We start from the raw sequence: 55,643 nt of genomic DNA, 5'->3' as shown, positions 1-55,643 counted from the left end.
CGTCCTCCGGCCCCCCCGAGAGCACCGAGAGGTCGGCACCGGTGTTGAACACGCCGTCGGTCCCCGTGAGGACGATACAACGCGAACCGTCTTCGTGTAACTCCGCCGTGACGGTCCGAAGTTCGTTCGCCATCGCCCGATGCATCGCGTTGTGCGACTCGGGACGGTTCATCGTCACCCGGGCCACGTCACCCTCGCGGTCGACGGTAAGGTGTTCGAATGCTGCCATACCTCATCGTGCGGGCGGCGGGGTCAAAACCGTACCGTGATTCTGTCCTCTCGAAAACGATACGCCGACCGGAAGGTCAACAATTTAGTACCCCCTATTGTGTAGCGTAGGAATATGGAGCGATTCGACGTTGCTATCGTGGGTGGGGGCCCCGCCGGAATGTCGGCGGGGGAACAGGCCGCGAGTCACGGCGCGAGCGCCGTCGTACTAGAACAGGGCGTTCCGCGCGCCGACCGCGAGTTCCTCGGCCCGGACTCGACGGACGCCGCCGGGATGCTCGACTACTGGGTGGACATCATGGACGAGGACTATCGGGAGATCCCCGACGAAGTCGTCTTACAGGAACTCGACCGAGTGGATTTCGTCGGCCCGAACGAGTCGGCGAGTATTCGGAAGACGGGCATCGACGCCTCCTACCCGAAGATGGGCTTTACCTTCCACCGCGCCCGGATGGACGATTGGCTCAGAGAACGCGTCGAGGACGCCGGGGCGGAGTATCGCGTCGGCGTCGGCGTGAAACGAGCGGAGACGGACCTCGACGCGGAGTACCGCCACAGCCTTCGACTGGCGGACGGCGAGGATATCGAAGCGAAGCACCTCGTCCTGGCCGACGGCCCACAGCGCCGCGTGACGCTGGGCGTCTTAGACCAGTTCATGCCCGAAGGGCGGTCGGTCAGCGACCACCTGAGTCCGCCGAAAGCGAACCACATTGCCTACCAGGAGTACCGCGAGTTCCCCGAAGAACTGTTCGAACCGTCGGCGCTCAAGTTCTGGTGGGGCCTCATCCCCGGCGAGACGGCCTATCCGTGGGTGTTTCCGAACGACGGTACGGTGGCCCGCGTCGGGCTGACGATGCCTATCGGGATGACGCTGGACGACGTGGAAGACCCCGACTCCTTCCACCTCCTGCGCCCAGACGACGACGGCCTGCCGCGTGCCGGTGAGTACATCCGTAGATTGCTCGAATACGAGTACGGCGACGAGTACGACGTCGAAACGGACTTTCCGCTCGTGGAAGACCGGGGGAAATCTGAGGGAACCGAGACGTACCCCATCTCCTCGACGCGCCCAATCGACTCCCCGACCAAGGCCGGCATCGCCGTCGCGGGGGGCGCGATGGGTACGACCAGCGCGTTCCACGAGGGGGGCTATCACGTCGCGGTTCGGTCCGGCAAGATTGCGGGCGAACTAGCCGCCACCGACTCCATCGAATCGTACAACGACGAGTGGAAGGCCGCCATCGGCGACGAGATTCTTCGAAACGTCTCTTTCGCCGACATCGTGGCCGACTACGGCCCGGACGACTGGGACCACGCCTTCTCGGTGGTCCACAACATCCTCGACGACGACGGGACGGGTGTCATCAAATCGAAGGTCGGGTCGGGCGTTCGCGGTGCGAAACTCGCCGCACAGTACAAGCGGGTCAAGTACGGGTATCGAAACGGTGGCTACGTCCAGTTGAAAGAGTCGGAGTACACGCTATGAACCGGTGCGTGACCTGAGTCGAGTCGAAACGGACGACCCGAAAGGTCTTACCGCGCGCTCGGCCTACAGTTTCGTGCACACTTCAGTCCCCGCCGGAGTAATCCCACTTCGGGAGCGATGACCGCGCGGAGAACCCGAGTGTGCGACAGTCACGAAGTCGGTCGTACCAACTGATACGACCCGCTTCGCCGGTTCGCCGGCAAAAGCGTTCGGTCACGCCTCGCGTGGCCCGCCCGGCACGAGGGTTTGCCAGCCGACACGGCACGCTGCCCAGGGATGAGGCTGGATGTTAGTGTTCCGGGCGACAGTTTCTCAACGTGAGCATCGCGGCCACTCGACGAGTACCAACCTCATCTACTGGGAAGGCGTCGTCGATACCGACGAGCGAGCGTCCCGGCGAGACGACGTTCGACGCGCGTGAATCCCAGGGTCCGGAGGGCCAAGGCGTACGCTACCAGCCCCAGCACGGTCCCCACGACAGGCGCGGCGGGATTCGGCACGAGTACCCGAGCGGCCAGCGTGACCACCGCCAGCGGAACCGCCGCGACCAGCGGTTTCGCGTGGAGTCGCGTGAACGGTTGGAGCCCTTCGAGGTAGTACAGCACCGCCACTTCGAGGCCGTTGTTCACGGTGAGCATCAGGAGATAGCTGGCGACCAGCCCCGGTAGTCCGTACGTCACCGTCAGCGGGACGGCGGTCACCGTCAAAAAGGCCGTGATGGCGACGTTGACCACCAACAGTGCGCGCTGGTGGTCCGTCATCGTCAACAGAATCCCGACGCTGCCGGCGGCACACGCGGCGTACTGTGCGACGACGAACCCGGGAAGGAGCGGCGCGTAGCTGACGAACGTCTGCCCGAACAGGCGCATCACGGCCTGCCGGTAGACGACGACCGGAATCGAGAGCGCTGTGACGCCGACCAACACGAGTCGGCTCGTGACGTGATACAGCCGTCTGAGTGCCTCGCGTTCGTCTTCCTCGTGGAGCGCGGCGGCGACCGGCGGGATGAACTGGTTGATACCCATCAGGGGCAACCGGACCAGCATCCCGACGAGGACGCCGACGGCGAACACGCCTCCAGCGACGCTCGACAGGAAGAGCGCGATGAGAGGGTAAAAGCCCAGTCGCTGGGTCGTCGTCGCGAACCCGCCGAGGAACAGCGGTATCGTAAACCGGAGGTATCGCCGCCCGACTTCGGCGGCGTCGCGAAGCCGCGGTCGAAGTCCCTTCTTCCGAACCAGCCAGACCGTCGCGCCGACGCCGACCGCACCCATCGCGAGGAGCACCCCACCGGCGACCAGCGCGAGGTCGTGGAAGACGAACGTACCGACGACGCCGACGAGCAACTGCGCTATCGGGAAGCCGACCCGAAGCGTGAGATTGAGCGGAACGACCGCTTCGAGACCGCGGAAAATCTCCGAGACGGTGAACAACCACACGCCGGTCGGGAGACCGACGGCGAAAATACGCAAGAACAGGGTGAACTGTGCTTCCTCGTCGGCCACCCGCGTCACGAACGGCGCACTGACGAAGAGGACGACACCGAACACGGTCGCGACCGCGAGCAAGAGCAGTCCGGCGAAGGTGACGAGTGCGTCGCGCTCGGCGGGCGAGTCGGTGGTGGGGAGAAACCGGCTCAACCCGCTCCGGAACCCCAACGCGAGACGGACGAGGAACTGTTGCAGTCGGCGCGCCAGTGCGAAGAGGCCGTACGAACTGGCTGCGAACCCGTTGGTGAGAATCGCGGTGAACGCGAGCGTGAGCCCTCGCTGGAGGAGGATGCTCGGAGCCGAGACGGTCGCTCCGTGTGCGACACGCTCCAGTGCATCTTCGAGGCGCGCCTCGACGGGGTCGCGGTCTGTCGTCGCCTCGACAGGGCGGGAGTCGAGGGCAGTCTGGGTTTCGCCGTCGCGCTCCGGAGACTTCGCGTCCGGGGACCGGGGTGAATCCGACACCACGACCTTCGCTTTTCACAACGTTCGAATAAATCCGCTGATGTCGTTCGTTCGACGATACCGTCGGAATCTCACCGGACGCTCGCCCGAACCGACGGCGACTGGACTCCGCGGATGCGTTTTACGAGTTCCCGAAAGTTATAGTTCGGCTCTTCGTACCACCCGGCGTGTTCCCCGACATCGCGTATCTCGACTGGATTTTCGGCAAGCCCGCGGACGCGGAGTACGACCTCGGTTCGAGCGACCTCAAACGAGCAGCTCCCGACCCGAACGGCGTCGTCCCTCCTCGACTTGTCGACCTGCCGGAACCGCCAGAGGACGTCGACCTTCAGAACAGCATCGCCGACGCGTACGACGTGAAACCAGAGAACGTCCTGGTCACGGCGGGAGCGACGCACGCGAACTTCCTCGCACTGGCCGCCGCGATAGACGCCACGGAAGCGGCGGCAGACGACGGTGGTGACAGTGACGAGCCTCGCCCACGCGTGTTGGTAGAAAAACCGGGGTACGAACCACTGGTCGCTACGCCGGAAGGACTCGGTGCCACGGTCGACCGATTCCGCCGACCGGTAGACGACGCCTACGCCCTCGACCCGAACCGTATCGAGGGCGCGCTCACTGACGACACTGGATGTCTCGTGGTCACGAACCGTCACAACCCGAGCGGCGTCCGAACCGACCGACAAACCATCGCCGAAGCGAGTCGAATCGCCGCCGACGACGGGGCGACTCTCCTCGTCGACGAGGTGTACGCCCCGTTCTCGGATGCGGCGGACGCGAGTGCGTTCGGTGGGCCGACCGCCGCCGGCCTCCCGAACACCGTCGTCACGAACTCGCTGACGAAGTTTCTCGGATTCGGTGGCGTCAGAGTCGGCTGGCTCGTCGCGGACGGAGAGTTCGTCTCCCGTGCGCGGTCGATTATGAACCACGTTCCGTCGATTTCGGCACCCAGCGTGGCACTGGCCCGGCGTGCGCTGCACAGCGAGGGGGAACTGGCCGAGGAATCACGCGCTCGAATCGCCGCGAACTACGACCTGCTCGCGTCGTTCGTCGCGGAACGAGACGACCTCCTCGGCACCGTCGCTGATGGGTGCACTTACGGCTTTTTCGCCCACGAGTCGGCGGACGGCGACGACGTGACCGAAGCCGCGTGGAAGGAGGGCGTCCTCGTCGTCCCGGGGCGATTTTTCGACGACAGCGACCGCTTCCGACTGAGCCTCGGTCACGAGACGGAAACGGTCGAAGCGAGTCTCGAGGTCTTCGGTGACGTACTCGACAGTTTGTGACTCGTCTGCCAAGAGTTAAGACCCGCCCACACAATCACTCGTTTATATGGACGATACGCCAGAGGAAATTACGACGCTCGTCGGACGGGAGGTGTACTCCAACAATGGCGTGTACGTCGGTGAAGTAGACGACGTGCGCCTCAACTTGGATGCAAATGCTGTGACGGGACTCGCGCTCGGTGGACTCAACGACGAACTGTTTCAGAGTCGAATCAAGCCGGGAAGCGGTGTCATCATTCCTTACCGCTGGGTACGCGCAGTCGGTGACGTCATCCTCATCAACGACGTCATCGAACGGCTGAAAGAACCGGAAGAAGGCGAAGAGGAAGCGGTCGTTTAGTTTCCGTTCGTCTCGCCGTCGACGCCCATCGCGTCGAACAGTTTCTTCTTGACCGCTTCTTCCGTGAGTGACAACAAGGTATCGCGGTTGTCCTCGTTCGTCTCGATGCCAGTGAAGATTCCCAGCGGAATCTCGGCACTCGCCTGCGTGGAGTGGCCCGCCGCCTCACCGATGTCCTCGAAGGCGTCCTGGAGGACGTTTCCGATGTTCAATCTGATGTCTTTCGAGCGCGCGGCGAGGTAGATGGTGTCGTTTGCGATACCGAAGACGGCCGTCGTCGTGATACCCTCCAGGTTCAACAAGTGTTGTGCGGCCTGCGTCAGCGCGTCGCGGTCGCGGATGAATCCAGCGTTGGTGACGAGGTGGCTCCCTTGCACCTCCCGGCTCGTGATGGCCTCCGCGAGTACGTCGAGCGTCTCGGGGGACATCGACGGCGACTCGACCTGTTCGAGCGTATCGTGGTTGGCGAAGGGGTAGAGGTAGGCCGCCGCAGTGAGGTCGGCCGGCGTCGTGTCGCGTTTGAAATCCAGCGTTTCCGCCCGAATTCCGTACAGGAGCGCGGTCGCAACCTCCTCGCTCAAGTTGATGTCGAACTCCTGAACGTACTTCGTCATGATGGTCGAGGTGGAACTGACGTTCGGGCGCACGTCGGAGAATTTCGCCTCGTACTCCGTCTCGGGTTCGTAGTGGTCGATGAGGATATCGACCGACTGGTCGAGTTCCGGTTCGGTCGCCCGCATGTGGTCGACGAGCGCAAACGTGTCGTACTCGTCGATGTCCACTTCGTCGCGTTGAATCAGTTCGATACCGAGGAGGTTGACGAACGCTCGATTCTCCTGGTGGCCGATTTCACCGAGATAGAGGATGTCCGCTTCGACGTCGAGGAACTCTGCAATCGCCTGTAACGCGGCGGCACTGGCGATGGAGTCCGGGTCGGGATTGTCGTGTGTGAGGATGGCGAGGTTCTTCGACGTGTCTTCGATGACCGCCGCCAACTGTCGGGCCCTGTACTCCAGTTCGCCCGCTTCGAGCGAGCGGAGCGCAGAGTTTGCGATGACGGTCGATGGATTGATGACCACGTCCGCGCCCAGTTCGGTGAGTTCGTCGGCGGTGACGGGGTCGCTCGCACGCACGACGATGAATCGCTCGTCACCACGCGCTCGCAGGTTCGAGACGGCCTCTTTGTTCGCGGCGACGTCCGACGAGAGAATGAGAACCACGTCGCGGTCGCCGACGGTTTCTGCCACCGATTTCTCCCGGATGTCTCCGGTCTGTGCGTTCAGATCTTGGTCACGGAGCGCCTCGACGCGGTCGGTGTCCCGGTCTACGATGAGAACCTCTTTCCCCTGTTCGGTGAGCTCCTCGGCTACGGCGTACCCGACGCTCCCACAGCCGAGAATGGCGTACGTAGACATCGAGGAGATAGTAATCCCGGCGCTCATTACTACTGGTCGGTTGCTCGGGCCGGTACTTAATCCTCCCGAAGCGACTACGAAACCAGCCCGTCACCAGGTTTCACTCACCGTCTCGGCGGTTCGTATTGATGAATTAAACGTATAATCGTCATCGTTATTCGTCAGGGGAGTCAACCACGCGAGACGACCACCGTCTCCTCATGTCCGCTCCCGCGACGAACGGACGAGAAGTGCGGCGGCGAGATGACTCCCGGACTACTCGCTTTTCTCGTCGCCGGTGGTGGTCGCGAAAACGAGCCACTCCGGGGTGGACTAACCGCGGAACTGCCCGCGTTCGTGGACCGATTTCTCTCCGAGTTTCGCCGACAAACCGTGGTACTGCAACCTGAAAGGAAACGTATTTACGTCACACCCCACTTTCTCCGATTGCATTGGGCCGGTAGCTCAGTTAGGCAGAGCGTCTGACTCTTAATCAGACGGTCGCGTGTTCAAATCGCGCCCGGCCCGTTTTTACCACGAACGAATTCGTGAGTGGCAAAACGACCTCGACGATTCGAATCGCAGGAGGTCGGGTACAACGAAGAGCACGTCCGACCGTGTGATCACCTCGCGTCCGGCTCGTACGACTGTCGTGAGATCATTCGTCGGTGACGACGGTGTCCGGACGACACCGCTGGGGCGGCTTTTTGCGGTCGAGAAACGACGACGACCGAGGTCGTCGAACGACTGGTCTACATCAGAGGGATAGCGTCATCGTCCGACTTCCGCTCTCCCCGCCAGCGAGCGTGTAGTCGATTGTCACGTCCACTCGCTCGCCGACCATGTCGACGGGGGTGCCGCCGGATTCGAACTGGTAGAGCGAGACGGTCGCCGACGAACCGGCGGACAACACCGCGTCTCGGTCGGCACTGTTGCTGTGGCCGTCGGCGTCGAGGTCGATGGTTCCAGGGAGCGCCGTACCGCCGTTGATGTCACAGAGACCGTCCTGGACGTCGGCGTCGATGAACAGTTCGCTCGTCCACCGTCCTTCGTCGTAGGAGTGGTCGTTCAACTCGTCGATGGCCGAGTTCGCCGGTTCGATAGTGAGGTCGGTGACGGTTAGCTCTCGGTCGGCGTCGTTCGTGATGCAGAAGGTGAGACCAGAGCGCACACCGTTGTCGTCTACGGGCGCGTCGACGACGGTTACGTCGCCGTCGTAACGCAGTCCCTCCATGCTCACGGTTACACTTCCCGTTTCGAGGAGGCCGAACCGGTACATGAATCGCTCGACAGCCGCAGTCGTATGCTTCACTCGGCGGTCGAGCGAGAGCTTCTCGGTCGCCTCGAAGATGATGGCGGGCGTGTCGAGCGTCGCACCGACCTTGTGTTTCAGCATGTCCCGCGAGTCGTTGTTGCTGTGCGTGTGTTCGCGGAAGTCGTACACGTCGTCGAGTACCTCTGCGTTCAAGTAGTCGCGGATGGCCTTGGAGTGGACGCCAGCGTCGCCGGCGTCGGTGGCGAACAACGCCTGTCCGACGCCACCGTCGTTGGATTTGTAGATGCCGTAGGAACTGTGGAGGTCCCAGAGGAAGTCGATGTTCTCTCGCTCGACCACGTCCCAGATGGCGTCGGCGAGTCGTGACTCCTCGTCGGCACCGTCGGGGAAGTGACGGTTCAGGTCTCCGCCCGAAAACTCTCGCGCCCCGGCCTCGATAGCCGGCTTACAGGCCTCAGGGATGACGACCAGTTTTCCGGCGTCGATGTCCCAGTCTTTTATTTGCCCCGCCGAGTAGTACCCGCTCTTTTTGTCGCCGTGTATCTCTCCGGTGACCATCAGCGTCGGGCCAGCGGTGGACGCTTCGGTGACGAACACGGTTGTCTCTTCGTTCGTCCCCTTCCTGATGCGGTAGCTCGACCGCGACAGCGTCGCGGCAGCGCGTCCCGACGCCGAGACGCCGAGCGTCGTCGCAGCGGCCGCAGACAGACCTAATTTGAAATATTCTCGTCGGTTTACAGTAGTTCCGCTCTCGGAGTCTGGGTCGTGAGTTCGTGTCATAGTTAATCTCCCCGGTGTAACCGTTTCTGAGGAGATATCTCTATCATCGCCAGGTATCAGTTACCATTCATATACGAATACATTATAAGTACGGGAACGGACATTAATTCACGATTCGGTCGTTCACCGGGCGATTCGAACTCGAACGGGACTCGACTGAGGAGACCCTGGTGCAACTGTGACAGTCGAAAACTCTTACCGGATGCCTCCGTTCCGTTCGAGTGTCCATGGACGTCGCCACGCTCTCGCTCTTCCTCGGGGCCTCCATCGCACTCATCGTGACACCCGGACCGGACACGATGTACGTACTCACCCGTGGCGTCGAACGAGGTCGACGTGCCGGAGTCCTGGCCGCGTCCGGTGTCAGCACGGGTATTTTGGTACACACCATGGGTGCGGTGCTGGGGTTGTCTGTGCTCCTTCGTGCCTCCGCCGTGGCGTACTCTACGGTGAAAATCGTCGGGGCGATGTATCTCGTCTATCTCGGCGTACAGACGCTTCGAAAGGACACAGCACTCGAGTTCGATAGGAACAGTTCAGCCGATAGCTATCGACAGGGCGTCGCCGTGAACGTGCTCAATCCGAAAGTCGCACTGTTCTTTCTCGCCTTTCTCCCGCAGTTCGCCGGAACTGGCACCGGCACCGACACTCGGATGGCCCTTCTCGGACTGACGTACGCCGTGTCGACGTTCGTCTATCTCTCGACGGTCGCGCTCGCGGCCGATCGCGTGGGGGCGTTCGTCCACGGGAACGCTCGTGCGAACCGTGCGTTGCAGTGGGTCACCGGGAGTGTCTTCGTCGGACTCGGACTCGAACTCGCACTCCCCGAGCGCCTGGGCTGACCCGCCCCGCTACACTACTCCACGGTTCGAAAGACCAGACAGTAGTTGTGGTCGTAGCCGTACCCGTAACTGCCGGTTCTATCCGTCGATTCTGCGTCCCAGGTGACGACTATCTCGCCTTCGAAGTGGAAGCTAGACGAGAGTACGTCGGCTACGTCCCACGCCAGCGTGGTCACGTTGCCCTCGTTTTTCAGGTTCGAAACGTCGACGAGCACGTGTGAATCGGACGCCATGAACGCTTCGAGTTGGCCGAACGTGTCACCGATATTTTCGAGATAATCGTCGTACTGGCTCTCTCCGGCGTAGTTCTGGAACGGGTCTCTGTGGTCCTCCGCTGCCATGAAGGGTGGCGAGGTGAGACAGAGGTCGAACGTCGGCAGGTCGTAGGACGCCAGTTCGAGCGCGCTCCCGTGAACGAGATTCTCGTCCTGGACGATTCGGTCTTCAATGTACTCCACGCGGTCTGCTTCGTACTCGATTCCGTACGGTATCCGTCCCAGTTCCTCCGCGACTTTCATCGTCGTCCCGAATCCAGCAAACGGGTCGACCACCGTGTCGCCTTCCTCCGAGAACTCCGTCATGAACTCTCTGACGAACGATTCGGGGGTTCGGACGTCACCACCGAATCGTTCCGGCAGTTCGTCCGACCTCTCGTAGCGAAACCGACGAAACGTCTGCATGACTGGGCGTATTCTGTCACGAACGAAAAATGTGGCTCACTCGAACTCCCGTCGTTGCCGACCAGTGTGCTACTCGTGTGGACTGTAATTGGGCGCTTCGTCGGTTATCATCACGTCGTGGGCGTGCCCCTCGGTCTGGCCGGCGGCCGAGACGCGGACGAACTCGGACCGCTCTTTGAACGCCGGAATCATCGCCGCACCGACGTACCCCATGCCGGACTGCATCCCGCCGACGAGCTGGTGGAGTTCGCTCTCGAGACTGCCTTTGTACGGCTTTGCGGCTTCGACGCCCTCGGGGACGTACTCCTCGTCGTCCTCGGGGTCTTCTTTGAGATAGCGGTCGCCGTCCCCGCTTTTCATCGCGCCGACGCTTCCCATCCCCCGGTACTGCTTGTACTTTTTCCCCTCGATTGTGATGACACGACCCGGTGCTTCGTCGGTGCCTGCGAAGTACGACCCGAGCATGACTGCGTCCGCGCCCGCGGCGATGGCCTTGATGGCGTCGCCGGAGTAGCGAATCCCACCGTCTGCGATGACGGGCACGTCGTGCTGGACCGCGACGTCGGCCACCTGCGAGATGGCAGTAATCTGAGGCATTCCCGACCCACTGACGACGCGGGTCGTACAGATGCTACCGGGGCCGATGCCGACTTTGAGACCGTCGGCGAAGTCGACGATGTCTTCGGCGGCCTCGCGCGTGCCGATGTTCCCGACGACGACGTCGGCGTCGACCGATTCTTTGATCTCCCGCGCACCGTCGAGGGCGTTCCTGTTGTGTGCGTGGGCACAGTCGATGAAGAGCACGTCCGCACCGGCCTCGTCTGCGGCAACCGCTCGGTCGGTCTCGAATGGACCGACTGCCGCACCGACGCGGAGGTGGTCGTCGTCGTCGCGGACTGCCTCGCCGTACTCCCGGCGCTGGAGGACCCCCTGCATCGTGACGAGACCCGCGAGGTGGTTTCGCTCGTCCACGATGGGGACGCGTTCTATCTTGTGCTCGTACATGAGTTCGAGCGCTTCGCGTGCAGTCACGTCTTCGCTGGCGGTGATGACCTCGTCGGTCATCGCATCTCGCACTTCGTCGCGGTCACCGACTTCGAGGTAGGGGCGGATGTCGGTGCCCGAGATGATGCCCAGTACTTCCCCCTCGTCGTTCACGACTGGCGCGCCGCTGACGCCCTGGCGTTCCATCATCGCGTCGACTTCGTGGACGGTCTGGTCGGGGTTCGCGGTCACAACGTCGCGGATGATGAGTTCGTCAGCGCGTTTGACCTGTTCGATTTCCGCGACCATCTGGTCGATGTCCATGTTTCGGTGGAGGACACCGAGTCCCCCCTGTCGGGCCATCTCGATGGCCATCTCGCTCTCGGTGACGGTGTCCATCGCCGCCGAGAGGACGGGAACGTTGAGTTCGACGTTCTTCGAGACGCGCGAACTGACGTCCGCGGCGTCGGGTTCGACGTGGCTCTCTTTCGGACGCAGCAGTACGTCGTCGAAGGTGAGCGCCTCCGGTATGCGGAGTTTCTCGGAAAACGGCCCGTCGTTGTGAGAATCGTTCGCCATGTAACGCGAACGAGGTGGACCCTGAAAAACGTTGCGAGATTGTGCTTCTCTAGGGTAGAAACGGTCGGCTTCTGTACACACTCGTGTGTATCCGTTCTCGTGCCGGTCTCGGCCGCTATCGACACTGAGGAACGGTCGGTAAATGACAATCTTTGGCAAAAATGAGCAAGTCTGGGGGCTATTTTTTCGTCTATTTTGTACCCCGTGGGGGCAACTGTCACGCAACACTTAAGCAACAAACGGCGATATTCGTGAGTATGGACTCTACCAGTTCCATCGTAGAGCGCACTGCTGGTCGGACGAGCGGCGACTCTTACAGTCCGATTGCAATTTTTGCAAACATGTGCTCCACATTTACACTGGTAGGGAAACTGCTTGCGGGGAATCTTCGACCGAACCGACGGCGTCGGTCGCACCGTAGGTATCATCGCCCCTCACCCACGGGTCACGGGTATCGTGGCTAGTCAATGAGTAGTTCACAGCATCCGATTGCCTATCGGTTAGAGCGACAGGTAGGTGGTCCGACGAAACTCCTCGCGACCGTCATGGCCTTGCCCCTCGTGGACGGCATCTTCCCAGCGATGGTGCTCGCTGGCGCACTCGATACGTGGGTCGGCATTCTGCAAGTCGGTCTCCTGGTCTTCGGTGGAAGCGCGACTGTCGCCGTCATCCTCGCCGAGATGGACGGGACGCCTCGCGAACAGGCGACGACCGTCCTCGCGGTCGGTGTCGGCCTGGTCGCCCTCGCGGCGGTCGAAGCCGCGTTCGCGCCGACCATCGCCAGTGCGCTGAACCTGCACGTATTCGAGCGGTTCGCCGCACTGGTCATCGCGGCCATCGCCGCCAAAACCGCGAGTGCACGCGTCGGCGAGTACCTGCCGAGTCCCGGAATCATCATCGGTCTGGGGATGCTCGCCAGTCTCGACCCGGCCGGATTCGAACTGGTGACGACGCTCGATACGACTCGCGTGCTCCACGCCGTCGCAGCCGCGGGAAGCGGTGTCGCGTTCGCCCTCGCGGTCGCCGTGTTCGGTCCGTGGCTTCGGAACGTCGTGGACATCGACCGCTTCCGGTTCGGAAGCGCCGTCGCACTGGGGGTCCTGCCCCTGTCCATCCTCGAGTTGGCACCCGGTCGCGCCCCGCTGGCCGTCCTGGCGGTCACCAGTCTGCTGGCGCTCGACCCCGGCGACCAGACCGAGGTGGCTGCCGACGCGTCGGACGCCCCATCGAGTTCACCGAACTCGTCAAGCGAATCTACTGCGGCGAACCAGTTGGAGGTCTCCCCCGCCGTCACCGACGGTGGCGAAAACTCCGAACCGGCCTACGGCTATCCCGGTGAGGAGGACGGCGACGAACGTCGTCCGTGGCTGTAACGTCTTCGCGGTCGTTTCGAACGACTCGGCAGGCGAGGATGGTCGTCAATTCGTAGTCAGTCCGCCGTCAGTTCGGGTTGTAACGTTTTTCCGGTCTCGCGTTCGTGTTTCGCACATGGTCGAAAATCGCGTGGTTCAGGGGCGGATGGTCACGCCGGGTAAACTGGCCGAGATAATCGAGGGCGAGTCGGTGATGGAAACGGACCGAATCGAGGACGCGGACCGCGAGTGTCCGGACTGCGGCGGCGACGTGTTGAAAGTCGGGTACATGCCGGACGTGACGTCGTTCGTCACGGGCTACAAGTGTCAGGACTGCGATTGGCAGGACCGTGAGGAGTAGAAATCGAAATCCCTTTAGGTAGTTTCGACCTACGAACGTTTGCGGGGTCGTGGCCAAGCCAGGGATGGCGACTGACTCCAGAGGCTACGCGCCCGGGACGAAACTCCAGACTGATATACCGAGCGAGTGACTGATCATCGCTCGCGTTGACGACCCTCTGGAGTTCCGAGGCGCACCGGAGATATCAGTCGATCGGGGGTTCAAATCCCTCCGACCCCATACACTTTTCGAACGAAACAAAAGGCACAGACAGCGACGAGTCTTTATAAGTAATCTCGTCGCCGAGCGTCTGTATTTGAGTCGTTCAGGGTAATAAGGTCGGTCACGTACTGCGGTTAGCATATTGATGCCCGGTGAAAGTGATAAAACTATCGACTTGTGACTAATGAGGTATATCGCTGTAGTTGAGCATGTCCTTAATGGAATAGTGTCAACAACAGTGAGAAGACGAAAATTCCTCCAAGTCATCGCTGGAGCAATCGCCTCAACGGCAACACTCGGGAAGGCCGACGCCCGCACCGTCCGCACCGACCACCGACCGCACCCCAACCCTCACGTCTACAAATATCGATTCAGCATAGGAATGGGCGACATCTGCTACTGAGTGCAGTGCGGCTGCAACTACAACGTAGCCAGCTCACTAAATTCATCGAGTAGACAAACGATATTGAGAGTGGTGGTTCGTCCAGTATTCTGTGGACACTAAACCTTCTTTCCGTTGCGCCCGTCCTCCTGAGCAAGAAGACTATGATAATCAGTAGAATATTTTGAATAATTGTATTTGAATCACATATTTGCCTTTCCGTCACGGTAGCAAGGCCAGCAAGGTAGTCCCGACAAATTAACACAGTCCTTGCATTCCTCTTCGTCTTGCTGGTGTGATTCCTCAGGAAGGCCGCCGTCCGTCTCAAGCTTGTCAGCTGCAGTGGTAACTGACGTTGGTTCGTCCTTCACAGGGTGGGGATTTTCATAGGCGGTAGCGGCGTTGAGGACGGTTTGACCACCCACAGCAGCAAGCGCGACTTTGTGTTTACAATCTTTTTCATAGTGGATATCGGCGGGACATTCACACTCGGCGGGAAAGGCTGCACATTGCGCTCATCGACACCCACTACGTAAGCATGCTCGTCCTTCTCGAAACCGTAGCTGGCGTTCGTAACTTTGACTTGGTGTGGGCCAACAACCGTGAACTCCCACGATTCCCAGGTAACGCGCTTTGCGGTTTTCGCGGTGAAGTCTAATTGTTCAACGATACTCTTTTACTAAGAAAATCATCAAAGAGAGTAGTTATGCAGGGCACGAAAGTGGTTTACTCCAGAAACTCCCGCAGTGAAGCGGAACAAAGAAGGGACAAACAATTACAAACATCACTAATAGAGGAAAAAGAAAAGCGATGGGATGCCGACAAGACCAACAAACTCAATAATGCGTTGAAGGGCAGAAGATAGCCAGAGGGGAGAGAATGTATACGGGTGCCAGAGGGGCACCGAGAATTTTAACAGGACGAACAGTGGTGTCAGAACAATGACTACCCACCAGTAGGAGTTTGTCTTCTGTCCAGCAAGCCGAGTAAAGAGAACGGTACTGCCAAGACTGCCAACTTGGAGCCAGAATCTCTAACATCGACCCACATCGACGCGATAGTGTGACAATCCTGACCTCTTGGCAGCAACAATTATATGATTAGACCACCCTGGTTCTCTCTTACACGAATCCCGTTCCCGAGTTCAGATACTGGGCCAGCAAGAATTCTATACAACATGTCACAACCAGCATCAGACGATACGTTACTCGAAGAATCGAAGCTCGACGCCTCTACTGAAGTCGAGGCACTGATGGCTTGTCTCTCGGATACTTCCAAACTCGCCATTGTGTGCCACGATAACCCCGACCCGGACTGTCTGGCGAGCGCGCTTGCGCTCGAACGAATCGCGAACGATGCGGACGTGAGCGACGTTACGTTGCTGTACAGTGGCGACATCTCTCACCAGCAAAACCGTGTATTCGTAAACAGCCTCGAGATTGACCTCGAGACGTTCGACGATATCGATCTGGACGTCTACGATAGGATAGCTCTCGTCGACAGTTCGATTCCGGGCGAGAACAATGGCCTATCACTGAATGCAGATGTGGACATCGTCATCGACCACCATCAGGGGGACGAACCAAACGCAGAATTCATCGTGAAACGCGAGGAAGCCAGCAGCACGACGACCATCCTCGTCGAGTACCTTTACACGCTCGACATTCCCCTCGACAGCGACCTCGCAACAGCCATGTTGTTCGCAATTCGTCGAGAGACACTCGACTTCATTCGCAAAGTGACTGAGAAAGAGTATCTCGCAGGGTACTACTTGCATTCTTCCGTGGATACAGAGCTTCTGCGAAAGATGGATGACCCGCCGCTCTCAGAGATAACGATTGACGCTATTGGGACGGCGATTCACACTCGAACGACTCAGTCAGCGTATCTCGTCGCGAACGTCGGCCGCACCACCGAACGCGATGCGTTACCGCAGGCCGCCGATTATCTCCTGAAATTGGAGGGCGTTGAAACTGTCCTCGTGTTTGGCATCAACGGGGGCGAAATTGAGGTCAGTGCACGCTCGACCGATACGCGTGTTAACCTCGGAGCGCTCCTCGAAGACGTGTTCGGCGATCTCGGCGAAGCGGGCGGGCACGAAGACATGGCTGCGGCGAAGATTCCGATGGGTCTCTACGCGGACGCCTGCAACAGTGCGAGTGAGCAAGACCTTCTCAAAATCACCAAGGATCTCATCGAACGACGGTTCTTCGAATACGCGGGCTACGACGACGCTGACATCGTGAACGGGACATAAAAGAACGAGAGTTCCGTGAGGTCACTGATTGCAAGAACCTCTTGAAAAGATTTCGCGTTTTCGTTGAACTCGAAAGTTGAGTATCTAACAGGGCGGATAGTGCTACTCTATAACCGATTCCACTCTCTTCGTTCGGGGCCAGAATCATTATTGACTTGTTCTGTGCATTTTCGAGCGGGGAACTCACAATGGTGAAATTCACCAACGAGGAGAAAGGAAAGGACGTGATAGATGCAGACGGCAAGCAAGTCGGCATCGTTGCTGACGTGAAAGGCGACACGTTGTACGTCGACTTTGACCCAAGTTTCACGGACGAGATGAAACAAAAGTTGGGGTTCGGCGACTCGGAGGGGACGCAAGCCATCGAGTCCCACCGAGTTAGTGCTGTCACTGACTCGGAAGTACAGCTGAAACCCTGAGAACGTCGAGTAGTGGTATCAGCCGATGCGCGGAAGGTGGATGACCTTAGATTGGCGCAGGGAAATAGGCGAGAGTGAACGAAACAGCAAAATAGAGACTAAAACTGACGTATTTTTACACAGCGGTTCTCGATTCAATCTCCGACCGATTCAACACCGCAAATCAATCCGGTCCCCTCGTATTCGCCGAACGTCCCCATCCCCAGCGAAGTAGATAGCCTCCGAAGCACCATCAGCATCAGTCCGATTCGTGCTGTACCAGTAGGGATGGACGACGCGAATCACGTCGCCATCGAGCCGATGGCGAACGACCGGGGCCCCCTTTTTGGCCGTCGTCGCGTCGGCTCCGTACGACGGTGAGAAACACGTTCGACAGCGACAACGCGACCGCTCCGTTCGCGTGCGAATCGCACATCGGCGAAAAACGAGACTACTCTTTCACGACGACGTTCCCGCTCGCGTCCACACTGACCTCGTACACATCGTAGTGGAATGTGACCGAAACGTTGTCCCGCGTATCGCCGTACCGACGCGTCCGGAAGAGTGCCTCGACGGCGTCGCAGTTGACTACCGCGTGGAGTGGCTTCATCTCGTTCGGTGAGACGTCCATCACCGTTGCGAGTGCTCGGACGATGCCAGCGCAGGTGTATCCGTTCGCTATATCGTTCTCTATGTCGAAGACGTACGTCGAAGTCGATTCGGCCGATTCGTCGTCACTGACGTTTTCTATCTCGATGCCCATCTTGAGATCACTGGGATTGTATGAACCACACACAGTCGTGCTACTACCCACTCAGAGAGTAGCGGACAAATAGCTGTCGGCGAGTTCGAGATACCACTCGTGAATGCTCCTATAGCAAGATATTGGGCAGGAATGTAGTGCTAGCAACGAACGAACGGTTCCTTAGTCGTCTTTCGACGTGGACTCCGACGATGATGGCGAAGGTTCCGCCCCCCCTTCGACGACTTCCACATCGCCATCGCTGTAGACGACGACCTCGTGAGGGCCGTATTCGAACGCGACGTAACCGCTCGTTCGGGATTTCCCGAGATGCGTCTCCTCGAAGAGTGTGTCGAGTGCGTCCGGGTCGACGATATCGTAGAGGATGGGCCTGACCTCCGTGGGATTCGTCTCTTCGAATTCCGCGATGGCCTGAACGACCCGAATACTGAGACGAGGGTCGTCAGTAGCGTCGTGTTCATCAGGGAGGTCCATCTTGCTCAACGCTACCGCCCATCCATCAATAAATATAGCGAATTCGAGCGCAGAAAGCCTCGTACGCTTTATTTAGTACTTTCGACTTCAGCAAACTCTATCGGGTACTGTCGCTCGTTCTCGTTTACTTTCACACCGCTTTCCACACGTTAATCCCGCTGGCGTTCCAACCGACCGTCGATGTCGAACCGCGGTGGACGCTTGCCCGGTGTGGAAGACGAACGCGAAGAGCGCATCGTCTTCCACGTGGATATGGATTGTTTTTACGCGGCCTGTGAGCGTCTCCGCGACCCAGACCTCGAAGATGAACCGGTGGTCGTCGGGATGGGGTACGAAGAAGATGAATCCCACGGTGCGGTCGCCACGGCGAGCTACGAAGCCCGGGAATTCGGGGTCGAGAGCGCACAGGCAATCAGCACGGCGCTCGAACGCCTCCCGCGAAAAGCGGCGGTCGACGACACCGACGACGAAGCGGGGTACTACCGTCCCGTCGACATGGCGTTCTACAAATCGGTCAGTGAGGACGTGCGTGCCATCCTCCACGATTGCGCGGACACCGTCCGCGAGGTGAGCATCGACGAGGCGTACCTCGACGTGACCGACCGAACCGCCTGGCAGGTCGCCGAGGGGTTCGCCCGCCACGTCAAGAATCGAATCGAGCGAGAGGTCGGCGTCACCGCGAGCGTCGGCGTCGCCCCGAACATGAGCGCGGCGAAAATCGCGAGCGACCACGACAAACCGGACGGGTTGGTCGTCGTCGACCCCGGAACGGTCCGGGAGTTTCTCGCCCCACTCGACGTGGCAGAGATACACGGCGTCGGTCCGGTCACCGCCCGCGAACTCCGAGAGATGAACGTCGAGACGGCGGACGACCTCGCGGACGCCGACCCGCACGCGCTCGCGGAGCGATTCGGCGAGCGTGGGCGCGAACTCCATCAGCGGGCGCGCGGCGACGACGACCGGACCGTGACGCCGATGGGCCGTCCGAAGAGTCTCTCTCGCGAGTCGGCGTTTACGGACGCGACGAGCGATTCCGAGAAAAAGCAGGCCCGCGTCTCCACGCTGGCGACCGCAGTGGCCGACCGGGCCAGAGAGCGCAACGCGATGTATCGAACCATCGGCGTGAAGGTCGTGACACCCCCGTTCGACGTACATACCCGCGAGCGGTCGCTTCCAGGGCCGGTGGACGACCCCGAACTGGTCGAAGAGGTCGCACTCGACCTGCTCGCCGAGTTCGACGACGACCGAGTCCGAAAGGTCGGTGTCCGCGTTTCGAACCTCCAGTTCACCGAGAGCGACCAGACCAGTCTCGACGGCTTCGACACGCCGGAAGAGGGGACGGAGACGGAGGGAGGAAAGTCGGCGAATCCGGGAGCGAAGACGGCCGACGACGAGACGGCGGACGAAACCCGGCACGGCGCGAACGAACGGTCGGTACCCAGTCGCTCCGGTCAGGTGTCGCTCTCGGATTTCGACCCGTAACCGCCGACGATTCGCTCACACGTCTCGGACGGCTCCGTTTCGGACTGCTGATTACCCTCGCGGTCGTACGTCGTGATATGAACAAGCTGGCGCGAGCGGGCGAGAATCGGTGGCATCTCCCACAGCACGCCCACATCATCGTCTACGAGGCCGAGCAGGGTGACCAACTGCTCACCATCTACGACTGCGGGGCCGCCCAGAAACCCCCGTCGGCGAAAATCATCGGGAACCTCGTTCGCGTCAGGCCGGAACACGAACTGAACCACACCGTCACGGGGTACGTCGTCCGGATGCGAGAGCGGTCGGTGCTCGAAAAACAGGACGGCGACCACTTCGTCGTCGTCCCGGTCTAGAGCGGTTCGACGAGATTCTCCAGTGCGTCCGTCGGGTCGTCGGCCTTCGCCACGCCGCTCGCCAGCAAGACTCCTTCCGCACCCAGGTCGCGGGCCGCGACGAGGTCTTCGCCGGTGCTGATGCCCGCCCCACAGAAGACGCTGACACTCTCGTCTACCGCCTCCGCCGCCGCCACGGCGTCGGTTACGATGTCCGGGTCGGCCTTGCTGACCGGGATGCCCGACCCGATGAGTTCCGGCGGTTCGACCGCCACGGCGTCCGGGCCGAGGGCGGCCACCGCACTGACCTGTTCTGCGTTGTTCGCACAGACGGTCGTTTCGAGGCCGGCGCGCTCTGTGGCCTCCAATCCGGCGTCGATGTCTGCGAGTTTGAGTCTGCGCTCGGAGTGATTGAGCATGGTGCCGGTTGCACCCACGTCTACGAGCACCTCCGCGAGCGTGCTTCCGGTGTGACTTCCGCGTTCAACGCCGCTGACGTGTTGGCCCCACGTCTCGACGCCGGTCGCCGCGACCTGCGAGAGGTGGGCGGCTTGCGGTGCGACTGCGATGTCGACACCGCTCGATTCGCTCACGTCGCGTGCTGCCGTCGCTACCTCGATGGGGTCACACGGGTAGGCTTTCAGATTGACGAGTACGAACATACCCGGAGCGACTGGCGGCGGCCTCAAATAGGTTCCGTGAAAGGGACGGGACCTGTGTGTTCGTTGTATGTTCAGGGAAGAACGCCACGGCGGTCGCGCTCTCCCGACCCTGCCGGCGACCGCGATTCGCTTCTCCGTCGTAACCGACACGCGACACCGCGAGGTCGTCGCGGGCGCTCGCGAACGCGCCGCTGGCCTTGAACCACGATTCCGTCTCGCCGCTCTTGGCCACAGTTCACTTTCACTCCGCTGGCACAACCCTCTTTGCCGCCCGATTCCAAGCCGAAACAAATGGATGGGAGAACGTTTTTGGCCCGCGAGGATTGCGAGTTCGACCCAGAGACGGTCGAACTCGCAGATGAGGAGACGTTCGACCTCCTGGAACCGGCGGTCAAGGCGTGGTGGGTAGAGCAGTTCGGGGAGTACGTCCCACAGAACGGGGGGTTTTTCACCCCGCCACAACGCGAGGCAATTCCGCTGATTCACGAGCGCGAGAACGCGCTCATCGCCGCACCGACGGGAAGCGGCAAGACGTTGGCCTCGTTCACCGCGATACTGAACGAACTGTTTCGAAGAGAGCGTGAGACGGGACTCGAAAACTCCGTCTACTGCCTCTACGTCTCGCCGCTAAAATCGCTCGCCAACGACATCCACCGGAACCTCGAAGTTCCGTTGTCGGGCATCCGCGAGAAGATGGAAAACGGCTCGTCGGCGACCGAGTGCGAGGACTCTTCCGAATCGGTGAGCGGGGTTCGCCACGCCATCCGGCACGGGGACACGGACAGCGCCGCCAGACAGAAGATGTTGAAAGAGACGCCCCACATCCTCAACACGACGCCCGAGACGCTCGCCATACTGCTCAACTCGCCCAAGTTCCGCGAGAAACTGCGAACCGTCGAGTACGTCGTCGTCGACGAGATTCACAGTCTCGCGGACGGAAAGCGCGGCACGCACCTGTCGGTCAGTCTCGAACGACTCGAAGACCTCGCGGAAACGTCTCCGACGCGAATCGGCTGTTCCGCGACGGTCGAACCGCTCTCGGACATCGCGGAGTTTCTGGTCGGGCGAACGTCGCCCGGCGGCGAGAGCCGGGACCACGAAATCGTCGACACGCGGTTCGTCCGCGAGTTCGACCTCGAACTTCGCTGTCCGACGGACGACCTCATCCACACGCCGAGAGACCGCGTGCAGGACCGCTTTTACCACCAACTGCACGACCTCGTCCAGCGACACACGAACACGCTGGTCTTCACGAACACGCGCTCGGGCGCAGAGCGCGTGCTCCAGAATCTCCGCGAGCGGTTCGACGTCTACGACGAGGAGAACTCCGGTTGTCACCACGGGAGCCTCTCAAAAGAGGCCCGCCAGCAGGTCGAGACCCGACTGAAAGACGGCGAAGTGGACGTGGTGACCACCTCGACGAGCCTCGAACTCGGTATCGACATGCCACACGTCGACCTGGTGGTACAGGTCGGGTCGCCCAAGAGCGTCGCTTCCCTGCTCCAGCGCGTCGGGCGCGCTGGCCACCGACTCGGCCAGACCGTCACTGGTCGAGTCATCGCGCTCGACAGGGACGAACTGGTGGAGTGTGCGGTCATGCTCGAGAAAGCCGAAGCGGGATTCGTCGACCGCGTGTTCGTCCCCGAGAACGCACAAGACGTCGCGGCCCAGCACGTCTACGGCATGGCGATAAACGAGGTTCGCAGGGAAGCCGACGTGAAAGCGACGCTCCAGCGCGCCTATCCGTATCGGAACTACGGCGACGAAGAGTGGGAGTCGCTCGTGCGCTATCTCACGGCGGAGTACGACGGACTGGAAGACAGGAACGTCTACGCCAAGGTCTGGCGTGACGAGAACGACCCGCCGGACGGCGAGTACCACTACCCCGACTTTCCGGTCGGTGAACCACTGATCGGCAAGCGTGGACGACTCGCCCGCGTCATCTACATGACGAACATCGGAACGATACCCGACTCGTTTTCCTGTGACGTGTTCACTCGCGCGGACAACGAGTGGGTCGGCGACCTGGACGAAAACTACCTCGATACGCTCGAAAAGGGCGACGTGTTCGTCCTGGGGGGTCAGCACTTCGAGTACAGCTATCGGCGCGGGTCGAAGGTGTACGTAGACCGCACCAGTGCCCGTCCGACCGTTCCGTCCTGGTTCTCGGAACGCCTCCCGCTCTCCTACGACCTCGGGCGAGAGATAGCAGCCTTCCAGGGGGAACTGCTCTCGCGGCTCGCAGACCGGGGGAAACCCGCAGTCCGGGTGTGGCTCCGGGAGTTCCCTCTGGACGAAAACAGCGTCCGCGCCATCGCCCGCATGTTCGACGAACAGGTTCGATACGCGGGCCCGGAGAGCGTCAGCACGCCCGACCGCCTCGCAGTCGAAATCGAGATGGACAGAGACGAGTACAAACGACACTACTACGTCCACTCGAACTACGGCAGGAAGTTCAACGACGGACTCTCCCGCTTGGTCGCCTACCGCTGTGCACAGGCCGCCAATACGAACGTCTCGGTCGCGGTTGCGGACAACGGCTTTACCGTCTCGATGCCCCTGAACCGCAAAGTGGACGTCGCGAGCATCCTCCGCGACGTCGAACCCGACGAGGTGCGCGGCGATTTGCGGGCCGCGCTCTCCGGCACCGACCTCCTCCAGCGGTACTTCCGCATCAACGCCACGCGCTCGCTGATGATACTCAAACGCTACAAGGGGTACGAAAAGTCCGCCAGCGAACAGCAGGTATCGAGCGAGATGCTGCTCGGGTTCGCCGACGAACTGGAGGATTTCGCCGTCATCGAGGAGACGTATCGAGAAATCGTCGAAGACAAACTCGCAGTCGACGCGATAGAGGAGGTACTCGGGGCGGTACAGGCCGGGGAGATAGACGTCGTCCAGCGCCAGGTCCAATCTCCGACGCCGCGAGCGTTCGGGCTCGCCACGCTCATGGCGAGCGACGTCGTGCTCGCGGAAGACGAGAGCGCGGTCTTACAGGAGTTCCACGACCGCGTACTGGCGGAACTGGCTGACGACTACTCCCCCACCGACTCGGGTATCTCCGCGTCGAAATGAGCCGTGAGCCAATAAATTCCCTGACGTTTATGAGCGGAACCCCACATAGCTTCGCTCGATGACGGATGTGGACGGTGTCGACATCACGGAGCTTTCGCCGATGGCATGGCGACTGCTCCGGGTCGCTGCAGGATACGAACAGCGTGCCATCGAACGGGAACTCCCCGAACTGATGCAGGCCCACATCTCGATGCTCGAAAGTGGTACTCGTGCTCTCTCGCTGTCACGGCGCAGCGATCTCTTCGACCTGTACTCCGCCGAACTCACCTCGGAACAGATTCGCGCGATTGCAGAGAATTTTTGAACATATTTTCGCGGTGGGGTTTTCTCACACCGGTATCGAAAGTTATTAATCGCCACATTAAGCTATGTTGGCGTGTATCAATGATACAGGGGCTGTCCTCACCACGCGGGCGCATCGTCGTATTCGTTTTAGCACTGCTGGGAACCGCGATTATCGCAGGTGCACCGAGTCCATCAGGCCTCTCCATCCGTGGGCAGTTCGCGCTCGCGACGATGTTCTTCGCGGGGTTTCTCTGGGTAACGGGTGCGTTCCCCTTGCCCGTTACGGCGCTGTCGATTCCCGTCGTACTCACCGTCTTCGGCGTGTACGCCGACCTGGACGAAGCTCTCGTCGGTTTCGCTGACCACCTCATCTTCCTGTTCATCGCCGGGTTCATGCTGGCGAACGCGCTCCAGAAGTACGACATCGACCGGCGAATCGCGTTGTGGGTGATGTCCGTGATGGGGTCTTCGCCGCGCAGACTCGTCCTCGCCGTCATGGTCGCCACGGCGTTCCTCTCGATGTGGGTATCGAACACGGCGACGGCGGCGATGATGACGCCGATTGCACTCGGCGTCCTGTCGCAAGTCGTGGGCCGCGAAGACGTGAAAGCCGCCGCAACGACTGCCGACGACCTGGACTCCGACATGGCCGCCGACGGTAGCGGGGCGGTGACCGAGGGTATCGCCGACGCCGACGAGTTCACGAACATCCAGGTGTCGATGCTTCTGGGCACCGCCTACGCCGCGAGCGTCGGCGGCGTCGGGACGCTCATCGGCACCCCGCCGAACGCGGTGCTCGCCGCCCAACTGAACGAGACGCTGGGCTACGAAATCGGATTCGCCCAGTGGTTGCTAATCGGTCTCCCTATCGTCATCGTCACGCTCCCCATCGTCTGGTACATGCTCACGTACGTCCTCTACCCGCCGCAGGTCGGCGACGTGAGCGACGCACGTGCGGAAGCGAGACGGTATCTCGACGAAGCGGGCGCGTTGAGTCCGCGCGGTAAGCGCGTCGCACTCATCTTCACGGCGACTGCGTTGTTGTGGGTCGTCGGCGGTCTCGGCGATTTCATTGGTCCGATGCTGCCGTCGGCGTGGGAGGTCACGCTGTTCGGCGGTGAGGGAGCGAGCGTCTTCGGAATCGAGGGCCACCAGGGGCTGTTGTACTACGTCGTCGTCGGACTGCTGTCCATTCCGGCGCTCGTACTGGCGGACACCGTGGAGTGGGAGGATCTCGTGGACATCGACTGGGGAACCATCCTCCTGTTCGGCGGCGGTATCGCGCTCGCGGACGCCCTCGCCACGACGGGGGCGACGAAGTGGATAGCCGACACCGTCTTCGGTTCGCTCACGGGTGCGCCCATCGTCCTCGTGGTCGGGGTGGTCGTTCTCCTCGTCATCTTCCTGACGGAGATGACCTCGAACACCGCGACCGCCACCATCATCGTCCCGATTCTCATCGGAATCGGGAGCGCTTTCGCGGCCACGCTCGGCCTGACCGACGTTGCCGCGGCCGTCTTCCTCTCGGTTTCGGGAGCCATTGCCGCGAGTTTCGCGTTCGCACTCCCCGTCGCGACGCCACCGAACGCCATCGTCTTCGGGAGTGGCTACCTGAAACAGAGCCAGATGATGCGTGCCGGCGTCGTCCTGAACGTGCTGATGACGGTCGTCCTCACGGGGTTCATCTGGGTGCTCTTCCAGTTCGTCTGGCCGCGAGTGCTCTGGTGAGTCCGCTTTCGCGATTTTCCTGAAAAAAGGAGTACATTTTTGTTCTCAGAATTGAAAGACGAATTATGGTTCCTCGCACGACACGCGACCTTCTCGAAGCTATTCGACCCGTCGTCGGAGTGATGGCCGGATGGACCGCCGTCGTTCTGGTCACCGAATTCGGTATCAAGAACGTCGGTTACCACGAACAGTTCAGCCTCCTCTAGTGGCTCGGGACGCTGACGAGCGTCGCCGCGACCGTCGTCGCGTTGGCTGCGGTCCTCCTCTACGTTCTCTCGCAAGGAATCGCACTCGGAACCGCCGAGTGCGACGGAAGCCGTTCGTCCGTTTCCGACTCGACCCGAGGGTAGCAGATTTATCCCGACACGAGAAGCGTATCCAGCGCGTCCGGAACGACGAGCACGTCGCTTCCGGGTTCGATGGCGTCTTCGACCGACTCGCGGGCGTGCATGAGGCAGTCTTCGACCACTTCGGGGTGGTCGCTCCCGGTCACGTACACGTCGTGGTCGCGGAGGGTCCGCGCCACGACGAACGCTCGCTGTGCCCCCGGTTCGTATCCGGCGCGCAGTTCGTCGTAGAGGCTCGCCGGGTCGCTCGCACCTGCGAGCCGGTCGTAGAATCGTCGTTCACCCTTCCCCTCGCCAGCACCTTCCGGGAGTGCTGCGGGGACGACGACGCGGCCACCGGGACGCAGCGGGTTTCGGTCGCCGAGGACGACGTACGTCGCGGCGCGCGTGGCCTGATAGAGGTTCGCGGCCTTGGCCTCGGGGACGCCCGCGACCACGGCGTCGAACTCGGATTCGACCGGAACGGACAGCGCGTCGTTCGCCGTCGCCGCGAGGTCGGCGACCACCGCCCGGTGGTGGCCGCCACTGGCACCCAGAATTCCCTGCGGTCCGTGCGTGACGTTCAGACAGAAATCGAGACCGACGACGTCGCCCGCTCTGTCGAGGGTCTCGCGGAACGGATTGTCCTCGATTCGCCCCAGTCTGACGCCTTCGCGCGAGAGCAGTTCGGGGCCGTGGGTATACCGGATGAGCGACTCGCCACCCGCGCCGATGGCGACCGTCTTCGCACCCCCCGAGAAACCCGCGTACTGGTGGGGTTCGACCATTCCCGTCGAGAGTACGCGGTCCGCGCCCGCGACGGTCCGATTCAGTTCGATTGCGATTTCGTCGTCCGTTCCCGGTGGCCTGACGCGTCCGACTTCCACCACCGCGTCGGCGTCGTGATTCTCGGCGAGGTCGGCGTGGTCGCCGAGCGCGTCCGAAATCTCCGACTCGGTCATCGGACGGTGGAGGCCGAGGCCGAGGACGACGCTGACCCGTTCGCGGGGAACGCCTGCATCGCGGAGTTCGCCGAGGAGCACGTCCAACAACACGTCGTCCGGCGTCGCGCGTGTTACGTCCGTCACGACGATGGCGACCGTCTCGTTGGGCGAGACGGTCGCAGAGAGCGACGGGCCGTGTGGATTTCGAACCGCGCGCTCGGCGGTCTCGCGCGGGTTCACTGCCGTTCCACCGCGTGGGTCGAGGACGGTCACGTCGCAGTCCGGAAGTGAGTAGTCCATGGGGTCGTTTTGAGGGGGCGGGAACGAAAACGTTCAGGTCGCCCAGTCGACCATCCGGTCGTAGAGCGGTTCGGAACGAAGCGCACGTTCGCTCCCGACGAGGACGAGGGCCTTTTTCGCCCGCGTCAGGGCGACGTTCACTCGGCGGTAGTCCTCGAAGATGGGGCTCTCCAGGTCGCCGGTGGCGACGAACGAGACGACGATGACCTCCTTGCTCGACCCCTGGAATCGGTCGACCGTATCCACCGTCACCGACTCCGGCACGCGGCGGGCTATCTCCGCGACCTGCGCGCGGAACGGTGCGATAACGCCGATGGCGTCGTGTGGTACGCCAGTGTCGGTGAACCGAGCGACCACCTCTCGAACGCGCTCCGCTTCGGTTGGATTCGTGTTGCCGACCGTCGTCCCACCGGGGTCGACGAACGCAACGCTCTCACGGAGTTCCGGCGACAGTGCCGTCTTCTCGACCCCCGGAAGGTCGGTGAGTCGCTGGGCGGCAACCTCGCCACTCGCCGGGCGGAGCGCACCGCCGTAGAACTCGCGCGACGAGAACGCCTGAATCCGCTGTGCCATCCGGTACTGGCGTTCGAGCATGACCGCGGCCTCGGGATACTGTTCGACGAGTCGTTCGAACAGCGACTCCGAGAGGCCGTTTTCGGCCCGGACGACGGGTGGCAACTGGTGGTGGTCGCCGACGAGGACGAATCGGTCGGCGAGGTTGATGGCGGCGAGGGTAGCGGGTTCGGTCAGCTGTGAGGCTTCGTCGACCAGCGCCACGTCGAACTCCTGTTCGCGCACGACCCGTGAGCCACAGGTCGCGGTCGTCGCCGCGACGACGCTCGCACTGTGGAGTTCTGCGGCGCGTTCCCCGGGGTCGCCACCGCGCTTTAATCTGAGGTCTTGCATGTCCTCGCGGACGCCGCTCTCGGTGCCGACGCGGACTGCGTCCTCGAAGCCTTGCTCTCGCAGGGCTTCCAGCGCGTTGTCCACGGCGCGGTTCGTGAACGCCGAGAGCAGGACGCGATTCCCTCGTTCGACCAGCGCCCGGATGGTTCGCGCGATGGTGTAGGTCTTCCCGGTCCCGGGCGGGCCGTGGATGAGCGCGCAGTCCTCGGCGTTGACCGCGAGGTTCACCGCCGCGTTCTGGGAGTCGTTGTTGCCGATGAAGGTTTCGTGTTCGTCGCGGAAGGCGAGTTCCCGTTTCCCGAACAGCACGTCCTTTCTCCGGTCGTCGCCTTTCAGCAGGCAGTCGTGGAGCGCGGTGAGCATCCGGTCCGCCGAGAGTTCGGAGGGATACACGTCGAGTCGCCGGAGTTCCACCGGCTCGTCGGTCGTGACGACGATTTCGCTACCGAGCGTTTCGACGCGGGCGAGTTCTGCGTGGCCGCTGACGGGGTGGCCGTTGCTGGCGAGTACGACGTCGCCCTCCCGAATCTTCGAGACGGCGTCGTCCGTCTTCTCGGCGGTGAGTTCCCACCGTCCGCCGTCTCGTTGCCGCTGGTCGACCGGTTCCAGACCGACGAGTGCGCGGTCATCGTTCGCGCGCTCTTCTGCGGTCTGTTCCCAGAGTTTGGCGTACTCTCGGTGCGTCTCCCGGCGTTCTTCCTCTATTTCGCGGTACTTTCGGTCGAAGTACTCGCGTTCGTGTTCCGGAATCGGCTCGCCGATCTGTCCGGCTTTCGACTCCTGGTCGAGGCGGCCCGAGACGACCATGCAGGTGTCGCGCTCGAAGCAGTACTCGCACTTGGCGTTCGCTTCGTACCCCGTCGGAACGTCCATCTCGAACTCCATCGCGGCGATTTCGTTCCGAGTGCGGACGACGAACTCCAGCAGTCCCTTCCCGATGGAGAACTCCTTGGCGGGCGAGAGGTCGCCCGACTCCTCGGTGCGGTCCAGGGCGGTGTTTTTCGTATAGAGGAGCGTGCCGGTGTCCGCCGGAACGTCACGCTCCTGCAGGAGCAGCGCGTAGCAGGCCGCCTGGATCTTGTCCTGAAACCGCGGTTCGCGGTTCGTGTTCTTGCCCGTCTTCAGTTCGACCGGCATCCCCCGTCGAAGCGCGTCACACCGGCCTTTGATGCCGAACCGCTCGCTGATGAGCGTGTACTCGCTCCGCCACTCGTCGGTGTCGGTCAGGACACCCTGTTCCAACCAGCCTTCGATGGCGCGGGCGTTCTGGCGAACCTCGCCCGCGACCTCTTCTGTCTCGCGTCCGAGCAAGCCGAGTTCCAATCCCGCCTCCTCGACCCGCTCTTCGATGGAGTCATCGAGGTCACGGCCGCGGAGCAGGTCGCCGAACACCTCGTGGACCACCGTCCCTTTCACGACGGGGTAGTTCAGCGGAACGCCCGATAGCTTGTTCAGATAGTACATCCGCGGACACTGCACCCACGAGCGTACGTCGGTGACGTTCACGAGAAACGAGGGCTCGACCACGACGTAAGATTCCTTGCTTGTCGCGTACTTCGTCTCTCCCTGATACTCCGACTCTTCGACGTCAGTCACCAGCAGTTCCATCCCGTCGAAGAGCAGTTCGGCGCTCTCGGTCCACTTGCCCCACAGCGTCACGGTCTGTGGCACGTCGTCGTCCGGCTTGACGACGAGCTCGGCGAGTTCGCGGTCGCCATACTGCGTGCTGACGGTTCGCACCTCTCCCGTCTCGACGACTGTCCCCCGTAGATTCACGAGACGTTCATACTTCGTCACCGCGAAAAATTCTGTCGGTCGACGCGAGCGTGGGGAGTCCGGTCGGTAGTGGTGCGGTCGAGGCGGTATCGACCGCTCCGACCCATCGGAGACGGCCACACAATGTGCATCTCCGACACCGTTTTGGTGGTGGCCTCGGTCGCAGAACACATGGCACACGACCTCTCGGAACTGGATTCTACCCTCGATACGATGGCGGTCGACGGCTATCTCCTCGACGCGGCATCGACCGACTCCGACCAGTTGTACCTCTCCGGATTCGATGCTCCGGACGCGTTCGTCACCCTCTACGCCGACGGCGTCCACCTGCTCGTCTCCAGCCTCGAATACGGCCGGGCGAAAAAGGAAAGTGACGCAGAAAGCGTCACGCGCCGAGCAGCGTACGACTACTACGACAAAGTGGCCGAGTACGGTTCGGACGAGGCCGAACATCGGGTCGTCGCCGAGTTTCTCGCCGAGAAGGGCGTCGAGTCGGTGGCGGTTCCCAAACGATTCCCGGTCGGCACCGCAGACGGTCTGCGCGAACTGGGCGTCACCGTGAAACCGGAACGCAACGCGGTCATCACCGGCATTCGGTCGACGAAGACCGACGAAGAGATAGCGCACATCAGGGCCGCACAGAAGGCAAACGAGGCGGCCATGCAGGCCGCCGAGAACCTCCTCGCGGCGGCGACGGTCACAGACGGTCTCCTCCACTACGATGGCGAGGTGCTGACGAGCGAGCGCGTGAAAGAGGAAATCGAGGTGACGCTCCTGCGCCACGGGGCCGCGCTGGACGAAACCATCGTCGCGTGCGGGGCGTCCGCGGCAGACCCCCACGACCGTGGCAGTGGGCCACTCGCCGCCGACGAGGCCATCATCGTCGACATCTTCCCGCGCGACAAGGCGTCGAAGTACCACGCCGACATGACCCGCACGTTCGTCCGGGGCGAACCGTCCGAGGACATCCGCGCTCGCTACGACCTGACCCACCAGGCGTTCGAGGCCGCACTCGACGCACTCGAACCGGGTGTGACGGGCGAGGACGTCCACGACGCCGTCTGCGACGTGTACGAGAGCGCCGGCTGTGACACGCTCAGGAGCGACCCGAACACCGAGACGGGATTCATCCACAGCACGGGCCACGGCGTCGGCCTGGACGTCCACGAACTCCCGCGAATCAGTCCCGACGGCGGCGAACTCGAACCGGGCCACGTCGTCACCATCGAACCCGGTCTGTACGACCCCGACGTCGGCGGCGTGCGCATCGAAGACCTCGTGGTCGTCACCGAGGACGGCTACGAGAATCTCACCGACTACCCGATCGAACTCGTACTGGACTGACGGTGGACTGTCGGTGGACTGAACGCCCTCGCCACAACCCCAAAGTAGTCGTCCCAGAAACTGGGCGACATGGGAGAACAGCAGACGGATGCCGAGTCGCGAGATAGAGAGAAGACCAACGACGAGACGGGGGGAACGGCGCGACGTTCGAACATCCTCTTGCGCACGCTCGCCCTGGGGATCGCGTTCGTCCTCGGATTCGTCCTCGGGAAGCGCTCAGGCGGGGACGGACTATCGCTCGGGAGAGACGCGGGGAGCGAAATCACCCCACCCTCTAGCACCTCGAAACCGGACGACGTGACCAGCCCACGAGCGGGTAGCGTCGAATTCGGCGGAGACGATACGGAGACCACCGAACAGCCGAGTTCGATGGGAAGCGTCGCGGGCGAGGAAGAGGGTGAGCGCGAGCGGGACGCCGAATCTGACGAAGACGTGGCCGCGCTCTCCGCGCCGACGAAACGCGGGATGCCGATGCTCGGCCTCGGAACCTACCAGATAGACGAGTACGACGAGTGCGTCAAGAGCGTCCGAACCGCACTGGAGATGGGGTATCGGCACATCGACACCGCCGAAGGGTACGACAACGAGTCCGCGGTGGGCAACGCCATCGCCGAGTCGGACGTGCCCCGCGAGGACATCTTCGTGGCGACGAAGGTCAGCCCCGACAATCTCGACTACGACCACGTCCTCACGAGCGCCGAGGAGAGTCTCGAACGACTGGGACTCGACTACGTCGACTTACTCTACGTCCACTGGCCGACGGGCGAGTACGAGGCCACGGACACCCTCGAAGCGTTCGCGGAACTCCGCGAGGAGGGGTTGATTGAGAAGATAGGCGTGAGCAACTTCACGGTCGAACTGCTAGAAGAGGCCATCGAGGTCGCCGAAGAACCCATCTTCGCCGACCAGGTCGAGATGCATCCCCTCCTCCCACAGGAGGAACTCCGCGAGTTCTGCGCACAGGAGGACGTCGACGTCGAACTCGTCGCCTATTCGCCGATCGCTCGCGGTGACGTCGACGACGTGCCCGAACTCCAGGAGGTCGCCGAGAAACACGACGCGACGCCCGCACAGGTCAGCCTGGCCTGGTGTCGAGCGAACGACGTGACCACCATTCCGAAGGCCGCCAGTCGGGAACACCTGCGGGAGAACTGGCTGAATCTCGGCGTCGAACTCGACGACGAGGACGTCACGAAGATAGACGGCATCGACCGCGAGGAGCGCGTGGTCGACCCCGACCAGGCCCCCTGGAACGAGTGACGAGCGGACCTGCCAGTCCGTCGGTTCGAGGTCTCCGAGATAGCGGATGATTTCGCCCGGTCGAACAGGCTAAAGCGCGTGGTCCGGAAACGGCGAGGCATGGCCGACGAATTTCTCTCCTTCGAGGGGCTCCGCGAAGCGCTGGCTGAGACGACGTTCGAGAAACCCCCAGCCATCGTCTGTAACTCCCACGTCACCGGATTGAGCGTCTCCCGCGCGCTCTCTGCACACGACGTTCCGGTCGTCGCCGTCGACCGCAACGGTCGGGGCGTCGCACCCTACTCCGACGCCGTGGCGTTCGCGGGGCAGGTCACCTACCCGCTCGACGACCGCGACGGATTTTGCGAGGACGTGGAAGCACTCGCCGCCGAACTGGACCACGAACCGGTCGCGTTCCCCTGCATGGACGAGTGGGTACACGCCTTCGCCGGAACCGAACCGGAAGGCGTCCGACTCCCGTTCGCCGACCGGGAGACCATCGACGCGGTGCTCGACAAGGAGTCGCTGTACGCCACCGCCGACGAACTTGGCGTTCCGTACCCCGAGACGTACCGGCTCTCGGACACCGACCCGGCGGTCGCGGCGGACGCCCTCGGCTTTCCACTGGTCGTCAAACCCGCCCTCAAACGGGAGTTCGAGGAAGCGGTCGGGACGAACGTCGTCGAGGTCGGAGATAGAGACGAGTTCTTCGACGTCGTGGCGATGGCCGAGGACGCCGGTATCCGCATCATGGCACAGGAGAAAGTCGACGTCGCCGTCGGTCGGGACTGCTCGCTCGCCTCCTACGTACCGCAGGCGGGTGACCCCGTCACCTTCGTCGGGAACGCGCGCGTTCGCTATCCGCAGGCGTTCGGCACGTCCTGTCTCGTTCGCCGGGCCGACGTGCCGGAAGTCCGGCACCGTGCCCTGTCGGTGCTGGAGGCGACGAACTACTACGGCATCAGCGAAGCCGAGTTCGTCTTCGACCAATCGCGCGAGGAGTACGTCCTGTTGGACGTCAACACCCGTCCGTGGAAGTGGGTCGGATTACCCGTCCAGGCAGGGGCCGACCTGCCGTGGGCCGCGTACGCCGATGCAGTGGGTGCGACACGGGTCGGAGGTTCGAGGCCCAGTGACGGCGGCGGTGAAACGGTCGGCGACGATGCGGAAACTGAACCTGCGTCGACGGACGACGTTCACGATGCGACGTGGGTCTACCTCGCCGACTATCTGAAACTCCTCGCGGGGAGCGCTGACTTCTCCGACGTGCTCTCCGAACGCGAGTGGCGCGGTCTGTTGTCGGGCGAGTTCGAGCGAGACGACCGGTTGACGACCGGGGTGTACCGGCCGACCGATTCCGGTCCCGCATATCGGCTTCTGCGGAACGAGTTCGGGTCCATCGAGTACTACTGCGCCTGCTAAGGACGGATTCGTCGGTAGACTATCCGGCGTGGCGTACCACCCTGGAAATAGAGCGTTCGAGGACGCCGCTCGACAGGCGTCGCCACCGTTCGACGAACGACGGAGAAGGACAAGAGTAACCTGCCCGCGCTCCGTCTCCCCGCGCATGACCGACAGCGACGACTTCCAGTTCGAGACGCGCTCCATCCACGCCGGACAGGAACCCGACGAGGAGACGGGCGCGCTGATGACTCCCATCTACGCCAACTCGACCTACGTGCAGGACGGCCCCGGCGACCACCGGGGGTACGAGTACTCCCGGACGGGTAACCCGACGCGAACCGACCTCGAAGCCAACGTCGCCAGCCTCGAAGGCGGCGACTACGGGAGGGCCTTCTCCAGCGGGATGGGGTCGATAAACACGGTGTTGAACCTGCTCGAATCCGGAGACCACGTGGTCGCCAGCGAGGACGTGTATGGCGGCACCCACCGCATCTTCACGCAGGTCTACGAGAAGTACGACCTCGAATTCGACTTCGTGGACATGACCGACCTCGGCGAAACCCAGGCGGCGATGCGCGAGAACACCGAACTCGTCTGGGTCGAGACGCCGACGAATCCACTGCTCAACGTCGTCGACATCGACGGAACCGCGACGGTCGCCCACGAGTACGGCGCGCTCTGTGCCGTCGACAACACCTTCGCCACGCCGTACCTCCAGCGACCCCTCGAACTCGGTGCCGACGTCGTCTCCCACTCCCTGACGAAGTACCTCGGCGGCCACTCCGACGTGGTCGGCGGTGCGCTCGTCACGGACGACCCCGAACTGGACGAGCAATTCGGCTTCTACCAGAACAGCGTCGGCGCGACGCCCGGCCCCCACGACTGTTTTCTCGTCCTGCGCGGCACCAAGACGCTCGGCGTGCGGATGGACCGCCACTGCGACAACGCCCGCGACATCGCCCACTGGCTGGACGACCACGAGGCGGTCGAGACGGTGTACTACCCCGGCCTCGAATCCCACCCGGGCCACGACCTCGCCGCGGAGCAGATGGACGACTTCGGCGGGATGGTCAGCTTCGAACTCGACGCCTCGCTCGAAGAGGCCGCCGACGTGGTTTCTACGACGGAGATATTCACGCTCGCCGAGAGTCTCGGCGGCGTCGAGTCCCTCATCGAACAGCCAGCGACGATGACCCACGCCGCGATTCCCGAAGCAGAGCGCCACGCCGCGGGTCTCTCGGACGGTCTCATCCGCGCCAGCGTCGGCATCGAACACGTCGACGACCTGAAAGCCGACCTCCAGCAGGCGTTCGACACGGTGCTGAACTGAGCCGAACAGTTCGAACAAGCGGCACTGTCTAGATAAGGAAAACCAAGCGACAGTGGTACGATGGGAGGGTTTTTATGCACTGTTTGTAGTAACTGATTCTTGAGAGTGAGATCAGCTGCACCGTGAGAAGACTGAATTCAATTGCCTCACCGAAAACCTAGTCATGATGAGACGAGGAGATTCGCTAGCCACTCACGGGAGAGACGTTGAAACGCCACTCTACACCAGAATCGCTTAACTAGACAGTGCCGAACAAGCGAACGGTTCAGCCAAACGATTCAGGCACGTGGCTCCCGTCGGTCGAGGTATGCAACTCGGCCAGCACGTCTACTCGTTTCCACTCACGTTCGACCGCGGCGACCACCAGGTGACCATCCGCCCGTCTGCCGTCGAGACCGACTCCGGACTCGTCCTCCTCGATGCGGGCTTCCCGGGGCAACTAGACGAGTTAGCGTCGGCGATGGGAGAACACGGCCTCGACCTGGCGGACGTGGAGACGCTCGTTTTGACCCACCAGGACGGCGACCATGCCGGGGGTGCGAGCGACCTCGTCTCCCGAACTGGTGCGACCGTCGTGGCTCATCGGAGCGACACGCCAGCCATCGAGGGGGACGAAGCACCCATCAAATCCTCGGGTGACCGCTATCCGCCGGTTCCGGTGGACGTGCAAGTAGTCGAAGGCGTCGTGTTCCGAACCGAGGCGGGGCCGATGTGGGTCGTCGAAACGCCGGGGCACACGCCCGGGCACGTCTCGCTGGTTCTCCCCGATGCCGGACTGTTGATCGCGGGTGACGCCCTGACCGCCAACGAGGACGGCCTGGCGGGACCGAACGAGCGGTTCACGCCGGAGATGGACGAGGCGGTCGACTCGGTCGGCAAACTCACGCAGTTCGACGTGGGCCAGACGCTCTGCTATCACGGCGGTGCCGTCGACGGCGACGATGCAGACGTTCGAGCGGTGTACGAGTCGCTCACGGGGTGAGCCGTCTAAAACCGAAAAGAACCGATTTAAATTCGACCGACGTTCTGTACGTCGACGCTCTCGACGCCCTCGACGGTCGAGAACCGCTCCTCGACGGCTTCCGTGCCGCCCGCGTCGTCGGGGACGATGACGGTCGGCAGGAGCGCGACGAGACCGAACGCGACGTTGTCACGCTCGAAACCGTTGATTTTCGCCCCTTCCGGGAGCGAGTCTTCGAGTTTTTCCTGGAGATCGTCGAGGTCGATCTCGGGGCTCTGCGGCATGACCTTGATTTTGGCTGCTACTTTTCCCATTGTTATGGTCCGAGGAACCCACAGTCGGGGCACTCGTAGAGGTTGCTCTGTTTGCGGCACTTCGCACAGCGGTAGATGGTTTGCCCACAGTCGGGGCATTTGAAGGACGCGGCGTTCGTGCCGGAGATGTTTATCCCACACGAGACGCATTTTCGCGCCTGCTTTTGCGTCTGACTCATACCCCCACGTATCGCCGCGCGGTTTTTAACGCTTCCCTTTCGGGGTTCGGGAACGTTCTCTCAGAACGCGCCCGTCTCGATGGAAACCTCAGCGTGGAGGCTCTCTTCGAGCGCGTCGTGTACCTTACACAGTTCGAAGGCCCGGGCGACGACCGCGTCTGCCGTCTCGTCGTCGGTCTCCGCTTCCCACCGGATGTTGAAGCCGACGGCGTCGAGTTTGTCGTCTTCGTTCAGTTCGCCGGTGACGTCGATCTCGATCTTGCCGAGGTCACCAGCGTCGCGCTGTTCGCCGCCGACACGGAGCGCGGGGACGTAGCAGGAACCGTACGCCGCGAGCAGCGTTTCGAGCGTGTCGGGGGCGTTCTCGCCCGTCGCGTCGATGGTGATGGAGAAATCGCGTACGTCGTTTTCGGCGCTGAACCCTTCGTCGGACGTCGTTGTGACTTCTGGCATTGCGTTTCGACGGTCTCTCGCAACGCTCCTAAGTATTGTTCTTCCGGTCGCGCTCGACGGATGGAAGTGAAGATTATAGTCACGGTACCTGTTTCCACGGGTCGGGAGCGTGCGTACGAGGCGCGAGGTCATTTCGAGCGGGGAGTCTCCAACCCGGTCGAGGGCTTCGTGTCCTCGGACGTTACCCGGCACAGCGCGTGATTCACGAATCACACACTTTCAGCACAGACCGACGCGACCCACTAGAACCACCGCTTCGAACACCACGAAAGAAGACAAGTCTCGGAAGTCGAACTCAGTACGACAGGAGGTCCGTCAGGTCGACCGTCTCGTCACCCTCCAGCACGCGAACCTCGGCGTCGCTACCGGTCGCCTTCACCTCGCGCACGAAGTCGTCGGTGTCCTGTTCGATGGGCGGGAACGTGTCGTAGTGCATCGGGAACGCGGCGTCGGCGTCCAACCAGTCCACCGCGATGGCGGCTTGCCAGGGACCCATCGTGAAGTGGTCGCCGATGGGGACTGCGACGGCGTCGGGTTCGAGGTACGGTCCGATGATTTCGCGCATCTCGGTCATCAGCGCGGTGTCGCCCGCGTGGTAGAATGTCTCGCTTTCCTCGTCGGAGACCTGCGTCGGTTTCGTGTCAGAGACGACGAACCCGGCTGGCATCCCGCCGGACGTGCCGTAGGTCGTGTCCATCCCGTTCGTGTGGTCGGCGCGATGCATCGTCACGAACGCGTCGCCACACTCGACGGTACCACCGAGGTTCATCCCCATGCCGCCGATCGCGTCGAACTCGCCGTACTCGTCACGGCAGTACTCGACGACTTCGGGCGTCGCGACGAGCGTCGTTCCCTCGTAGCGGTCGACGTCCCCGATGTGGTCTGCGTGGCCGTGCGTGAGGAGGACGTAGTCCGGGTCGAGTTCCTCCGGGTCGGTGTCCGTCTTCGGGTTGTCGAAGAACGGGTCGATGAGGAGTTGGGTGTCGCCGACGGTGACGTGCCACGTCGAATGGCCGTGCCAAGTGAGTTCCATGGTGCGGTCGTCAGTAGTGCACAATCGGCCTTAAAAGATGTTGGCGACGACTGGAGTGATAGCCGGCAGGTCGCACGCGGGGACGAGAGAGAAATACCGCGAAGCCGTTACCGGAGTCCGAACGATTTAGGCGGCCGGCTACGACCATCCCGTATGAAACGAGTCCGATTCCGCGACCCCGCTGGTGCGACGCGAACCGGTGAGTGGACCGACGGCGAACTCCGATTCGCCGACGATACCTACGACCCCGACGACGTCGAGGTCCTCGCACCGGCCGACCCGACGAAAATCGTCTGCGTCGGGCTGAACTACGCCGACCACGCGGCGGAACGAAACAAGGACGTTCCCGACCGACCGCTCCTGTTCCTCAAGCCGCCGAACGCGGTCGCCTCCCACGGCGACACCGTCACGCTCCCCGCCGAAAAAGAACGCATCGACCACGAAGTCGAACTCGGTATCGTCATCGGCGAGCAGTGTCGCCACGTTGCCGAAGCAGACGCGATGGACGTGGTCGCCGGGTTCACGTGTGCGAACGACATCTCGAACCGCGACGACCAGGACCGCGAACAGAACTGGGTCCGCGGCAAGGCGTTCGACCACTCCTGTCCCCTCGGCCCGGTCGTGGCGACGCCCGACGAAGTCCCCGACGACGCGGCGGTTCGACTTCGCGTGAACGGCGTACTCCGCCAGGAGTCCTCGCGCGACCAGTTCATCTTCTCGGTTCCGGAGCTCATCGCGGAAATCACGACCTACCTCACCCTCGAACCGGGCGACGTCGTCATCACCGGGACGCCGTCCGGCGTCGCTCCCCTCGAAGACGGCGACCACGTCGAAGTCGAAATCGAAGGCGTCGGAACGCTCGAACACGACGTTCGAATCCCCTGAAGCGGTCGCTCGGGGTTCGACGGCGTCGAGGACGACCCATTCCACTGATTCGTCGAGAGAAACGAAAATCCGTTACCGGCAGGTTACAGCGAGTTCCACGCCTTGAGCGCGCGGTTCCACGAGGTCATGTCCGCAATCCAGCGTGCGGCGACGGCCTTCTTCAGGAACTCCGCCGGGTGAGAACTGAACGTGCTGATGGGGAAGTCCACGCCACCCGCGCTGACGCCGTGGGCGACCGCGTCGTCGCCGATGGAGATGACCGTCCCCTTGTCCTCGTACGTCCAGGACGTGAGCGGTTGGCCGCGGACGGCACGAGCGATGTTCTCGCCGACGACTTCGGCGGCCTGCCACGCGGCCTGGGCGGTCGGCGGTGCGGGGTTGTCGCCCTGGTCGATGATGGCACAGTCGCCGATGGCGAACACGCGCTCGTCGCTGGTCTGGAAGTTCGATTCGGTGGTGACGCGGTTGTGTTCGTTGTCGAGGTTACAGCCGTTCATCGCGTCCCTGCCGGTGATGCCGCCGGTCCACACGAACACGTCGTAGTCGAGGGGGTCGCCCTCGTCGAACTGTATCTCGTCCTCGTCGGCCTCGGTAATTGGGTCGCCCGTGAGGATGTTGATGTTCTTCTCGAGGAGGTACTTTTTCACCGTCCCCTGCAGTTCGGGGTCCTGTCCGGGCATTATCTCGTCCAGCGCCTCGACCAGATAGATGTCGAGCGACGCGCGGTGTTTGTCGCGGTACTCGGCGATTTCGCCCGCGCTCTGGATACCCGACAGTCCGGCCCCGCCGACGACTATCTTCGCGGGGTCGTTGCGCGAGGCGGTTTTCGCGGCCGCTTCGACCGCGTCGTGAATCTCGAGTGCGTCGTCCAGTCCCTTTAGCGTCAGCGAGTTCTCCGCCATGCCGGGGATGCCGTAGTAGGCGGTTTTGCTTCCGAGTGCGACGAGGAGATAGTCGTAGTCGACGTCGTCGCCGTCTTCGAGTTCGACCGTCCGTTCGTCCGTATCGACGCCCGTGACGGTGTCGTGGACGAATCGAGTGTTCGGAGATTTGATGTCCTGAATCGGGAGGGTGATCTTGTCCTTGACCCTCGGGTCGCGGATGACACGATGGGATTCGTGCAACACGAGGTGGTAGTCGGTGTCCGACACCCACGTGATGTCGGCGGTATCGAGTTCTGCTTCGAGCCGCTGTATCGCGCCAGCACCAGCATATCCAGCACCGAGCACGACGACCTTCGCAGTCATGTGCGAACCTCAGGAGTCATGCGATACAAAGGCTTTGAAACCCGAAGCACGATGCAAGATATTCACACTCTCGCCGACATCTGGCTCGTTAGCTGCAAGGTTTAAAAGTAATCGCACACAACTACTCCGCAGTTATGAGTAATCAAGACCTCCGAAAGAAGGCCCACGACCTCGACGTGACCGTCTGGGTCGGCAAGAGCGGACTCTCCGCCGTCGCTGACGAACTGAAAGACCAGCTACAGAGCAACGAACTCGTGAAGGTGAAGTTCCTCCGGGCGGCCCGCGGTGGCACCTCGACCGACGAACTCGCCGAGGAACTGGCCGACGAGGTGAACGCCGAACTCATCGAAACGCGCGGGAATACGGCGGTGTACCACTGATGGTCGAACCGCTGCCGGGCTTCGAGGGTATCTTTGGCGGACAGGCCGAGGGAGTGACAAAAGGGATTTACTTCACCGTCTCGTTCGTCGTCCTCTATCTTCTCGGTCGGATTCTGGTGATTCCACTCGTCAAACGACTGCTCGACAGACAGGGATACGACGAGAGTGTAAAGAAGCCGCTGACGAAGGTCGCCCAATTCGTCGTCCTGTTCACGGCGGTTGCGATCGCATTCGGCCTCGCCGAGCTCGGTAACTTCCTCACCGCCCTCGCAACCGTCGCTGCCGCCGCGACGTTGGCGGTCGGGTTCGCGTTGCAGGACATCATCGCCAACTTCGTCGCCGGCGTTTTCATCTTCACGGACAAACCGTTCAAGATCGGCGACTGGATAGAGTGGGACGACGGAACGTATTCGGGTATCGTCGAGGACATCGACCTGCGGGTGACGCGCGTCCGCACCTTCGACAACGAGCTCCTGACAGTGGCGAACTCGGTGTTGACCGACGGTGTCATCAAGAACCCGGTAGCACACGACAAACTCCGCATCCAGTTCCAGTTCGGCATCGGCTACGACGACGACATCGACCAGGCAACCGACATCCTCGTCGAAGAGGCAAAAAAGCACGACGAAATCATGGACGACCCCGGCCCGTCGGTTCGGCTCGCCGAACTCGGCGACTCCGCAGTCGGCCTCAAATCTCGATTCTGGATCGACGACCCTCGACGAGGTGACTTCGTGAAGACCCGCGGCGAGTACGTGAAAGCCGTCAAAGAGCGATTCGATGCGGAAGGCATCGACATGCCCTACCCGCACCGCCAGCTCACCGGTGGTGTCGAGGTCGGAAACCGGTCCGAGTTGGCCGCACTCAGCGAAGATTGAGACCGACCGAGTGGCGTTTCGGTCGATGGGGGTACTCTCGCGGTTTCGAACGCTCCGGTCGGTTTCCCGGTACGCGATTCGGGTCGTCTTCGTCTCGGGAATTCTCGTCGGGGTACTTCCCCCGTGGTAGCACGAGCTGCGAGCGCTGAGGGGTACGGAGACGGCTGAGTATCTTTCAGCGGTGTCCTCGACGCGACTCCTCGACGATTCGCCAGCGTGTCGAGACCGACGGGTACACAAGTCCACGCCGGATAGCCCCTCGCATGAGCGAAATCGACGTGGAGGCCGTCGAGCGAATCGACGAATCGGACGTACCGACCGGGGTCGATGCACCGGAGTACGTCCTGTACGGTGGCAAGGGCGGCGTCGGCAAGACGACGATGGCGGCCGCGATGGGACTGGCGAGCGCGCGGGATGGGACGCGAACGCTGGTCGTCTCGACCGACCCGGCACACTCGCTCTCGGACACCTTCGAGCGAGACATCCCACCCGAGGCGTCGCGAATCCGGAAGGACATCCCGCTCTACGCGGCGGAGATAGACCCCGACGCCGCACTGGAAGAGCAGGCTGGAATGTTCGGCGACGATGGCCCACTCGGAGCTGAGAGCCCACTCGGCGGACTTCTCGGCGACGACGGCGACGGGCCGATGTCCTCGCTGCTCGGCGGGGCGATGCCGGGGGCCGACGAGGCCGCCGCGATGCAGAAACTCATCGAATTTCTGGACGACGACCGATTCGACCGCGTTGTCGTGGACACCGCACCGACGGGGCACACCCTCCGTCTCCTCGAACTGCCCGAGGTGATGGACACCATGGTCGGGCGCATGGTGTCGCTCCGCCAGCGATTGCAGGGGATGATGGACGGCGTCAAAGGAATGTTCGGCGGTGAGACCGAACCGGAGGAAGGCATCGACGACCTCGAAGCACTGAAAGCCCAGATACAGCGTCTCCGAACCACGCTCCGTGACCCTTCGAAGACCGACTTCCGAATCGTGATGGTTCCAGAGGAGATGAGCGTCTTCGAGTCCAAACGCCTGCTCTCCCAGCTCGACGAGTTCGACATTCCCGTCGGAACGGTCGTCGTCAACCGCGTGATGGAGAACCTCGCCGACGTGACGGATGCAGTCGATTCGAGCCAGTTCGTCACGCCAAATCTCGACACCTGTGAGTTCTGCCAGCAGCGGTGGGAGGTTCAACAGGGCGCACTCAGAGAGGCACAGGACGTGTTTCGCGGCCACGACATCAAGCGCGTTCCGCTTTTCGCCGACGAAGTGCGAGGTGAGGAGATGCTTCGCGTCGTCGCAGCCTGTCTGGACTGATTCGACGGCCCCGATCCGACTCACCGCCCACCCCCGCTCCGAAAAGCCGTCCTACTCAACTACCAGTACCCGCAAATCGTTCACGTTCGTCCCGGTCGGGCCGGTTTCGAGGAGTGCACCCGCCGATTCGAGCACGGTGTAGGCGTCATTCTTCCGAAGCGCGTCCTCCCCTTCCTCGACCACCGTTCCGTTGTCCACGACCGCGCCCGAGGCATCGGTACTCCCGTCTCGTCCGTCGGTATCGACGCTGGCGACCGTGATTCGCCCGTCGAGTTCGAGGCGGGCAGCGAGGGCGAACTCCAGATTCGGCCCGCCTTCGCCCGACCCGCGAACCCTGACCGTGGTCTCACCACCGGAGAGCAACACTGCAGGTGGCGCGGTCGGGTTGCCGGTCTCCTGCACCTCCTCCGCGATGGCGACGTGCGTGGCTGCGGACTCGCGTGCCTCCCCGCGAACGCGCGAGGAGAGAATCGTCGTCTCGTACCCTCGTTTCTCGGCGACATCGCGGGCGGCGTCAAGTGCGGTGAAGTTCGTCGCCAGAACGTGGTTCGTCACGTCACTGAAAACCGTATCGTCGTCGTCGGGTGTCTCCGGCAGTTCGCCGGCAGCGCCACGTTCCAACCGGTCTCGAACTGGTGACGCGACGCCGTATCGGTCGAGAACCGCCAGTGCGTCGTCGAAACTCGTCCCGTCCGGCGCGGTCGGTCCACTCCCGATGACGCCGGGGTCGTCACCGACCACGTCGCTGAACAGCAGGCCGACGACGGTCGCGGGGGCGGCGGTTCGGGCGAGTTGCCCGCCTTTCAGCGCCGAGCTGTGCTTTCGAACGGCGTTTATTTCGTCGATGTCCGCCCCCGAATCGAGCAGGTCGCGGGTCACTCCCTGTACGTCCGCCAGCGAGATTCCGTCCGCAGGAGCGGGCAGGAGGGCACTCGCACCGCCGGTGACGACCGCGAAGACGAGCGTGTTCTCGTCGGCCGAGTCGGCGAGTTCGAGCACGCGCCGGGTGCTCTCGATACCCGTCTCGCTCGGCACGGGGTGGTCACCCGCAAGCACGTCGATTCGGGTCGTCTCCTCGGGGTCGTTGGTCACGACTGCGCCACGGGAGATTCGGTCGCCGAGAACGGACTCCAGTGCGACAGCGACCTGTGCGGCGGCCTTGCCGCCACCGACGACGACCACTTCGTCGTACTCCGAACAGTCGTACTCAGTCTCCGCGATGTGAAGGGTGTCACCGTCGAGGGTTACCCGCTCGGAGACGACGGTTCGCGGGTGAGCCGCCTCGATGCCGGCCTCGATACATGCCAGTGCGGTCTCGCGGGCGGGCGTCGTGGCGAGCCTCTCCCGGTCGAGAATCATCCGAGGAACTTCTTGGCCCAGTCGCTGGTCGAGAGCCCGGAAATCGTTCCGTACAGCTTATCCAGCCACGCCGCGGGCAGGATTCGCCCGTAGTCGGCCAGTTCCGCGACGGTACCGACGGGATACCGAGCGTTGGGGTGCTGGACGTTCGCCGCGTCGAGGATGGTGTCGGCGACTTCCTTCGGGTGGACCGCGCCGGGCATGCCACCGTCGATGGCCTGCCGGTCGTCGTACATCTCGTAGAATCGTTCGTACGCCCCGGAGCGTTCGACGCCTTCGATTTCACCGTTCGCTCGGTCGTAGAACTCGGTGTCTACTGGACCGGGTTCGACCACGACGACGTCCACGTCGTACTCCTCTACCTCCGGGCGGAGCGAGTCCGAGATGCCCTCCAGTGCGAACTTCGACCCGCAGTAGATTCCCATTCCGGGGACGGCGATGCGACCCACCGCACTGGAGACGTTGACGATGGTCCCTTTCCCGCGTTCGCGCATGTGCGGGAGGACGGCTCGCGCGAGTCGAAGCGGTCCGTAGACGTTCACGTCGAACTGCGCGTGAACCTCCTCGACCGGCACGTCCTCGATGGGACCGGGTTGTGCGTAGCCCGCGTTGTTGACGAGACAGTCGACGTGTCCGTGTTCGTCCACGATGCGCGAGACGACGCGCTCTACGTCGTCGTCCTCGGTCACGTCGAGTTTCGCGATATGACAGCCCTTGTCGCCGAGCGTTTCGATGTCGGCGGTATTTCTGGCGGTCGCGTACACGTCCCACCCGTCTGCGAGAAACGAGAGTGCGGTTTCCCTGCCGATTCCCGACGAACAGCCTGTAATCAGCACAGTCTCAGCCATGGGGTTTCCTTCGGAGGGGGGTGGCTAAGTACCAACGGTTTCCTTCACCTCGTCGGCGTAGGCGTCCGCGTGCCTCGTGGGCTCGGGAAGTTTGTAGCCCGCACAGAGTTGCCAGACGAGGTCCGCCGCCGTCTCGGCACTCACGCGGTGGCCGGGACTGACGTACAGGGGGTTGACGTGGCGTTTCTGGGGGTCGTCGTACTGGCGCGACTGGAGGGCGTAGCCGATGACGGTTCCGTACGGCGCGCTGACCCGGTCGTTCGAGAGTACGGGAACGCGCTCTCCCTCCCGCATGTGCCCCTCCGGCGGGTCGCGCAGGGTTCCACAGAGCAGGTTCTTGGCGACCCCGATGGCGGGCAGGTCGAGCATGACGCCGACGTGCGTGGCGATACCCGCCTCCCGGAAGTGGATTCGCCCGCTTCCGTCCACGATTGCGAGGTCGGGGTCGACCGACAGTTGCTCGAAGGCTCGCAGTATCGCCGTCCCCTCGCGGAACGACAGCAGGCCGGGAATGTACGGAATCTCGGTTTCGACTACGGCGTGGGTGCGCTCTACGACCTCGCCGTCGCGGAGCGCGACGATGGCGCTCACGGCCTGCTCACCGACGAAGGCCTGGTCGACGCCGACGACGACCGGGGAATCGTCAGCGTCTGCAGTGCGACCGGCGTCTCCGGTCGGCAGTTGCGTCTGTGCGTCGTCGGTCCCGGCACGAACGCTGGCCGGGTCGAACTCGAACTCGTCCTCGAAAACCGCGAGGTCGGCCACCTCGTGCTGGAGGGCTTCCATCTCCTCGCGGGAGAGCGACGCGTCGGGCGCGAACTCCGGGTGGACGACGCGCATTAGAATCGTCTACGGCCGCCCATGCCACCGCCTCCGCCCCCGAACTCGAGCTGCTGGGGTGCGCGCTGACCTTCCTTTTTCAGTTTCGCGCCGTAGAGCAGACCGAGACCGAGGCCGGTGAGGTGTGCGAGTTGCGCGACGCCGCCCGCACCGATACCGCCGGAGACGCTGACGAACGCCGAGTAGACGGCGAACGCGAGCGTCGCCAGCCACAGCGGCATCGGAATGATGAAGTAGAGGTAGATACGCAGATTGGGGTTCAACACCGTCAGCACGCCCATGATAGCCGCTATCGCGCCACTCGCACCGAGGACCGGCACGAAGAGATTCGGCTGAGTGAGGATGGTCGCACCGACCTGCGCGAGGCCCGCGAGCGCGCCCGTCACCAGAAACAGGGCGGCGAACTTCTTGCTCCCCATCCGCTGTTCGACCGGCGGGCCGAAGAAGTACAGCACGAGGCTGTTGATAGCGAGGTGGAATATCCCGCCGTGCGAGAAGACCGAGGTGACCCACGTCCAGACGTACTGGGGGTTCTCGGTCGTCAGCGTGAACAGGGAGTACCACTGCAGGTCGGCCGGCCGTCCCGGTCCCGGTGCGGTGATACCGAAAATCGGCGCGACCGCGTACTGGAGGACGTACGTCAGCCACATCAGCGCGAGAAAGACGTACGTCATGTTGCCTCGGAAGTACGCGAGCGGGCCGCCAGTCCCGGTGTCCACACTGAACGTCTTGCTCCGTCCCTGATTTTGCACGCTATCGTCGAACCCGCTGTCGAAGACCCCCTCCGGGTCGTTCCACTCATTCAATCCCGGACAGGAGTGGTTTTCCGGAAGACGATGTTCGCTACAGAACGTCCCGCCGCACATCCGGCACTTGTACGGCATATTCTCGGTTTGACCACACGCGTCGCATTTCGCCATTAGTCCGACGTTTGAACCGACGCGCCAAATGGGTTTGGGTGATTCGCTCCCTCGCCGCAAGAGTACCGCGTCTTCTGTACGAATCTCTCCGGAGAGAGTCGCTCTCGTGATGCACGGGGGCAGGAATTTTTAGCGACGACCACGAGGTACACCGTGTGAAAGAGTACGAACGAAAAGGACTGCTGGAGCGCGTCGGCCGCGAGGGGGCGACCGTCGGCGCGTCCATCCCGGAGTCGATAACGGTGCAGGGCGAGGAGATAGACCTGCGTGAGTTCGTCTTCGAAATCAAGCGGCGGGAGACGATTCCGGCCGGCGAACGCGACCGAGTCGACCGGGCGAAGACGAACCTGCGCCGGGAGCGACTCCAGCGGAAACAGCGACTCGAAGACGGCGACATCTCCCGCGAGGAGGGCGAGCGACTGGTCGAGAGCATCATCGGCATCGACCGGGCGTTGAACGCGCTGGAGAGTCTCGGCCCGACCGACCTCGAAGCGGAAGAACACGCGAAAGAAACCGCCGACAAGAAACGCTGGATGACCTTCCTGAAGAAAGCGCTGGGTCGAAACGACGCCAGCAACCGAACACGACCATGAGCCGAAACGCCGAAATCGCCGACCTGTTCGAAGAGTACGCGGACCTCCTGGAAGCACAGGACGTCGAGTACAAACCCCAGTCCTACCGCCGGGCCGCGGACAACATTCGGGAGTACCCCGAGGACATCGAGGCACTGGCCGCCGACGGCTCCGAAGCGGTCCAGCGGATTCCGCAAGTCGGCGACTCCATCGCCGGGAAAGTGGTCGAGTACTTCGAGACGGGGGAGATAGAGGCGCTCGAAGAAGAACGCGAGACACTGCCCGTCCGGATGGAGGAGTTGACCCGCGTCGAGGGCGTCGGCCCGAAGACCGTCGGCGACCTCTATCACGAACTCGGCGTCGAGTCGTTAGACGACCTCGAAGACGCCGCTCGCGATGGGAAGATTCGGGAGCTGAAGGGATACGGCCAGAAGACGGAACAGAACATCCTCGACGGAATCGAGTTCGCCCGCACCATCCGCGGGCGAGAACTGCTGGGGAACGCCCGCCCGGTCGGCGAACAGGTGCTCGAGTTCTTCGCGGACGTGTCGAGCGTCGAACGCTGTGAACTCGCCGGGTCCCTGCGGCGCTGGCGAGAGACCATCGGCGACGTGGACGTACTGGCGGCGAGCGAGGAGAGACAGACGGTCGTGGACGCCTTCACCGACTGGGAGCGAGCGACGACGGTCATCGAGGCGGGCACCGACAAGGCCGCGATTCGCGTCTCGGACATGCGGGTCGACCTCCGGGTCGTGGTGCCCGACGAGTTCGGCAGTGCACTCCAGTATTTTACGGGGAGCAAGAACCACAACATCACCTTGCGGAACTACGCCATCGAGCGTGACCTAAAGGTGAACGAGTACGGGGTGTTCGACGTGAGCGACGTCGACGACCCCGATGCAGGTCAACGAGTCGGGGAGCGAATCGCGGGCGAAACGGAAGCGAGCATGTACGACGCACTCGGTCTCCCGTTCATCGCACCCGAGATGCGCGAGGACAGGGGCGAGATAGACGCCGCAATCGCCGGGAAACTGCCTGACCTCGTCGAAGAAAGCGACGTTCGCGGCGACCTCCACCTGCACACCGACTGGTCGGACGGGAGCTACACCATCACGGAGATGGTCGAGGGAGCCGCCGAGTTCGGCCACGACTACATCGCCATCTCCGACCACGCGACCGGGCCGGGAATGGTCGGCGGCGTCGGTCTGGACGACGCCGAACTCCGCGAGCAGATAGACGAGGTTCGTGCAGTCGCCGAAGACGCCTCGATAGACGTGTTCACCGGCGTCGAGGCGAACATCGACGCCGAAGGGGAAATTAGCGTCGGAGACAACGTACTGGCGGACCTCGATATCGTGGTGGCCTCACCGCACAGCGGTCTTAACGGCGACGCCACCGAACGACTGGTCCGAGCCATCGAACACCCGAGCGTCGACGTCCTGGGGCATCCAAGTGGCCGTCTCATCAACCAGCGTCCTGGCGTCGATTTCGACGTGCGCGAGGTGGCGAACGCCGCCGTCGACCACGGCGTCGCACTGGAGATAAACAGCAACACGCACCGTCTCGACCTGTGGGGTGCGGCGGTACAGGTCGCGGTCGAAGCGGGTTCGCCGGTCGCCATCGACACGGACGCCCACAGTCCCGGCGAGTATCGAAACGTCCGGTACGGCGTCCACACCGCTCGGCGCGGCTGGGCCGAAGCCGAGGACGTGCTCAACACCCGTGACGCCGATGGGATTCGCGATTTTTGTCACTGATGGCCCTCCTCCTCGACGTGATGCTCGGAAAGCTAGCCACCTACCTCCGGATGTGTGGCTACGACACCGCCTACGCGCTCGACAGAGGTATCGAAGCCGACGACGCGATTCTCGCACTGGCGCGGGAAGAAGGTCGGACGCTCGTGACGCGAGACGAAGTGTTGGCGACGCGGTCAGACGACGCGATTCTCGTCGAATCGCTCGACGTCACCGACCAACTTCGGGAACTCTCGGCGGTCGGGTTCAACCTCTCGCTCGCCGACCCGACTCGGTGTTCGGTGTGCAACGGCGAACTAAGACGGGAGGACGGCGACGCACCCGACCACGCGCCGGACGGCGAGCGAATATGGCGGTGTCGAGACTGCGGAAAACAGTTCTGGAAAGGGAGCCACTGGGCGTCAGTCGAACGAACGTTAGAAGAGATGGGTGAGCAGTAGTTAGGCGGTTCGGCGGTCCGGCGTCCAGCGGTTCGGCGTCCACTGGTCGCAGGCGTCCATGTCCGTCATCCGCTGGTCGTACAGCCCACAGTAGGGCGTCATGCCGTTGTCGGTACGAACGTAGTCGAAGTGGGTGCAGTTGCCACAATAGGTGTCGGTAGCCGGGCGGGTCGTCTCCGGGGTCGCGGACCGTCGTGCGATGGGTGAGGAGATGTCGTCGTTCGTCGCGCCGCCGTCGCTCACGGGTGCGCTCGTGGTATCGATTTCGCCGTCCGGTTGGTCGCCGAAGACGCCGACGCTTCCGAACCCGCGGGAGCGTTCGACCTCCACGACCTTCGTCTCGCCTTTCCGCAGCACCTCCATCGTGACGGTTCCGCCGGGGTCGTTGCGCGTCTTGAAGTTCACGACGGCGGTGAACAGACACCAGAACGTGATGATGAGACCGGTGAAGTAGACCGCGACGACCGGGAGGGTGAGCTGTTCGCCGTAGCCCCTCCAGTGAGCAGGATAGGCGTACCAGAACATCCCGACGCCCAGGATGGAGATGCTCGAACCGATGGCCGCCGCCGCACGAACCCGGTCGCTTGTCGCCGGGAGGACGGCGAAGACGCCGATGAACACCGCCGGGACGCCCAAGCCCGTGGTGATGCCTGCGAGTTTGTAGGAACCGTAGTGGTTCACCCCTACCGACGGGAAGAGGCTCGTCGTCGCCGCGAGGATGGCGACGACGACGAGCAACGACCCGGCGAGAAACAGCCCGACTCCGAGATGGAGGCGTCGTGGGCGCTTTTTCACGCAGTCGCGCCCTTCATACGTTTCCCCGAGGCTTGTCATGTCCGTCATTGGAGGCCACCTACTAAACTACTGCGTCAGAAAATTATCACAATTAAGATGTTTGGGGCTGAATCGGCACGAAAGGGCGTGGCTCGGCGGTATCTTCGACCAGTCAATTCGGTTATTTATCAGCTCGGTTCTTCCGGGACGCTCGTTCGAACTCGCGTCTCGGGACGTCGATTCGGAATCGAAATGACGAGTGGAAACCACGAGGTGACTGGAATCCCAATACGTTTGCCACGAAAGCTATCGCCCCAGCAAACTACCGCAACCGCAGGGGTTGCAAGAGGTAACACGGCGGAAATCGCTCGGCCAAGATACCGCACCCGCGAACCGCGACCGCAGTGCGGACGGGCGGCCCGAACCGCCGGGGCCGCCCGTCCTCGACGCCCTCGTGCCTTCCCGGTGTGCGTGCACCTTCGCTGACCGCCGACTCAGGCGCACGCACTGCGTGACCAGAAAGTGGCTCGTCGGCTTACCGCCATGCTGTGGCAGGTAACACAACCCCCAGAAGCTAGCACACTCACCGAAAAATCGAAGATTTTCCGAGGCGCGGAGCGCCTCGAAAAGCGAGTGGCGAAGCCGCGAGCCGAGGGAGCGAGGAGTGTCTTCGTGAGCGACGCGAGCGAATGGCTCGGAAGTCGCACGCCCGCGGAGCGTCAGCGAGCAGGAACGTCTTCCAGTGCTTTTGGTCGAGCTTTTGCCAGTGGAGGTAGGCCAGCGGGCGCGCGCGACGACAACGCGCCCGCTGGCACCCGACCGCAGCAAAAGGTCGTGTCGAAAAGCCTAATCCCTGGGGTGTCAAACGAGCGAGTATGGCTGACGACAACGAAGACGAGGGGCCCGCCGTCGAACTCGGCGAGCGCGACCCCGTCGAAGGCGCGCCGGTCGCTCGTATCTCCTCCCGACTGTACTGGCCGATTCAGAAGAGCGAGGTCGTCCGAAGGGAGGGTGACGAGACGATTCGTACTCCCGACGGGCCACAGCAACTCTCGGACGTGTTGGAGAACGTAGACGAGACGTACTTCCAGAGCGAACACGAGTTCACGCAGAATATCCGGGACGCCATCGGCACGGGACCGGTTCCGACCGCAGACGATTCGTGAACTTCGCCCGGTCGACCGAGGGGCGGACGTTCGGTCTGACGTGGGTTCAGTTGTCACTATTCGTCGGGGCGGCACTGACCGTCGCGTGGTCGTGGTGGGACGTGCCGGGCGACAGTCTGAACGCACGACTCGTGCGTGACGTGACACTCTACATGCTGATTCCCGGCGTGTTGGCGGTGACCCACGGACGCCACCTCGGCTATCGGGTCGACCGGAAAGCGATTCGCAACACGGTGATTCTCGCGGCGTTCGTGGTTCCGTTCTACGTCGTCGGGTCCTCACTCCCGACGATTCGAGCGTACTATCCGATGTGGGGGGCGACGCTCGAACTGGGGAGTTTCGTTCCGCACGCCGTAAAGCAGTTCATCGTCGTGATAGCCGCTGAAACGTACTATCGAGGCTTGCTCTGTGTCGGCGTTCGGAAAATCGGGTTCAAGAGCGTGTTCATCAGCCCGGTCGTGTACGCCTTCCACCACCTCGGTAAGCCACCGATCGAACTGATTCTCTCGGGACCCACGGACGTGCTCTTCGGTGCGGTGGACTACGAGAGCGATTCGCTGCTCCCGTCCGTCGTCGCCCACGGACTCGGGCTCGTGTTGCTCGATTGGCTGGTCCTCCACGACCCACTTGTTCGTCCGGAGACGGTCGTCGAGTGGCTCTCGTGGCTGCGGATTCCGTTGTGACCAGACGGGCGAGGATTTTCTCGAACGTCACCCGGAAGTTTAAATCAGATGCCGGAACCACTCCCTGACGAGTGATGTTTCACGTGGTCGAGTGGGTCGAAGACGAGGTTCCGCCGATGGTCGCGCTCGCGGTCGCCATCGTCGCGGTGAGCACCAGTGCCATCCTCATCGAACTGAGCAGTGCGCCGAGTATCATCAAAGCGTTCTACCGAGTGCTCTTTACGACGCTGCTCCTCGCTCCCCTCGCTGTCACGCGCTACCGTGCCGACCTTCGAACCTTCTCGCGTCGCGATTTCCTCATCGCTATCGTCACTGGCGGCGCGCTCGCCGTCCATTTCGTCACGTGGTTCGAGAGTCTGGAGTGGACGACTGTCGCCGCCTCCGTAACGCTGGTACAGTCACAACCACTGTTCGTCGCGTTCGGCGCGTGGGCACTGCTCGACGAGCGCGTGACAAGGCGAACGGTGGTCGGAATCCTCGTCGCACTCGTCGGGATGGTGGCGATGTCGTTCGGCGGCCTGCTCTCGGGTGCGGTCGTCGCTGGCCAGCGTCCACTCTACGGAAATGCGCTCGCCGTCACGGGAGCAATCGCGGCGGCGGGATACGTCCTCGCCGGTCGGTCGCTCCGTCAGCGCGTCTCGCTCGTCCCGTACGTAACCGTCGTGTACGGCGTCTGTACCGTCGTCCTGTTCGGAGTCGCACTATCCAGCGATGCGACCGTTTCCCTCACCGCCTACCCGCCCGTCGAGTGGCTTTTGTTTCTCGCCATGGCCGTCGGGCCGGGCATCTTCGGCCATACGGTCATCAACTGGGCGCTGAAGTACGTCGAATCGAGTGTCGTCAGCGTCTCACTCCTGGGCGAACCGGTCGGGAGTACCCTCCTCGCCCTCGCCATCCTCGACGAGGTGCCGGGAATCGCAACCGTGGTCGGCGGTGTCATCGTGCTCTGTGGCATCTACGTCACTTCGACGGCCAAGGGTGGCGAAGGGAGAGCAGAGCGAGAAGAGAAACCCGACAAAGCGAATACGGGTCAGTAGTCGGGGCGTTCTTCGTAGTCGATAGGGTCGCGCACCGCGACGTTCTGAAACGCCTGCAATCGAAATGCACAGGCGTCACACGTACCGCAGGCGGGTTCCTCCGCCCGGTAGCAACTCCACGTGTGTTCGTACGGAACCCCGAGTTCGACCCCTCGTCGGGTGATTTCCGTCTTGCTCCACTCGACGAACGGCGCGACGAGTTCGATGGACGTATCGGATTTCGTTCCGACGTTCACGACCTGCTGGAACGCCTCGAAGAACGCCGGTCGGCAATCCGGATACCCGGAGAAATCCTCGCTATGTGCGCCGATGAAGACGGCTTCGCAGTCGTTGGCTTCAGCACACGATACTGCCATCGACAGGAGGTTCGCGTTACGGAAGGGGACGTAGGTGTCCGGCACCTCGTCGTTTTCCAAATCCGCATCTTCGACGTCCATCTCCACGTCAGTGAGACTCGACCCACCGATGGTGGCGAGATGGCTGGTTTCGACCCGGAGGAATTCGGCGTCGAGTTCGTCGGCCTGCCGTTTCGCACAGTCGAACTCTTTGCCCTCGGTTCGCTGGCCGTAAGACGTGTGCAGGAAGTACGGTTCGTACCCCCGCTCGCGGGCCTCGTAGGCCGCCGTCGCGCTGTCCATCCCGCCGGAGGCGAGGATTACTGCTCGGGGGGGTCTCGACGTGTCTACCGTTTCTGATTCTTCGGCTCTCTCGAATTCGTCTGTCGTCTCGTCTGGTTTCGTGTTCGTCTCTTCTCGTGTCATACTGTTCAGGTTCCAGGTGCGTCGTTCCAGAGGTCGACATGTAGTCGTGGCGTATATCGGTATCCGTGCTTCATTGCCAGTTCTGCGACTCGATCGCATGTTTCGTCCAATCGCTCACGAGTGGCCCCCTCCGGCATCAGGAGTACGTCCGTTTCGGTGATGGGCGTGTCTGCAACGTCACGAACCTTCGAAACGAGCGTTTCGACCTCCTTCACGTCGGAGTCGTCCGTGACGACGAACTTCAGTTGGGTCTCGTAGGCGTCTACGAGCGCAGCGAGCGCGTCGAGGTCGATTCTACGCGCTTCGTGACGGTCTGCCCACTCACCGTCCCCTTTCGGATCGTTCACTGCCGTCGGCGTCGAGGACGAGAGTTTCGGGCTGACGCTCGCCAGGTCGATGGCTGCGTCGGTGAAAATCGTCCCGTTCGTCTCGACGGTCGTGTGATAGCCCGCGTCCGCGAGGCGGTTGAGGAGGGTGGCCGTCTCGTCGTGGACCAGTGGTTCACCGCCCGTGACGACGACGTGATTCGCCTCGTACGATTCGACCGCTGTAACGATTTCGGAGAGCGTCATCCGGTCGTGGGTCGGTTCCCAGGAAGTGTGATACGAATCGCAGAACCAACAGCGGAGGTTACATCCGCTCGTCCGAACGAAGACGCTCGGTGTCCCCGCCAGTTTCCCCTCGCCTTGCAGCGAGTAGAACAGTTCGTTTATCGGAAGCGTCGGCTCGGCGGAGTCCGGTTTCCTTTCCGGCCCCGATTCGGTGTCCGTATCCGAGCCTCCGGCGGCGTTCACCGGCATGTTCAGACGGGCCCACCACAGAGTTCTGCCGTTTCACTGACCTGTACCGCGACGTCGGAGACGGTGTTCGGCAGTTCCTCGCGGAGTCGTCGTTCGAGTTCGATACTCATCACCTCCGCCGTCGGCGGGGCATCGAAGAGGACCACAGCGTCCGAATCGCCGCTTCGTTCGAACGCCTCGACGAGTGGGTCGCCCGCCTCCAGCAGAAACCTGTGGTCCCACTCGGAGATGATTGCAGTGATATCCCCTTTGTCCACGACCCATCCTTCCTCGGTGAGTTCACCGACGACCCGCACTCGTATTTCGTAGTTGTGTCCGTGCGGGCGGCTACATTTGCCGTCGTGATGGAGCAATCGATGTCCAGAACTGATACGAATCGGTCGGTCACGCCCGATGTGGAGAGTCCGTTTTCGTGACGACTCCAGGGCTTCTTCGGTCATACTCCACGATTATCGAGAGAATACTTAAACTATCTCACTCAGAACTGTGCCGGGATTACAGCAGACGCCGGAGGATTCGGAGTGGGAGTGTCGGTACTTCCCAACCGATGTGAGAACTGAAGCTAAAGCGTTAGTCTAATTAGGAAGATGTCTGGTTGAGTGAATGTGTTCAATATCCCTCAGCCAGACGGTGCTCTTTCGGACTCGGACGTGAAAGATCTAGCGGAAGACGTTATCTGTCAGCTGCCATTGCCGGGGATCGAGGGTTCGCCCCTCGATCCCGGCGAGATCTGGGCGGTCGTCATTCTTGCAGCCGTCAATCAGGCCTCTGTCTGGGAAACGTGCAAAGACAACGAGAACGCTGCTTGTGACGATACTGTCATGGCTTGGCTACATACGCTCAACCGGGAGTGGCTTGAGAGCGTTGCTAACCGCCTTCTCAGGGAGTT

54 protein-coding genes, 2 tRNA genes and 1 pseudogene (1 of these 57 running past the window's edge) are annotated in these 55,643 nt (G+C 62.4%); 33 read left to right on the top strand and 24 right to left on the bottom strand.

Going from position 1 to position 55,643, the window contains the following annotated elements; all coding sequences use genetic code 11:
• Positions 1-229, bottom strand: partial view of an enoyl-CoA hydratase/isomerase family protein gene (locus tag ACR3FF_RS10215; protein ID WP_458187905.1) — the 5' portion only. The gene continues 551 nt to the left of window position 1, outside the view; the window shows 229 of its 780 coding nt (coding positions 1-229); it begins with the start codon at positions 227-229; its stop codon lies beyond the left edge, outside the window.
• Positions 230-343: 114 nt separating this feature from the next.
• Here ACR3FF_RS10215 and ACR3FF_RS10210 point away from each other — a divergent pair, with 114 nt between their 5' ends.
• Positions 344-1,714: an NAD(P)/FAD-dependent oxidoreductase gene (locus ACR3FF_RS10210; RefSeq protein WP_458187904.1), complete on the top strand. Its 1,371-nt coding sequence runs from the start codon at positions 344-346 to the stop codon at positions 1,712-1,714.
• A gap of 350 nt (positions 1,715-2,064) precedes the next feature.
• On the opposite strand, the gene ACR3FF_RS10205 is transcribed toward ACR3FF_RS10210, so the two are convergent.
• A complete protein-coding gene (locus ACR3FF_RS10205; protein ID WP_458187903.1) occupies positions 2,065-3,672 on the bottom strand; it encodes a lipopolysaccharide biosynthesis protein in 1,608 nt (535 codons plus the stop codon).
• Positions 3,673-3,836: 164 nt separating this feature from the next.
• Here ACR3FF_RS10205 and ACR3FF_RS10200 point away from each other — a divergent pair, with 164 nt between their 5' ends.
• Together ACR3FF_RS10200 and ACR3FF_RS10195 are read left to right on the top strand one after the other, a co-directional pair.
• Positions 3,837-4,955 carry a pyridoxal phosphate-dependent aminotransferase gene (locus tag ACR3FF_RS10200; protein ID WP_458187902.1) on the top strand — a complete coding sequence of 373 codons (1,119 nt, stop codon included), beginning with the start codon at positions 3,837-3,839 and terminating at the stop codon, positions 4,953-4,955.
• A 46-nt stretch (positions 4,956-5,001) separates the two neighbouring features.
• Positions 5,002-5,295, top strand: coding sequence for a PRC-barrel domain-containing protein (locus tag ACR3FF_RS10195; protein WP_458187901.1), 294 nt, complete (start codon positions 5,002-5,004; stop codon positions 5,293-5,295).
• Here the strand turns inward: ACR3FF_RS10195 and ACR3FF_RS10190 are convergent.
• Positions 5,292-6,737 carry a DHH family phosphoesterase gene (locus ACR3FF_RS10190; protein ID WP_458187900.1) on the bottom strand — a complete coding sequence of 482 codons (1,446 nt, stop codon included), beginning with the start codon at positions 6,735-6,737 and terminating at the stop codon, positions 5,292-5,294. The genes ACR3FF_RS10195 and ACR3FF_RS10190 overlap by 4 nt on opposite strands.
• A gap of 406 nt (positions 6,738-7,143) precedes the next feature.
• Here ACR3FF_RS10190 and ACR3FF_RS10185 point away from each other — a divergent pair.
• Positions 7,144-7,217, top strand: a tRNA-Lys gene (locus ACR3FF_RS10185).
• Between the two features lie 229 nt (positions 7,218-7,446).
• Here the strand turns inward: ACR3FF_RS10185 and ACR3FF_RS10180 are convergent.
• The gene (locus ACR3FF_RS10180; RefSeq protein ID WP_458187899.1) at positions 7,447-8,745 is read right to left on the bottom strand and encodes a succinylglutamate desuccinylase/aspartoacylase family protein; all 1,299 of its coding nucleotides are present in this window, start codon (positions 8,743-8,745) and stop codon (positions 7,447-7,449) included.
• A gap of 227 nt (positions 8,746-8,972) precedes the next feature.
• On the opposite strand from ACR3FF_RS10180, the gene ACR3FF_RS10175 reads away from it, so the two are divergent.
• Positions 8,973-9,587 (top strand): LysE family translocator, encoded by a 615-nt coding sequence (locus ACR3FF_RS10175; RefSeq protein WP_458187898.1) that lies wholly within the window; start codon positions 8,973-8,975, stop codon positions 9,585-9,587.
• Between the two features lie 14 nt (positions 9,588-9,601).
• Here ACR3FF_RS10175 and ACR3FF_RS10170 read toward each other — a convergent pair whose 3' ends face one another.
• Together ACR3FF_RS10170 and guaB are read right to left on the bottom strand one after the other, a co-directional pair.
• A complete protein-coding gene (locus ACR3FF_RS10170; RefSeq protein WP_458187897.1) occupies positions 9,602-10,267 on the bottom strand; it encodes a DNA methyltransferase in 666 nt (221 codons plus the stop codon).
• Between the two features lie 69 nt (positions 10,268-10,336).
• Positions 10,337-11,830, bottom strand: a complete 1,494-nt coding sequence (gene guaB, locus ACR3FF_RS10165) for an IMP dehydrogenase (RefSeq protein WP_458187896.1) — start codon at positions 11,828-11,830, stop codon at positions 10,337-10,339.
• Between the two features lie 161 nt (positions 11,831-11,991).
• On the opposite strand from guaB, the gene ACR3FF_RS27410 reads away from it, so the two are divergent.
• From ACR3FF_RS27410 to ACR3FF_RS10140, 6 genes are all read left to right on the top strand, one after another.
• Complete coding sequence (locus ACR3FF_RS27410) at positions 11,992-12,294, top strand: DUF8099 family protein (RefSeq protein WP_472850150.1); 303 nt, start codon at positions 11,992-11,994, stop codon at positions 12,292-12,294.
• A 3-nt stretch (positions 12,295-12,297) separates the two neighbouring features.
• Positions 12,298-13,203 (top strand): DUF5794 domain-containing protein, encoded by a 906-nt coding sequence (locus ACR3FF_RS10160; RefSeq protein ID WP_458187895.1) that lies wholly within the window; start codon positions 12,298-12,300, stop codon positions 13,201-13,203.
• Between the two features lie 115 nt (positions 13,204-13,318).
• The gene (locus tag ACR3FF_RS10155) at positions 13,319-13,543 is read left to right on the top strand and encodes a DUF5795 family protein (protein WP_458187894.1); all 225 of its coding nucleotides are present in this window, start codon (positions 13,319-13,321) and stop codon (positions 13,541-13,543) included.
• Between the two features lie 43 nt (positions 13,544-13,586).
• Positions 13,587-13,762: transfer RNA gene (locus tag ACR3FF_RS10150), tRNA-Trp, on the top strand.
• 1,541 nt (positions 13,763-15,303) lie between these two features.
• Positions 15,304-16,383: a DHH family phosphoesterase gene (locus ACR3FF_RS10145; protein WP_458187893.1), complete on the top strand. Its 1,080-nt coding sequence runs from the start codon at positions 15,304-15,306 to the stop codon at positions 16,381-16,383.
• A gap of 188 nt (positions 16,384-16,571) precedes the next feature.
• Positions 16,572-16,802, top strand: a complete 231-nt coding sequence (locus tag ACR3FF_RS10140) for a PRC-barrel domain containing protein (RefSeq protein WP_458187892.1) — start codon at positions 16,572-16,574, stop codon at positions 16,800-16,802.
• 430 nt (positions 16,803-17,232) lie between these two features.
• Here the strand turns inward: ACR3FF_RS10140 and ACR3FF_RS10135 are convergent, their stop codons facing one another.
• Entirely contained in the window at positions 17,233-17,544 is a 312-nt protein-coding gene (locus ACR3FF_RS10135; protein ID WP_458187891.1) for a HalOD1 output domain-containing protein, read from the bottom strand.
• Between the two features lie 162 nt (positions 17,545-17,706).
• Positions 17,707-18,018 (bottom strand): HalOD1 output domain-containing protein, encoded by a 312-nt coding sequence (locus ACR3FF_RS10130; RefSeq protein WP_458187890.1) that lies wholly within the window; start codon positions 18,016-18,018, stop codon positions 17,707-17,709.
• A 180-nt stretch (positions 18,019-18,198) separates the two neighbouring features.
• Here ACR3FF_RS10130 and dinB point away from each other — a divergent pair, with 180 nt between their 5' ends.
• Complete coding sequence (dinB, locus tag ACR3FF_RS10125) at positions 18,199-19,500, top strand: DNA polymerase IV (protein WP_458187889.1); 1,302 nt, start codon at positions 18,199-18,201, stop codon at positions 19,498-19,500.
• A gap of 77 nt (positions 19,501-19,577) precedes the next feature.
• Positions 19,578-19,853, top strand: a complete 276-nt coding sequence (locus ACR3FF_RS10120) for a hypothetical protein (protein ID WP_458187888.1) — start codon at positions 19,578-19,580, stop codon at positions 19,851-19,853.
• Here the strand turns inward: ACR3FF_RS10120 and tpiA are convergent.
• The gene (tpiA, locus tag ACR3FF_RS10115) at positions 19,850-20,494 is read right to left on the bottom strand and encodes a triose-phosphate isomerase (protein ID WP_458187887.1); all 645 of its coding nucleotides are present in this window, start codon (positions 20,492-20,494) and stop codon (positions 19,850-19,852) included. The two genes, ACR3FF_RS10120 and tpiA, sit on opposite strands and share 4 nt — an antisense overlap.
• Positions 20,495-20,785: 291 nt before the next feature.
• Here tpiA and ACR3FF_RS10110 point away from each other — a divergent pair, with 291 nt between their 5' ends.
• The 4 genes from ACR3FF_RS10110 (at position 20,786) to ACR3FF_RS10095 (ending at position 25,788) form a co-directional block, all read left to right on the top strand.
• Positions 20,786-23,569 carry an ATP-dependent helicase gene (locus ACR3FF_RS10110; protein WP_458187886.1) on the top strand — a complete coding sequence of 928 codons (2,784 nt, stop codon included), beginning with the start codon at positions 20,786-20,788 and terminating at the stop codon, positions 23,567-23,569.
• A gap of 58 nt (positions 23,570-23,627) precedes the next feature.
• Positions 23,628-23,873 (top strand): hypothetical protein, encoded by a 246-nt coding sequence (locus tag ACR3FF_RS10105; protein ID WP_458187885.1) that lies wholly within the window; start codon positions 23,628-23,630, stop codon positions 23,871-23,873.
• Between the two features lie 80 nt (positions 23,874-23,953).
• Positions 23,954-25,582, top strand: a complete 1,629-nt coding sequence (locus ACR3FF_RS10100; protein WP_458187884.1) for an SLC13 family permease — start codon at positions 23,954-23,956, stop codon at positions 25,580-25,582.
• A 65-nt stretch (positions 25,583-25,647) separates the two neighbouring features.
• Positions 25,648-25,788 carry a hypothetical protein gene (locus tag ACR3FF_RS10095; protein ID WP_458187883.1) on the top strand — a complete coding sequence of 47 codons (141 nt, stop codon included), beginning with the start codon at positions 25,648-25,650 and terminating at the stop codon, positions 25,786-25,788.
• Between the two features lie 149 nt (positions 25,789-25,937).
• Here the strand turns inward: ACR3FF_RS10095 and ACR3FF_RS10090 are convergent, their stop codons facing one another.
• Both ACR3FF_RS10090 and ACR3FF_RS10085 read right to left on the bottom strand, forming a co-directional pair.
• Positions 25,938-27,152 carry a lactate racemase domain-containing protein gene (locus ACR3FF_RS10090; RefSeq protein ID WP_458187882.1) on the bottom strand — a complete coding sequence of 405 codons (1,215 nt, stop codon included), beginning with the start codon at positions 27,150-27,152 and terminating at the stop codon, positions 25,938-25,940.
• A gap of 33 nt (positions 27,153-27,185) precedes the next feature.
• Positions 27,186-29,834 (bottom strand): AAA domain-containing protein, encoded by a 2,649-nt coding sequence (locus ACR3FF_RS10085; protein ID WP_458187881.1) that lies wholly within the window; start codon positions 29,832-29,834, stop codon positions 27,186-27,188.
• 171 nt (positions 29,835-30,005) lie between these two features.
• Here ACR3FF_RS10085 and ACR3FF_RS10080 point away from each other — a divergent pair, with 171 nt between their 5' ends.
• The 5 genes from ACR3FF_RS10080 (at position 30,006) to ACR3FF_RS10060 (ending at position 36,133) form a co-directional block, all read left to right on the top strand.
• Entirely contained in the window at positions 30,006-31,178 is a 1,173-nt protein-coding gene (locus ACR3FF_RS10080) for a M24 family metallopeptidase (protein WP_458187880.1), read from the top strand.
• A gap of 369 nt (positions 31,179-31,547) precedes the next feature.
• Positions 31,548-32,438 (top strand): aldo/keto reductase, encoded by an 891-nt coding sequence (locus tag ACR3FF_RS10075; protein ID WP_458187915.1) that lies wholly within the window; start codon positions 31,548-31,550, stop codon positions 32,436-32,438.
• 99 nt (positions 32,439-32,537) lie between these two features.
• Positions 32,538-33,839 (top strand): carboxylate--amine ligase, encoded by a 1,302-nt coding sequence (locus ACR3FF_RS10070; protein ID WP_458187879.1) that lies wholly within the window; start codon positions 32,538-32,540, stop codon positions 33,837-33,839.
• A 145-nt stretch (positions 33,840-33,984) separates the two neighbouring features.
• Positions 33,985-35,151 carry a cystathionine gamma-synthase gene (locus ACR3FF_RS10065; protein WP_458187878.1) on the top strand — a complete coding sequence of 389 codons (1,167 nt, stop codon included), beginning with the start codon at positions 33,985-33,987 and terminating at the stop codon, positions 35,149-35,151.
• A gap of 307 nt (positions 35,152-35,458) precedes the next feature.
• Positions 35,459-36,133, top strand: coding sequence for an MBL fold metallo-hydrolase (locus tag ACR3FF_RS10060; RefSeq protein ID WP_458187877.1), 675 nt, complete (start codon positions 35,459-35,461; stop codon positions 36,131-36,133).
• Between the two features lie 26 nt (positions 36,134-36,159).
• Here the strand turns inward: ACR3FF_RS10060 and ACR3FF_RS10055 are convergent, their stop codons facing one another.
• The 4 genes from ACR3FF_RS10055 to ACR3FF_RS10040 all read right to left on the bottom strand — a co-directional run bounded on the left by ACR3FF_RS10055 (position 36,160) and on the right by ACR3FF_RS10040 (position 38,091).
• On the bottom strand, positions 36,160-36,426 hold the full coding sequence (locus ACR3FF_RS10055; RefSeq protein WP_458187876.1) for an elongation factor 1-beta: 267 nt from the start codon (positions 36,424-36,426) through the stop codon (positions 36,160-36,162).
• Positions 36,427-36,428: 2 nt separating this feature from the next.
• Positions 36,429-36,605 (bottom strand): HVO_2753 family zinc finger protein, encoded by a 177-nt coding sequence (locus tag ACR3FF_RS10050; RefSeq protein WP_007978781.1) that lies wholly within the window; start codon positions 36,603-36,605, stop codon positions 36,429-36,431.
• A 60-nt stretch (positions 36,606-36,665) separates the two neighbouring features.
• Positions 36,666-37,058, bottom strand: coding sequence for an OsmC family protein (locus ACR3FF_RS10045; protein ID WP_458187875.1), 393 nt, complete (start codon positions 37,056-37,058; stop codon positions 36,666-36,668).
• A 295-nt stretch (positions 37,059-37,353) separates the two neighbouring features.
• On the bottom strand, positions 37,354-38,091 hold the full coding sequence (locus ACR3FF_RS10040; protein WP_458187874.1) for a metal-dependent hydrolase: 738 nt from the start codon (positions 38,089-38,091) through the stop codon (positions 37,354-37,356).
• Positions 38,092-38,244: 153 nt separating this feature from the next.
• Between ACR3FF_RS10040 and ACR3FF_RS10035 the strand changes: the two genes are divergently transcribed.
• Positions 38,245-38,976 carry a fumarylacetoacetate hydrolase family protein gene (locus ACR3FF_RS10035; RefSeq protein WP_458187873.1) on the top strand — a complete coding sequence of 244 codons (732 nt, stop codon included), beginning with the start codon at positions 38,245-38,247 and terminating at the stop codon, positions 38,974-38,976.
• An 83-nt stretch (positions 38,977-39,059) separates the two neighbouring features.
• Here the strand turns inward: ACR3FF_RS10035 and ACR3FF_RS10030 are convergent, their stop codons facing one another.
• Positions 39,060-40,223, bottom strand: a complete 1,164-nt coding sequence (locus ACR3FF_RS10030) for an NAD(P)/FAD-dependent oxidoreductase (RefSeq protein ID WP_458187872.1) — start codon at positions 40,221-40,223, stop codon at positions 39,060-39,062.
• Positions 40,224-40,357: 134 nt separating this feature from the next.
• Between ACR3FF_RS10030 and ACR3FF_RS10025 the strand changes: the two genes are divergently transcribed.
• From ACR3FF_RS10025 to ACR3FF_RS10015, 3 genes are all read left to right on the top strand, one after another.
• Positions 40,358-40,603: a YhbY family RNA-binding protein gene (locus ACR3FF_RS10025; RefSeq protein WP_458187871.1), complete on the top strand. Its 246-nt coding sequence runs from the start codon at positions 40,358-40,360 to the stop codon at positions 40,601-40,603.
• A complete protein-coding gene (locus ACR3FF_RS10020; protein ID WP_458187870.1) occupies positions 40,603-41,481 on the top strand; it encodes a mechanosensitive ion channel family protein in 879 nt (292 codons plus the stop codon). The genes ACR3FF_RS10025 and ACR3FF_RS10020 overlap by 1 nt, the downstream gene beginning before the upstream one ends.
• A 263-nt stretch (positions 41,482-41,744) precedes the next feature.
• The gene (locus ACR3FF_RS10015) at positions 41,745-42,800 is read left to right on the top strand and encodes an ArsA family ATPase (protein ID WP_458187869.1); all 1,056 of its coding nucleotides are present in this window, start codon (positions 41,745-41,747) and stop codon (positions 42,798-42,800) included.
• 51 nt (positions 42,801-42,851) lie between these two features.
• Here ACR3FF_RS10015 and ACR3FF_RS10010 read toward each other — a convergent pair whose 3' ends face one another.
• The 4 genes from ACR3FF_RS10010 to ACR3FF_RS09995 are packed head-to-tail and all read right to left on the bottom strand — an operon-like array spanning position 42,852 to position 46,767.
• On the bottom strand, positions 42,852-44,159 hold the full coding sequence (locus ACR3FF_RS10010; protein ID WP_458187868.1) for a glycerate kinase type-2 family protein: 1,308 nt from the start codon (positions 44,157-44,159) through the stop codon (positions 42,852-42,854).
• Complete coding sequence (locus tag ACR3FF_RS10005) at positions 44,156-45,007, bottom strand: SDR family oxidoreductase (protein ID WP_458187867.1); 852 nt, start codon at positions 45,005-45,007, stop codon at positions 44,156-44,158. Before ACR3FF_RS10005 ends, ACR3FF_RS10010 begins: the two co-directional genes overlap by 4 nt.
• 24 nt (positions 45,008-45,031) lie before the next feature.
• Positions 45,032-45,847 (bottom strand): endonuclease V, encoded by an 816-nt coding sequence (locus ACR3FF_RS10000; protein WP_458187866.1) that lies wholly within the window; start codon positions 45,845-45,847, stop codon positions 45,032-45,034.
• Positions 45,847-46,767 carry a rhomboid family intramembrane serine protease gene (locus ACR3FF_RS09995; protein WP_458187865.1) on the bottom strand — a complete coding sequence of 307 codons (921 nt, stop codon included), beginning with the start codon at positions 46,765-46,767 and terminating at the stop codon, positions 45,847-45,849. The genes ACR3FF_RS10000 and ACR3FF_RS09995 overlap by 1 nt, the downstream gene beginning before the upstream one ends.
• A 155-nt stretch (positions 46,768-46,922) precedes the next feature.
• On the opposite strand from ACR3FF_RS09995, the gene ACR3FF_RS09990 reads away from it, so the two are divergent.
• From ACR3FF_RS09990 to ACR3FF_RS09980, 3 genes are read left to right on the top strand one after another with little or no spacing between them, the layout of a single operon-like run.
• On the top strand, positions 46,923-47,360 hold the full coding sequence (locus ACR3FF_RS09990; RefSeq protein WP_458187864.1) for a DUF5788 family protein: 438 nt from the start codon (positions 46,923-46,925) through the stop codon (positions 47,358-47,360).
• Positions 47,357-49,096: a DNA polymerase/3'-5' exonuclease PolX gene (gene polX, locus ACR3FF_RS09985; RefSeq protein ID WP_458187863.1), complete on the top strand. Its 1,740-nt coding sequence runs from the start codon at positions 47,357-47,359 to the stop codon at positions 49,094-49,096. Before ACR3FF_RS09990 ends, polX begins: the two co-directional genes overlap by 4 nt.
• A complete protein-coding gene (locus ACR3FF_RS09980) occupies positions 49,096-49,533 on the top strand; it encodes a Mut7-C RNAse domain-containing protein (RefSeq protein ID WP_458187862.1) in 438 nt (145 codons plus the stop codon). The genes polX and ACR3FF_RS09980 overlap by 1 nt, the downstream gene beginning before the upstream one ends.
• On the opposite strand, the gene ACR3FF_RS09975 is transcribed toward ACR3FF_RS09980, so the two are convergent.
• Complete coding sequence (locus ACR3FF_RS09975) at positions 49,534-50,367, bottom strand: cell division protein CdpA domain-containing protein (RefSeq protein WP_458187914.1); 834 nt, start codon at positions 50,365-50,367, stop codon at positions 49,534-49,536.
• Between the two features lie 815 nt (positions 50,368-51,182).
• Here ACR3FF_RS09975 and ACR3FF_RS09970 point away from each other — a divergent pair.
• The 3 genes from ACR3FF_RS09970 to ACR3FF_RS09960 all read left to right on the top strand — a co-directional run bounded on the left by ACR3FF_RS09970 (position 51,183) and on the right by ACR3FF_RS09960 (position 53,193).
• Complete coding sequence (locus ACR3FF_RS09970) at positions 51,183-51,473, top strand: DUF5789 family protein (protein WP_458187861.1); 291 nt, start codon at positions 51,183-51,185, stop codon at positions 51,471-51,473.
• A gap of 35 nt (positions 51,474-51,508) precedes the next feature.
• Positions 51,509-52,156 carry a CPBP family intramembrane glutamic endopeptidase gene (locus ACR3FF_RS09965; RefSeq protein ID WP_458187913.1) on the top strand — a complete coding sequence of 216 codons (648 nt, stop codon included), beginning with the start codon at positions 51,509-51,511 and terminating at the stop codon, positions 52,154-52,156.
• A gap of 74 nt (positions 52,157-52,230) precedes the next feature.
• Positions 52,231-53,193, top strand: a complete 963-nt coding sequence (locus tag ACR3FF_RS09960; RefSeq protein WP_458187860.1) for a DMT family transporter — start codon at positions 52,231-52,233, stop codon at positions 53,191-53,193.
• On the opposite strand, the gene queC is transcribed toward ACR3FF_RS09960, so the two are convergent.
• From queC to ACR3FF_RS09945, 3 genes are read right to left on the bottom strand one after another with little or no spacing between them, the layout of a single operon-like run.
• Complete coding sequence (gene queC / locus ACR3FF_RS09955) at positions 53,187-53,954, bottom strand: 7-cyano-7-deazaguanine synthase QueC (protein WP_458187859.1); 768 nt, start codon at positions 53,952-53,954, stop codon at positions 53,187-53,189. The two genes, ACR3FF_RS09960 and queC, sit on opposite strands and share 7 nt — an antisense overlap.
• A gap of 5 nt (positions 53,955-53,959) precedes the next feature.
• A complete protein-coding gene (locus ACR3FF_RS09950) occupies positions 53,960-54,754 on the bottom strand; it encodes a 7-carboxy-7-deazaguanine synthase QueE (protein ID WP_458187858.1) in 795 nt (264 codons plus the stop codon).
• 2 nt (positions 54,755-54,756) lie between these two features.
• Positions 54,757-55,194, bottom strand: coding sequence for a 6-pyruvoyl trahydropterin synthase family protein (locus ACR3FF_RS09945; RefSeq protein ID WP_458187857.1), 438 nt, complete (start codon positions 55,192-55,194; stop codon positions 54,757-54,759).
• A gap of 165 nt (positions 55,195-55,359) precedes the next feature.
• Between ACR3FF_RS09945 and ACR3FF_RS09940 the strand changes: the two are divergent.
• Positions 55,360-55,643 (top strand): annotated as a pseudogene (locus ACR3FF_RS09940) (ISH3 family transposase); the annotation flags it as partial.

Source organism: Haladaptatus ordinarius, assembly GCF_054177595.1.
The sequence above is the reverse complement of the archived record's forward strand: the minus strand, read 5'-3'. Positions and strand labels throughout refer to the sequence as shown.

Excerpts from the sequence above, each read along its gene's own strand:
- ACR3FF_RS10210 (WP_458187904.1), top strand. The coding sequence starts at position 344 with ATGGAGCGATTCGACGTTGCTATCGTGGGTGGGGGCCCCGCCGGAATG.
- ACR3FF_RS10195 (WP_458187901.1), top strand. The coding sequence starts at position 5,002 with ATGGACGATACGCCAGAGGAAATTACGACGCTCGTCGGACGGGAGGTG.
- ACR3FF_RS10190 (WP_458187900.1), bottom strand. The coding sequence starts at position 6,737 with ATGAGCGCCGGGATTACTATCTCCTCGATGTCTACGTACGCCATTCTC.
- ACR3FF_RS10180 (WP_458187899.1), bottom strand. The coding sequence starts at position 8,745 with ATGACACGAACTCACGACCCAGACTCCGAGAGCGGAACTACTGTAAAC.
- ACR3FF_RS10175 (WP_458187898.1), top strand. The coding sequence starts at position 8,973 with ATGGACGTCGCCACGCTCTCGCTCTTCCTCGGGGCCTCCATCGCACTC.
- ACR3FF_RS10170 (WP_458187897.1), bottom strand. The coding sequence starts at position 10,267 with ATGCAGACGTTTCGTCGGTTTCGCTACGAGAGGTCGGACGAACTGCCG.
- guaB (WP_458187896.1), bottom strand. The coding sequence starts at position 11,830 with ATGGCGAACGATTCTCACAACGACGGGCCGTTTTCCGAGAAACTCCGC.
- ACR3FF_RS27410 (WP_472850150.1), top strand. The coding sequence starts at position 11,992 with ATGAGCAAGTCTGGGGGCTATTTTTTCGTCTATTTTGTACCCCGTGGG.
- ACR3FF_RS10160 (WP_458187895.1), top strand. The coding sequence starts at position 12,298 with ATGAGTAGTTCACAGCATCCGATTGCCTATCGGTTAGAGCGACAGGTA.
- ACR3FF_RS10155 (WP_458187894.1), top strand. The coding sequence starts at position 13,319 with ATGGTCGAAAATCGCGTGGTTCAGGGGCGGATGGTCACGCCGGGTAAA.
- ACR3FF_RS10145 (WP_458187893.1), top strand. The coding sequence starts at position 15,304 with ATGTCACAACCAGCATCAGACGATACGTTACTCGAAGAATCGAAGCTC.
- ACR3FF_RS10140 (WP_458187892.1), top strand. The coding sequence starts at position 16,572 with ATGGTGAAATTCACCAACGAGGAGAAAGGAAAGGACGTGATAGATGCA.
- ACR3FF_RS10135 (WP_458187891.1), bottom strand. The coding sequence starts at position 17,544 with ATGGGCATCGAGATAGAAAACGTCAGTGACGACGAATCGGCCGAATCG.
- ACR3FF_RS10130 (WP_458187890.1), bottom strand. The coding sequence starts at position 18,018 with ATGGACCTCCCTGATGAACACGACGCTACTGACGACCCTCGTCTCAGT.
- dinB (WP_458187889.1), top strand. The coding sequence starts at position 18,199 with ATGTCGAACCGCGGTGGACGCTTGCCCGGTGTGGAAGACGAACGCGAA.
- ACR3FF_RS10120 (WP_458187888.1), top strand. The coding sequence starts at position 19,578 with ATGAACAAGCTGGCGCGAGCGGGCGAGAATCGGTGGCATCTCCCACAG.
- tpiA (WP_458187887.1), bottom strand. The coding sequence starts at position 20,494 with ATGTTCGTACTCGTCAATCTGAAAGCCTACCCGTGTGACCCCATCGAG.
- ACR3FF_RS10110 (WP_458187886.1), top strand. The coding sequence starts at position 20,786 with ATGGATGGGAGAACGTTTTTGGCCCGCGAGGATTGCGAGTTCGACCCA.
- ACR3FF_RS10105 (WP_458187885.1), top strand. The coding sequence starts at position 23,628 with ATGACGGATGTGGACGGTGTCGACATCACGGAGCTTTCGCCGATGGCA.
- ACR3FF_RS10100 (WP_458187884.1), top strand. The coding sequence starts at position 23,954 with ATGATACAGGGGCTGTCCTCACCACGCGGGCGCATCGTCGTATTCGTT.
- ACR3FF_RS10095 (WP_458187883.1), top strand. The coding sequence starts at position 25,648 with ATGGTTCCTCGCACGACACGCGACCTTCTCGAAGCTATTCGACCCGTC.
- ACR3FF_RS10090 (WP_458187882.1), bottom strand. The coding sequence starts at position 27,152 with ATGGACTACTCACTTCCGGACTGCGACGTGACCGTCCTCGACCCACGC.
- ACR3FF_RS10080 (WP_458187880.1), top strand. The coding sequence starts at position 30,006 with ATGGCACACGACCTCTCGGAACTGGATTCTACCCTCGATACGATGGCG.
- ACR3FF_RS10075 (WP_458187915.1), top strand. The coding sequence starts at position 31,548 with ATGGGAAGCGTCGCGGGCGAGGAAGAGGGTGAGCGCGAGCGGGACGCC.
- ACR3FF_RS10070 (WP_458187879.1), top strand. The coding sequence starts at position 32,538 with ATGGCCGACGAATTTCTCTCCTTCGAGGGGCTCCGCGAAGCGCTGGCT.
- ACR3FF_RS10065 (WP_458187878.1), top strand. The coding sequence starts at position 33,985 with ATGACCGACAGCGACGACTTCCAGTTCGAGACGCGCTCCATCCACGCC.
- ACR3FF_RS10060 (WP_458187877.1), top strand. The coding sequence starts at position 35,459 with ATGCAACTCGGCCAGCACGTCTACTCGTTTCCACTCACGTTCGACCGC.
- ACR3FF_RS10055 (WP_458187876.1), bottom strand. The coding sequence starts at position 36,426 with ATGGGAAAAGTAGCAGCCAAAATCAAGGTCATGCCGCAGAGCCCCGAG.
- ACR3FF_RS10050 (WP_007978781.1), bottom strand. The coding sequence starts at position 36,605 with ATGAGTCAGACGCAAAAGCAGGCGCGAAAATGCGTCTCGTGTGGGATA.
- ACR3FF_RS10045 (WP_458187875.1), bottom strand. The coding sequence starts at position 37,058 with ATGCCAGAAGTCACAACGACGTCCGACGAAGGGTTCAGCGCCGAAAAC.
- ACR3FF_RS10040 (WP_458187874.1), bottom strand. The coding sequence starts at position 38,091 with ATGGAACTCACTTGGCACGGCCATTCGACGTGGCACGTCACCGTCGGC.
- ACR3FF_RS10035 (WP_458187873.1), top strand. The coding sequence starts at position 38,245 with ATGAAACGAGTCCGATTCCGCGACCCCGCTGGTGCGACGCGAACCGGT.
- ACR3FF_RS10030 (WP_458187872.1), bottom strand. The coding sequence starts at position 40,223 with ATGACTGCGAAGGTCGTCGTGCTCGGTGCTGGATATGCTGGTGCTGGC.
- ACR3FF_RS10025 (WP_458187871.1), top strand. The coding sequence starts at position 40,358 with ATGAGTAATCAAGACCTCCGAAAGAAGGCCCACGACCTCGACGTGACC.
- ACR3FF_RS10020 (WP_458187870.1), top strand. The coding sequence starts at position 40,603 with ATGGTCGAACCGCTGCCGGGCTTCGAGGGTATCTTTGGCGGACAGGCC.
- ACR3FF_RS10015 (WP_458187869.1), top strand. The coding sequence starts at position 41,745 with ATGAGCGAAATCGACGTGGAGGCCGTCGAGCGAATCGACGAATCGGAC.
- ACR3FF_RS10010 (WP_458187868.1), bottom strand. The coding sequence starts at position 44,159 with ATGATTCTCGACCGGGAGAGGCTCGCCACGACGCCCGCCCGCGAGACC.
- ACR3FF_RS10005 (WP_458187867.1), bottom strand. The coding sequence starts at position 45,007 with ATGGCTGAGACTGTGCTGATTACAGGCTGTTCGTCGGGAATCGGCAGG.
- ACR3FF_RS10000 (WP_458187866.1), bottom strand. The coding sequence starts at position 45,847 with ATGCGCGTCGTCCACCCGGAGTTCGCGCCCGACGCGTCGCTCTCCCGC.
- ACR3FF_RS09995 (WP_458187865.1), bottom strand. The coding sequence starts at position 46,767 with ATGGCGAAATGCGACGCGTGTGGTCAAACCGAGAATATGCCGTACAAG.
- polX (WP_458187863.1), top strand. The coding sequence starts at position 47,357 with ATGAGCCGAAACGCCGAAATCGCCGACCTGTTCGAAGAGTACGCGGAC.
- ACR3FF_RS09980 (WP_458187862.1), top strand. The coding sequence starts at position 49,096 with ATGGCCCTCCTCCTCGACGTGATGCTCGGAAAGCTAGCCACCTACCTC.
- ACR3FF_RS09975 (WP_458187914.1), bottom strand. The coding sequence starts at position 50,367 with ATGACAAGCCTCGGGGAAACGTATGAAGGGCGCGACTGCGTGAAAAAG.
- ACR3FF_RS09970 (WP_458187861.1), top strand. The coding sequence starts at position 51,183 with ATGGCTGACGACAACGAAGACGAGGGGCCCGCCGTCGAACTCGGCGAG.
- ACR3FF_RS09960 (WP_458187860.1), top strand. The coding sequence starts at position 52,231 with ATGTTTCACGTGGTCGAGTGGGTCGAAGACGAGGTTCCGCCGATGGTC.
- queC (WP_458187859.1), bottom strand. The coding sequence starts at position 53,954 with ATGACACGAGAAGAGACGAACACGAAACCAGACGAGACGACAGACGAA.
- ACR3FF_RS09950 (WP_458187858.1), bottom strand. The coding sequence starts at position 54,754 with ATGCCGGTGAACGCCGCCGGAGGCTCGGATACGGACACCGAATCGGGG.
- ACR3FF_RS09945 (WP_458187857.1), bottom strand. The coding sequence starts at position 55,194 with ATGACCGAAGAAGCCCTGGAGTCGTCACGAAAACGGACTCTCCACATC.